This window comes from Antarctobacter heliothermus (assembly GCF_900188425.1).
Taxonomy (GTDB): Bacteria; Pseudomonadota; Alphaproteobacteria; order Rhodobacterales; family Rhodobacteraceae; genus Antarctobacter; species Antarctobacter heliothermus.
This window is the reverse complement of record NZ_FZON01000005.1, coordinates 115,344-162,187: the sequence shown is the minus strand read 5'-3', so window position 1 is coordinate 162,187 and position 46,844 is coordinate 115,344. Positions and strand designations below refer to the sequence as shown.

Genomic DNA, 46,844 nt, shown 5'->3' with positions numbered 1-46,844 from the left:
GCTGCTGTCGGATTTTGTCTAGCAGCTTGATTCTACAAAGCTTTCGCGGGCACGCCAGCTATTTCCCCTGATTTGGATGAATAAGCCGGGGTCAATCGCACAACGGTGACCCTGGCCCCACAGGATCCTTTCGGACAATTGCGAGTTCATTTGGCAAGGTCTTGCCTGGTGACCTCGCCGTCAGCAGACAGAGAGGCGGCGCACCGGCTTGGTCGCAGCGGGCGCTCAACCCGAGGCTGCCCCTGAATCCACCCGTCCAAAGGGCAACGCAAACGCAACAGCGCCTTGCCAGGGAGTTACGGTTGCGCGACCGTATATGGCTGCCCGGGGCCCAGCTTGTGGCCAGTGGACAAGGCAAAGGTGGGTGGCCATCCGGGGTCGCGCTTGAGCGCCTCCATGTCAATATCGAATTGCGAGCTCAATTTGGTGCTGCAAGGGCTGCAAAGACTCCTGCTAGTTTGGCGAGGATGCGGCCCGCACTGACCCAAATGCCGTCGGTCGCTACAAATGCGTCACGGATTTCCAGCGCGGTACTTTTATGTCGGACCCGAGTCCACATCTGGTCCGCGGATGCACGCGTGTACTTCTGCATCCATTACCCCGGGCCATGGAATTCCTTTCAACGACCCAACGGAAAACATATACGGCACCATTGAAATCGCCCGACTAAACAAACGTTCTCATCCCCACACAGTAGACGCAGTACGATAAAAAAGATGATGGCGACCCCGGCAGGATTCGAACCTGCAACCTGCCCCTTAGGAGGGGGCTGCTCTATCCAGTTGAGCCACGGGGCCGTGCAATCGGTGGATACCCGCTCGACGCGCCGCTGTCACCCTTGGATTGGCCCCACGGCCAAGTCCGCGCTGGGACACCACAACGGTCTGTCTTGCAACGCCGGTTCTGGATGGGCCGCCGCCCAGCGCCCCTTGCACGCCGCCTCGATTGCAGTAACGTACCGCCATCCCTCTAAAAGGAAATTCCCTTGGCCGCAGACGATAACCGCCCACTCACCCTTCGCGATGTTTCCGAGGCGTCCGGCGTTTCGGAAATGACTGTGTCCCGCGTTCTGCGCAACCGCAGCGACGTGAGCCAGGCAACCCGCGAAAAGGTGCTCGAGGCGGCCAAGACGCTGGGCTATGTGCCCAACAAGATCGCCGGAGCGCTGGCCAGCCAGCGCGTCAACCTCGTTGCCGTCATCATCCCCAGCTTGCGCAACATGGTCTTCCCCGAGGTGCTCTCAGGTATCAGCGCTGTCCTCGAAGAGACCGATTTGCAACCGGTTGTCGGCGTCACCGACTACATGCCCGAAAAAGAAGAGCGCGTTTTGTACGAAATGCTGTCTTGGCGGCCGTCGGGCGTGATCATTGCCGGTCTGGAACACAGTGAGGCGGCGCATGCCATGCTCAAGGCTGCCGGCATCCCGGTGGTCGAGATCATGGATACAGACGGCAAACCGATCGATTGCGCCGTGGGCATCAGCCACCGCCGCGCGGGGCGCGAAATGGCGCGTGCGATCCTCAAACAGGGCTATCAACGCATCGGTTTCATGGGCACCAAGATGCCGCTGGATCACCGCGCCCGCAAACGGTTCGAAGGATTCACAGAGGCGCTGGCCAAGGACGGGATCGAGATCGTCGATCAGGAGTTCTATTCCGGCGGATCGGCGCTGCGCAAAGGGCGCGAGATGACACGCGCCATGCTGGAACGCGAACCGGAACTGGATTTCCTGTATTATTCCAACGACATGATCGCCGCTGGCGGTTTGATGCACCTATTGGATGCGGGGATCGACATCCCCGGACAGGTGGGTCTCGCCGGGTTCAACGGGGTGGAACTGCTGGACGGGTTGCCCCGCAATCTGGCCACGATGGATGCCTGCCGGACAGAGATCGGCCGCAAAGCGGCGCAGATCATCGCCGCGCGGGTCGAAAACCCCGACACTCCAACAGATCCCGTTATCGAACTGACGCCCAAGATCGACTATGGCGACACGCTGAAACGTCGCTAGGACGCGTATTGCAAACGGGCCCGCCCCAGGACCTCCCGCGCACCAGTCACGCATCGCCGAGACCGATTGGAACAGGCGCCGCGTCACCCGTGGGCGCGCGCGGCGTCCACAATTGCCACCGCCTCGGCGACCGCATCCTCGATCGCCATTTTCGAGGTGTCCAGTGTGGTCGCGTCCTCTGCCGGTTTCAGCGGCGCGTCGGTCCGGTTCATGTCCCGCGCATCGCGCACCAGCACATCTGCCAGCACCTCTTGCAGCGTCACCTCATGCCCGGATGCCACCAGTTCGCGCCAGCGCCGGTCCGCCCGCACTTCGGCGCTGGCGATGACAAACAGCTTGGCCTCGGCCTCGGGGCAGATCACCGTGCCGATGTCGCGCCCGTCCAGCACCGCGCCGCCAGAGCGCCGCGAAAAGGCGCGCTGCACATCTACCAGCGCCGCACGCACGGCGGGCAGCGCCGCCACCTTTGACGCTGCCTGCGCCACCTCCGGTCCGCGCAACTCACGCGCGTCAAGGCTGGTCACGTCCAATGCCTGCGCCGCCTCGACCGGGTCGATCCCGTCCAGCATCTTGCGCCCGACCGCACGGTACAGCAGGCCGGTGTCCAGATGGGCATACCCGTACCGCTCGGCCAATTGGCGTGCGATGGTGCCCTTGCCGCTGGCCGCTGGCCCGTCGATGGCGATGGTAAAGCTCATGTCACTCTCCCTTTGCCCCGATCTACCCCAGACGCCCCACGGCAACAATCACTGAACAAGACCTGTTCAGCCCGCCCCACGCGCCCGCCACACCCCCCAGAGCCAAGCGACAAACCCCGCCAACAGTGCCGTCAGGGCCAGTGTCGTGGCCGCCGATTTCACCATGGTCCAGCGCGCCGCGCGGCGGGCCGTATCCGCGTCGAAACCGTCCAGCAATTGCGCCACGGCGGCGTTTTCGGCCAGATCCGCCGCCATGCCGCCCACAGCCACCAGACCGATTGCCCAAACCACACCCCTTGGAAACAACCGGGCGGCGGACGCGCAGATCCAGATCGCCAGCAGGGGCGGATAGACCGTATCCAGTCGCAATTGCACATCGGAGTACAAAGAACGACCTGGGTCGGACAACACGCTCAGAAACGCCGCGGCCTCCTCAGGCGAATAGCCCCATGGCCGCAGATCAAAAGGCAGCGCCCCACCGGCCGCCGCCGCAATGGTCGGCAAGGTCCACAGAACCATGACGAAATAGACCGCCAGCGTGGCCGCCGTCAGGATCAGATACGCGACCCGGCTCATCCCCTCGTCACTTCGGCCCCAAGCGCGGCCATCAACCCCTCGAAAATCGGAAAACTGGTCGCAATCGGCCCGCCATCATCCACGGTCATCGGCTTGGTCGAAGCCATGCCCATCACCAGGAACGACATGGCGATGCGGTGATCCAGATGGCTTTCAACAGTGACGCCGCCGGAAACCTGTCCATGACCGCGCCCCTCAACCGTCCACCAATCCTCGCCCTCTTCGACATGGACACCAGCGGCGCGCAGGCCCGTGGCCATGGCGTCAATCCGGTCGCTTTCCTTGACCCGCAGCTCCTTGACGCCCGGCATGTGGGTGCGCCCCTCGGCAAAGGCCGCGACCACCGACAGGACGGGATATTCGTCGATCATGCTGGCCGCACGCTCTGCCGGGACCTCGATCCCCTTGAGGTCGGGGGAAAAGCGCGCGCGCAGATCGGCGACCGGTTCTCCTCCCTCTTCGCGCATGTTCTCGAACGTCAGGTCCGCGCCCATCTCCTGCAGGGTAAAGAACAACCCCGCCCGCGTCGGGTTCAACCCGATATTGGGCACCAGCACGTCCGACCCTTCGACAATCAGCGCCGCACAGACCGGAAACGCCGCCGAGGACGGATCACGCGGCACGACAATGGTCTGCGGTGTCAACTCTGGCCGCCCCTGCAGGGTGATGACGCGGCCCTCGTCCGTCACCTCGGTGGAAATCACCGCCCCAAACCCCGCCAGCATCCGTTCCGAATGGTCCCGCGTGGCCTCTCGTTCGATCACCACGGTTTCCCCCGGCGCGTTCAACCCGGCCAGCAACACGGCGGATTTCACCTGCGCCGACGGCACCGGCACCGCGTAGCGCACCGGCAAAGGGTCCGCCGCCCCCACGAGGGTCATGGGCAACCGCCCGCCAGACCGGCCATAGGACCGTGCGCCGAACAGCGCCAACGGATCAGTCACCCGCGCCATCGGCCGCTTGTTCAGGCTGGCATCGCCGGTAAAGGTCGCCGTGATCGGCGAGGTCGCCATCGCCCCCATGATCAACCGCACCCCGGTGCCTGAATTGCCGCAGTCGATCACATTGCCCGGCTCGCCAAAGCCGCCAACACCCACGCCGTGGACATGCCAGGTCTCGCCGATTTTCTCGATCTCGGCGCCAAAGGCCTGCATCGCCCGCCCGGTGTCCAGCACGTCCTGCCCCTCCAGCAAGCCGGTCACTTTCGTCTCACCCACCGCCATCGCGCCAAGGATCAGCGACCGGTGCGAGATCGACTTGTCGCCCGGCACATGCGCCTCCCCCTTCAGCGGGCCAGAAGCGCGGGCAGTCATCGGGATCGGGGTGCCGTGGGCAGACATAAGCGCTCTCCTCGCAAAATCTTCGCCGCCTGATACCAAGCGCCCGGGCAGAGGTCCATCACACTCCTGCACGCGGCGTCCCCGGCTTCTTCTGGCCAAAAATATTCCGGGGGAGTCGACCAACGGGAGACGGGGGCAGCGCCCCCTTCACAACAACAGACGGGTCATGCCGCAAGCATGCCTCTGGAATGACGCCCCCTGCCCGCTTACGTCCGCCGAAACGTCAGGTAATGCGGGACGCGGCCTTCGCGCAGCGCCTTTTGCTCGTAGCGGGTGGAATGCCAGTCAGCCCAAGGCTCGCGCCAGTCTGACGGACCGTCGGCCAGCCACTCGAACCCCGCCTTTGGCACCTCGATCAGCGTCTGGCGCACATAATCGGGGATATCCGTCGCCACGCGAAACTCCGCCCCCGGTTTCAGCACCCGGTGCAGCGGCTCCAGATGTTCCGCCGTCACAAACCGGCGGCGGTGGTGTTTCTTCTTGGGCCAGGGATCTGGGTACAGCAGGAACGCCTTGGACACCGACTGATCCGGCAGCACGTCAAACAGGTTGCGCACATCGCCCGGATAGACCCGCAGGTTCTGCACCCCCGCATCCCGGATCTTGCCCAGCAGCATGGCAACGACGTTGATAAAGGGTTCCGCCCCGATCAGCCCGACACCGGGGTTCTGCACCGCCTGATGGACCAGATGCTCGCCACCACCAAACCCGATCTCCAACCAGACAGGTGCTTCTCCGAACACCGCGCGCAGGTCCAGCGGCAGCCGGTCGGGATTGACGTCCCAATCCACCGCGCCGGGCGACAGCTTGTCGAGATCCTCTTGCAGGTACTCTTCCTGCTTGGGCCGCAGGGTCTTGCCCCGGATGCGGCCGTAGAAATTCCGCCAGGGGGCGTCGGGATGCTTGTTCGATGTGGTCATGGCGGCTAGCGCTTAACGCCCGCCGCGCCGTCCTGCAAGATGTCCGCCGTCGGATTGTGGCGTGACGCCGGCTCTGCGTCGCGCCACAATCCGACGGCGCGCCCATTACCCCGAACGAGCGCGTGGACAACGCCCAAAAGAAAAGGCGCCCCTTGGCAGGAGCGCCTTCCAACACTGTCTCGCGGTGAGACCCCGGTCTCAGACCGCTTTCTTCAGCGCCTGGACAAGGTTTGTCCGCTCCCAGGAGAACCCGCCATCCGCCTCGGGCGCGCGGCCAAAGTGCCCATAGGCCGCCGTGCGCTGGTAGATCGGCTTGTTCAGTTCCAGATGGGTGCGGATGCCGCGCGGCGTCAGGTCGATGATCTTGGGAATCGCCAGTTCGATGTCGCGCGCCTTGACCTTGCCGGTCTGGTGAGTGTCGACATAGATCGACAGCGGCTTGGCCACGCCGATGGCGTAGGACAGCTGCACGGTGCAGCGATCGGCCATGCCTGCCGCAACCACGTTCTTGGCCAGGTAGCGCGCCACATAGGCGGCCGAGCGGTCAACCTTGGTCGGATCCTTGCCAGAGAATGCGCCGCCGCCATGCGGGGCCGCGCCGCCATAGGTATCGACGATGATCTTGCGGCCGGTCAGGCCCGCGTCGCCATCCGGTCCGCCAATGACGAACTTGCCGGTCGGGTTGACCCACCATTCGGTCGCCTTGGTGATCCAGCCGTCAGGCAGGGTCTCGCGGATGTAGGGCTCGACCAGGGCACGCACATCGGCGCTGGTCATGTTTTCGTCCAGATGCTGCGTCGACAGCACGATCGAGGTCACGCCAACCGGCTTGCCGTCTTCGTAATGCACCGACAGTTGCGATTTGGCGTCCGGGCCCAGCGCGGGTTCGGTGCCGTTCTTGCGGACCTCGGCCAGACGGCGCAGGATCGCGTGGCTGTACTGGATCGGCGCAGGCATCAGCGCGTCGGTTTCATTGGTGGCGTAGCCGAACATGATCCCCTGATCGCCAGCGCCCTCATCGCCCTGCTGGCCGGTGACGCCCTGCGCAATATGTGCGGACTGCTCGTGCAGCAGGTTGGTGATTTCGCAGGTGGCGTGGTGAAACTTGTCCTGCTCGTAGCCGATGTCCTTGATGCAGGCCCGCGCAATGTCGGGGATGCTGGCCATGAAACCGGGCATCTTTTCCTGATCGGTCAGGCCGACTTCCCCGCCGATGACCACGCGGTTGGTGGTGGCAAAGGTCTCGCAGGCAACGCGCGCCAAAGGATCTTCGGTCAGGAACGCGTCAAGAATGGCGTCGGAAATCCGGTCACAAACCTTGTCCGGGTGGCCTTCCGAGACGGACTCGGAGGTGAAGATATAGTTATTTCGTGACATGAAGGATGCTCCAATGATGACGCCGTCACGTCAGGAAGCCGTTGTGACGGGATGTTTGTTATCCGAATGCGCCTACGCTTGGCGGTTGGCGGCGTCAATCGGATTCCCTGCGACCATTGCGCCGCCCGCGCGCCCAGAGCAGCGCACCGGCGAAAAGCAGCACAGCACCGGCAGGCAGGTCGCCCGTTCGGCTATACAGGGTCTGCCGCATTGGCGGCGGCAGCGGCGCGTCCAGATAGCCCGCGACACCCAACGGCAGCGCGTCCAGCACCCGCCCCGCCCCGTCGATCACCGCCGACACGCCGGTGTTGGCGCTGCGCAACATGGGCAGCCCCTGTTCGATGGCGCGGATGCGTGCCTGCGCCAAATGCTGATAGGGGCCGGCCCGCGTCCCGAACCACGCATCATTGGTGATCTGGATCAGCATGTCGGGCCGCAAAAGCGCGCCATTGAGGTCCTGCGGAAAGACCGCTTCGTAGCAGATCAGCGGCAGCGCTGATCCCAACGCGCCAAGGTCGACAACCTGCGGCCCCGGCCCGGCGCTATAGCCCCCCTCGGCGCGGGCGGCGAGCCCGGCGATGTTCCACCGCGCAAAGACCGCCGCAGCGGGCATGTATTCGCCAAAAGGGACAAGATGATGCTTGTCATACAACGCGTTGACCCCGCCCTCCGGCGCGACCACCAACATCGAATTGTAGTATCCGGCCTGATCGGCGCGCTGCACGCCCAGTACCACCTGCGCATCACCCGCCGCCTGCGTGATCTCGTCCAGAACCGGCCCCGCCCGATGCAACAGGTTCGGCACGCTGGTCTCTGGCCAGACGACGAGGTCCGGGGACGGCGTGCCCGGCTCCGGCGCCATGGCGGTGTAGCGCAACTTGCGCTCCATGAAGACCGGGATCATGTCCGGGTCCCATTTTTCGTGCTGTGCCGCGTTGGGCTGCACCAGCCGCACCATCGGACGCCCGTCCAGATCCTGCGCCCCCGGTGTCAGCATCATGCCGCCGCCGAACAGGAAGGCGACCAGCGCCACACCGAATCCGGCCGTCCGCAGACGCCGCGCCGCGCCGGGCCATAACGCAACAGCCAACAAGGCCGCCGCCGCCAATGTCGCCACGGTCAGACCGTGCGGCCCGATCACCGATACCCATTGGATCACCGGCACCGGCAGCCAGAAATACGGGACCAAGGCCCACGGAAACCCGGTGAACACATAGGCCCGCGCCAGTTCCACCGCGCTCCATGCCAGCACAAGCGTCAGCGCCGGATACCGCGCCCGCCCCGCGAACCAAAAGGCCAAGCCCCAGAACAGCGCCAGCCCCCCGGCCAACCCGATCAGCGCAAAAGGCGCCATCCAGCCGGTTGTGGCGGCATCCACCAGAAACGGCTCGACGATCCAGCTCATGGAAAAGCCGAAATAGCCCAGACCCACAGCCCAGCCCGTGCCCGCCGACGGCGTGCCGCGCGCGGATACCAGAAACAGCCAGATCGCCGCGACATAGCCGGGAAAGGCAAGATACCACAGGTCGTAAGGGGGCTGCCCAAGACCGATGATCACCCCCACAGCGACCGCCAGCGGCAGACGCGCCCAGCCCGGCAACAGGCCCCGGGTCGCGGACAGGCGATCAGCCGCCCGGCTGTCAGGCATGGCCAGCATCGACCTTGGACGGGGCAGGCGATTGCGTTGGGGCCGGGGCCGCTGCCGGAGCAGTCGCGCTTTCGGCGCGCGCCGCACCCGCGGGGCGCACCCGCAACCGCTTGATCCGGCGCGGATCGGCGTCCACCACCTCAAAATCGAGGCCCACGGGATGCGGCACCACTTCGCCACGCGCAGGCACCCGACCGGCCAGCATGAACACCAGCCCGCCCAGCGTATCGATTTCTTCCTCGTCGATGGTGTCGTGTTCGGTCAGCATCAGACCCAGCTCGGTTTCGAAGTCGGTCAGGGGCGTCTTGGCCTGCACCAGGTAGCAACCGCTCTTTTCGCGGGTCCAGTACTGATCCTCTTCGGTGTCGTGCTCATCCTCGATCTCACCGATGACCTGCTCGATCAGATCCTCGATCGTCACCAGCCCGTCAACGCCGCCGTATTCATCAATCACCAGCGCCATATGCCGCCGCTCTGTCTGCATCTTGGTCAGCAACACCCCGATCGGCATCGACGGCGGCACAAACAGCAGCGGCCGCAGCAGGCGTTTCAGGTTGAACCGCCCGCCAGTGCCGTTGAACCCGTGCTGCAAGGCGAAATCCTTGAGGTGGGCCATGCCGACCGGCGTGTCCAGCGTGCCGTCGTAGACCGGCAGACGGGTCAGCCCGCTGTCGCGGAACACCGACACGAGGTCATCCTTGGAGATTGTGTTGGGGACGGCGATGATCTCGGCCTTGGGAATGGCCACGTCCTCGACCCGCATCCGGCGAAGGTTGATCATACCATGAACGGGTCTGGCCGCTGACGGCGTCGCTGGTGGCGTCGCATTTCTGCCCTGCGCCCGCGCTCCGCCCATCCGTCCGATAATGCCTTGCCAGAACCCTGGCCTTGGCCCTTGTCCGTTCATCTGTCCCGATCCAAGCGCGCGTTGCGCTGCCTTAGACGAGTCTTCGCTATCGCCCATCAATCCGTTCCATCATGCCCCCTCGGGGGCGCCATCCTCACTATATGGGTCCGGCAAACCCAGGTTGCCAAGTATTTCAACCTCAATCCGTTCCATCAGCGTGGCGTCTAGGTCACGCATATGGTCATAGCCCAGTACATGTAACACCCCATGAACAATCAGATGTGTGACATGTTGCTCCATCGGGATGCCCCGATCGGCGGCTTCTTGCGCACAGGTCTCATAGGCCAGGGCAATGTCGCCCAGATGATGCGGATCATCGTCCTCGGGCTCGGGCGGGAAAGGCGTGCCGCCATCGGCCTCGGGGGCCAGATCCTCTGACGGCCAGCTCAGCACGTTTGTGGCCTGCGGCTTGTCCCGGAAATCCCCGTTCAGGACCGCAATGCGGGTGTCAGAGCAGCCCAGCACGGCAATCTCATAGTCCTCCGGCACCAGCCCCAGATGCAACAGCGCCGCCACGGCCCCGGTCTCGGCCAGTTGGTCCAGACCCGGGCCCTGCCAGCGGTCATCCTCGAAAATCGTGTCGGTCAACATCTGTGATTGCGCCGGGGACAGTGCCCCCGGCCCTCTTGGCGCATTGGATAACGCAGACCCGGCCACATCGGCCTAGCCCGGCGTATCCGCCTCATAGGCCTCGATGATTGCCGCGACAAGCGGATGGCGCACCACATCCTTGGCGGTGAAATAGTTGAACGAGATGCCGGGCACATGCCCCAACAGCCGCTCCGCGTCCGCCAGTCCGGACGGCACCCCGCGTGGCAGGTCGATCTGCGTGCGGTCGCCGGTGATCACCATGCGGCTGCCCTCGCCCAGACGGGTCAGGAACATCTTCATCTGCATGGTGGTGGCGTTCTGCGCCTCATCCAGCACGACAAAGGCGTTGGACAGGGTGCGCCCGCGCATAAAGGCCAGCGGCGCAATCTCGACCGTTTTTTCTTCGCGCATCTTCGCCAGCTGCTTGCCCGGCAGAAAATCGTTCAGCGCATCCATCAGCGGCTGCATGTAGGGATCGACCTTTTCCTCCTGCGTGCCGGGCAGAAAGCCCAGACGTTCGCCCGCCTCGACAGCAGGACGGCACAGGATGATCTTGTCCACTTCGCCGGTGATCAGCATGTGAACCCCCACCGCCACCGCAAGATAGGTCTTGCCGGTGCCCGCCGGGCCGATGCCAAAGGCCATTTCATTGACAAAAAGCGACTGCACATAGGCCTTTTGCGCGTCGGTGCGCGGCTCGATCAGCTTTTTGCGAGTCTTGATCTCAACCGGGCCGCCGGTGAACATTTCCAGCTGCTCGTCCGGTTCGTCATCTTCCATACGCAACGCGCGGTCGATGTCACCGCGCGCAACCTCTCGGCCCTGTTCAAGCCGCTCATACAGCCCGCGCAGCACGTCGGCCACCGCCGGCACAGCGTCTTCGGGACCATGCACCGCCAATTGGTTGCCACGGCGCAGGATCTGCACCCCGGTGCGGGCCTCTATGTCTGTCAGGTTGCGGTCGAACTCTCCACAGAGGTCGATCAGCAATCGGTTGTCGGGAAATTCTAGGATGGCTTCGGTCAAGGTGCCCGCTGTCAAACCCGTCTCCTGTGCAGGGCGATCCGATTCCGGACGCGTGTTTCTGCTAGATATGGTGCATTGGCAGGACGCGAGGCGCAAGTCTCTGCGGCGCATGAACGCCAAATGTCATACAGACGCCACAAAAATAGACCGCGCAGCAGATGCCGCGCGGTCCCTTGTCCAGTAGATGCCTGTCACCAGAGTGTCAGAGCGGGTCGCCGATGATCGAGGTCGAGCCACCCTTGAAATCGCCTGTGGCGATGGTCGGCGGGGCGATGCCCGAACAGACCGGCTTGCCGTATTTGTCGAGGCGGGCCGACAGGTAGCCCTCGACGCCATCGTCGATGATCCAGTGGTCACAGCCATTTGGATCGACCCAGATGCCGGCCTTCATGCCGGTCAGGTCGTCACGGTCGATCGACTGGCGATCACGGCTCTTGTCGGGGCCGACCGGGTCGCAGGCGGCAAGGCCGACAGCAGCGACAACCAGAAGGAGCGGTTTAACGAAGTTCATTGTCCTGATCCCTTCTGGATTACCGGAAGCAGAGGATTTCGACACGGCGGTTCTTGGCCATGCCCGTTGCAGTCTTGTTCGTCGCGACCGGCATACGTTCGCCATAGCCGCGCACGTCGGTGATGTTGGCCCCGACGGACCGGGCCACTTTGGCCACGGCCAGCGCACGGTTGTAGCTCAACTTGATGTTGTAATCATCCGTCGCGCGGCTGTCGGTATGGCCAGCGATCACATAGCCAATGGCGCTGGACGAGGTGAAGAACTCCGCGATCCGCGCCTGACCGTGTTTCGAGATACGGTAGCTGTCGGTGGCAAAGAACTGATCGGTGTTCATGACGCCGCAAGTGTTGCCGCGCCGGCAAACCGGGATACCCTTACGGTCGGTGTGCGGGCTCATGTAGCCCTCAACCCCGTCGTCCATCACCCAGTGTTCACAGCCATCCGGGTCGACCCAGATGCCCGGAATATACTGCTCACCCTTGATGGTGCGGGTGTTTTGCGTTGAGATGAACGGTGTCTTCTGGTCAGCGTCCCCGGCGACTGCCGGCGCAACGGCCGACAGACCAGCGAGGGCCGCAAGCGCCATCGCGCCGATGGCCTTGGAAATGCGATAAGCCACAGCCTGGTCCCTTGATTTTAAGTTTCCCCAAATGCGGGCACCACATGGCAGCGGGCGCACGCATATTTACTATAATCAACACATTAGCAAAACTCCCCCGGCTGTGAAGAGAAAAGCTATGTGTACTGTCCCAAAATCGGAAACAGTTCCCGAAAACGCTTTGTTTTACTGTGGATAATCCGAACCCTTTTTTTGAAACAAGGGGTTCTTGGGGGGTCTTAGAGCGGCGCAACAACCCCCTTCAGAGAGTTGGGGCCACTGGAATCGATTCGGATTCGCGCGATGTCACCCGGGGCAAAGGCGTCGGATTCGACGTGAACCGCGTGCAGGTATTCCGATTTGCCGACCATCTGGCCGGGCATCCGGCCGGGCTTTTCGAACAACACATGCACGTCCCGGCCCACCATCGCGTCCTGCAAGCGGCGCTGCTGGGTCGTCAGCAACGCCTGCAACCGTTGCAGCCGGTCGTCCTTTTCGTCCTCGGGCACTTGCGGGCGCTCTGCCGCCGGGGTGCCGGGGCGTTCGGAATACTTGAACGAAAACGCGCTGCCGTATTCCACCGCCGCAATCAGATCCATCGTGGCCTGAAAATCCTCTTCGGTCTCTTCCGGGAATCCCACAATGAAATCGCCCGACAGGTGCAGATCGGGCCGCGCCGCGCGCAGCCGCTCGATCAACCGCAGGTAGTCGTCCGCCGTATGGCTCCGGTTCATCCGTTTCAGAATCTTGTCCGACCCCGCCTGCACCGGCAGATGCAGATAGGGCATCAGCTTGTCACAGTCGCCATGCGCCGCGATCAGCGCCTCATCCATGTCGTTGGGGTGCGAGGTGGTGAACCGGATGCGCGCCAGACCGTCGATCTTGTCCAGCGCACGGATCAGGCCCGCCAACCCGCCGTCATGCCCGTGGTAGGCGTTCACGTTCTGCCCCAACAGCGTGATCTCGCGCACGCCGCGCTCGACCAGGTCGCGCGCCTCCGCCAGCACCCGGTCCGCCGGGCGCGACACCTCTGCCCCGCGCGTATAGGGCACCACGCAAAAGGCGCAGAACTTGTCACAGCCCTCTTGCACGGTCAGAAACGCCGTCGGCCCGCGCTTGGCCTTGGGCCGCGCGGTCAGGTGGTCAAACTTGTCTTCTTCGGGGAACTCGGTGTCCAGCGCCTTGGCGCCGTTGTGGGTGCGCGCCAGCAGATCCGGCAGCCGGTGATAGCTTTGCGGGCCGACCACCAGATCGACCATCGGCTGACGGCGCATGATCTCTGCGCCCTCGGCCTGCGCCACACATCCCGCCACGCCGATCTTCAGATCCGGCTTGTCCGCCTTCAGCCCCTTGTAGCGGCCCAGTTCCGAGTAAACCTTTTCCGCCGCCTTTTCCCGGATGTGACAGGTGTTCAGCAGGATCATGTCCGCATCTTCGGGGCGCGCGGTTGTCTCATAGCCCTCGCCGCCCATGGCCTCGGCCATGCGCTCGCTGTCATAGACGTTCATCTGGCAGCCGTAGGTCTTGATATACAGTTTCTTCGGGGCCATGGCGCGCGCTCCTGTCTCGGATTTAAGGGCTGGCGATACCGCAGAATCCCCCCGGCTTGCAATGCACGAGATTTTCACCGACCTTGCGGTAAAAGCCCCACCAGAGGCCGAGCATGTTCTACAAGACCCTAGACCACTTCCTGTCCCAAGGTGCCGACGTGCTGCGCCGTGGCCCCATTGCGCTGATCTTTGCCGAGGACGCGGTGGAACTGGACACCACCCTGCGCCACCACCGCCACTGCGGATTTCGCGCGGTGGTGCTGTTTGGGGCATCGGACCTGACCTTGCCCGCAGATCTGACCGACAAGGTGGATCACGTTGCCTATGACATGCGCGCTGACAATGCCCTGCCAAGGGCTGTCAATGGCGTGATCGCCAAGGCCGCCGGTCAGTGGGTCTACTATTGCTACAACGCCGAATATCTCTTTTTTCCCTTTTCAGAAAGCCGGACAGTCGGCGAAATGCTGGCCTATCACACTGAGGAACGGCGGGACGCCATGTTGACCTATGTGGTCGATCTCTATGCCGGGGATCTCAACAAATGCCGCGATGCGGTGTCGCTGGACGACGCCTGGCTGGACCGTTCCGGCTATTACGCGCTGGCCCGCCCCGACCCGCTGAACCACAACCACCCCAAGGAACGGCAGCTGAATTTCTTTGGCGGGCTGCGCTGGCGGTATGAGGAGCACGTCCCAGAAACCCGGCGCAAGATTGACCGCATCGCCATTTTCCGCGCCAAACCGGGGCTGAAACTGCGCGAGGATCACACGTTTTCCGATGAGGAGTACAACACCTACGCCTGTCCCTGGCACAACAACCTGACCGCCGCGATTGCCAGCTTTCGCACCGCCAAGGCGCTCAAACGCAACCCCGGATCGACCTTCGACATCAAGAGCTTTCGCTGGCACAATTCCACGCCGTTTGAATGGCACTCGCGCCAGTTGCTGGATCTGGGCCTGATGGAACCGGGTCAGTGGTTCTGAGCGGGACGTAAAAAGGCCGGAGCGTCTTGCCCCGGCCCATCATCGTCAAACGGCAAATGCCCCTGCCAGGTCAGCCGAAGTCCTCAACCACAATCTGATCGTGCTCGACGCCCAGTCTTGCCAGTTCCTCGGGCATCGCCTCGACCATCGGGTCGGGGCCGCAGACATAACAGATGTCCTTTTGCGGATCGACAAACCCGGACAGCATGTCCGCGTCGATCAGACCACGGGCCAGCGGGCTGCCCTTTTCCTCTGTCACCGTCCAGTGACAGCGCAGCCCCTCCATCGACTCAAAGGTGTTGCGCATGACGATGTCACGCTCACTCTGGTTAGAGAACAGCAGCGTGTTGCCCTCCAGCGTGCCGTTTTCCTCCAGCTTTTTGCGCAGGATCGAGATGAACGGCGTCACCCCCGCGCCACCGGCAATAAAGACGCCGTCGCCCTTGTCCTCGATCGCGCCCCACGGGTCGCCAATCAGCGCGGTGTCGCCGGGTTCCATCTTGCCGATCTGTTCCGTCACGCCGTTATGGTCGGGGTACGACTTGATGACAAATTCCAGCCGGTCCTCGTCAGGCAGACAGGTAAAGGTGAAGGGGCGCTGTTCCTCGCGCCAGCCCTCGCGGTCCAGTGCGAAATCCGTCGCCTGGCCGGGGGTATAGGCATAGCCCTCCGGCTTGTCGAAGGTCAGCCGGTGAACGTCGTGGGTCAGCGTGTCGATGCTTTGCAGGGTGATCTTGTGGGTCATGTGAACCTCCAGTCTCTTGGAGGGTCAACGCCCCGTGCCGACCTCGGTTCCCGCGACAGGATTTACAGCGCGGCCCCATAGGTGCAGATCGCGCCGTGCCCGTCCGTCGCGCGCGTCAGGGTATCGCCTCGGAATACCGCATGAACGTAGCGCGGCGTCGCGGCATCGCCATAGGCGTAGCTGACGCAGGATTCGTCCCAGTTGGCCGGGTTGCGCTCAAACCCCGCGTCCAGCCCAAAGACCGCCTCGGCCTGCGCCTGCGTCATGCCCGCCGACAGTTTGCGCGCCTCCGCGCCCTGCCCGCCGCCGCCAGCGCCCGAAACCGGGGGCGCGCCCTCCATGCAGCCCCCCAGCGCCAATGCCGCCGAAATTGCCCAGACCAGACGCATCACAGGTTTTCCAGCTGCGGCATACCAAGCACATGATACCCGCCGTCGATCGCGATAACCTCACCGGTGGTATAGCTGCCCGCGTCCGAAATCAGCCAGACCGCCGTGCCGCCCACCGCCTCCAGCGTGGCGTTCGACCGCAACGGCGCGTTCTGGCCGGTGTGCTTGTAGGTGCGCCGCGCGCCGCCAATGGCCGCCCCCGCCAGCGTCTTCATCGGTCCGGGGCTCAGCGCGTTCACGCGAATACCGTCCGGCCCCAGATCATTCGCCAGATACCGCGTCGTCGCCTCCAGCGCCGCCTTGGCCACACCCATGACGTTATAATTCGGCACCACCCGCTGGCTGCCCAGATAGGTCAGCGTCAGCAACGTCCCGCCATCGGTCATCATCGGATGCACCCGCCGCGCCACCTCGATAAAGCTGTAAACCGAGATATCCAGCGAGTTCTTGAAGTTGGCCCGCGAGGTGTTCAGGAACCGCCCCGTCAGCTCATTCTTGTCCGAATAGGCAATCGCATGGACAAGGAAATCCACGCTGTCCCACCGCTGGCCCAACTCATCAAACGCCGCATCCAGCGACGCATCGTCCGTCACATCCACGTCGACCATGAAATCCGACCCGACACTGGCCGCCAAAGGCTCCAGCCGCTTGCCGAACGCCTCTCCCTGATAGGTAAAGGCCAGTTCCGCGCCCGCCTCATGGCAGGCCTTGGCGATGCCCCAGGCGATGGACCGCTCGTTCGCAACACCCATGACAAGCCCGCGCTTGCCTTTCAGACTCAACGTCATGTCACTTCTTCCGCGCTATTCAGTCGTGAAACTTCGACAACACCATAGACCCGTTGGTGCCGCCAAAGCCAAAGGAATTGGTCATGACCGAATCCAGCCCGGCGTTTTCCATCAGCTCTGTCGCGATCTCTGCGGGCTTCAACGCCGGGTCCAGCGTCTGCACATTGATCGACGGGATGATGAAATCGTGCTGCAACGCCAGCAGGCAGTAAATCGCCTCCTGCGCGCCGGTCGCGCCCTGGCTGTGGCCGGTCATGGATTTGGTCGACGACACCGGCGGAGTTGTCCCCTCACCGAACACGCGCCGCACCGCCTCGATCTCACCCACGTCGCCCACGGGGGTCGAGGTGCCATGCGCGTTGATATAGGACACTTTTCGCCCCTCGGGCAGCGTCGACAGCGCGATCCGCATCGCCCGCTCACCGCCCTCACCGCTGGGCGCAACCATGTCCGCCCCGTCCGAGGTCGCGCCATAGCCGGTCACTTCGGCATAGATCTTGGCGCCGCGCGCGCGGGCGTGCTCCAACTCTTCCAGCACCAACATGCCGCCACCGGCAGAGATCACAAACCCGTCGCGGTCCTTGTCGAAGGCGCGGCTCGCCAGTTCCGGCGTGTCGTTGTATTTCGAAGACATCGCGCCCATCGCGTCGAACAGGCACGACAGGGTCCAGTCCAACTCCTCGCCGCCGCCCGCGAACATCACGTCCTGCTTGCCCATCATGATCTGCTCTGCCGCGTTGCCGATGCAGTGCAAAGAGGTCGAGCAGGCCGAGGTGATCGAATAGTTGATCCCCTTGATCTTGTAGGCGGTCGACAGGTTCGCGCTCACGGTCGAGCACATGCACTTGGGCACCGCAAAGGGGCCGACCCGCTTGGTCGCGCCCGTTTTCAGCACCGTCTGATGCGCCGTCAACATGGCGCTGGTCGACGGCCCGCCCGATCCGGCCACAAGGCCGGTGCGCGGGTTCACAACGTCGGACTCTTCCAGCCCCGCATCCGCGATGGCTTGACCCATGGCGATATAGGCATAGGCCGCCCCCGGCCCCATGAAACGCAGCGTCCGCTTGTCGATATGCTCGGCCACATCCAGATTGATGGCCCCCGCGATCTGACTGCGAAAGCCATGTTCCTGCATCTGCGCATTGGCAGTGATCCCGGACTTGCCCGCCTTGAGCGAGGCCAGAACCTCCTCCGCAGAATTCCCGATGCTCGAAACGATCCCAAGCCCTGTAACGACGACGCGGCGCATGGAGCCTCCTCTTGATGTGTCAGTTACTTAGTAGGCGAGGTGGGGGGGGAGGTGCAAGGTGGGGGTTGGGGGTTGGGGGTAGCTTACAACCCTTCGAACAAAACGTCTATCGCAGCACGGCTTGCGGGACGTGTCATCACAGTGAACCGAGACAAGTGCGGCATTCCTATCCATGTGCCGCTCCAAGTGCCATGCGAAGCAGTACGTTCGAATTCACCACGTTGGGCAGTCATGTCGCCCCAACGCACCGGAATGAACTTAGGGTTGCTAACCCCTAGCAACACCCTGACCGCATCGTTGGCGACACTACCGAACGTCACGACACACCTAGGGCACGCCCGATCAAGTATTGCGCCCCAAATCTCCTCGCCGAAGGCCTGTGCCTTTCGGCGCTCTGCCAGTGATTTCCAGTCCGGCGAGCGAAAGGGCACCAAATTACCGGCAAGTACGGCCTCCGGTGCTATCCCGAGTCTTTCAAAGAGCGCGAGTGCCTCTTGCTGCAATCGTGACGAACTCGGCCAAACCTCGTCAACGTAGGCAGAGCCTTTGGGCATCGCGAACTCGGCATGGTCCGGGCTCTCGAAACTACCGCCAGGATTCAACCCAATGAATGCGACTTTCGAGCCATCTAGTACGTCCTCCGGACTGTACAGCAAGCGCCAACCATGCCGATGAGGCGAGTGTCGATATGCCTGTTTGATGCGTCTTTCAAGCGCCATGGCGAATTCAGTGCGTGCCACGTTTTCCTCCGAAATAGCTGCAAAGAAGTCTAGCATAACAGGTGCTGAACTTGCCGATTTTTTGTTGGCAAGCGCGGGGTGGGTTTCCACGTCACCCCTCATCCAACACAACCCGCCACCGCTGCCGTCCATGCAAAATCCGAACGACGAACAAAAACCCCGCTTACACCCGGTAAATCAGCAGATGCGCACGATAGGGGTGTAACCGGACAGGCGGGGTAATCTCGAACCGTTCCCGCGCCATCTCTGGATGAGCGCACAACAACCGCAATACATCCTCTAACCCGCGCAAATACGCCTCAGCCTGATCCATGGACCACGCGGCAACCGTATGGTCCCAGATCGCGTCCAAATCAGCCTGCGCTGCGGGTGTCAGGCGATAAGGCCTAACCACGCTCCGCCCGCTTGCGGCGTAGGAAATCAGCCATGTCAAAGTCCTCCGCCGGGCCGCTGGCCAGACCTTCGTCCACCAAAGCCTGCAATTCGGCAACCGCCGCCGCGCGATCCTGATCCCGCCGGATCAGCGCGTGCACATAGTCGCTGGCATTGCTGTACCGCCCGGTTTTCGCTTGGGTCTCGACCCAGTCCTTCATCGGGTCGGGCAAGGATACGTTCATCGTCGCCATAAACAACTCCGCTATGGCGCATTATGGCAAAGTTTGCCAAAGCCCGTCAACCGGAGGGCGGCGTTCACCCCGTCGCGTCATCCGTAGGCCGGGCTTCAGCCCGGCACCCCCGCCGCAACACCCCAAGGCACCACCGAACCCACCGAACCCACCGAACCCACCGAACCGGAACACATCGAGTCCCCAAGATCCCAACAAAAAACGGACCCCAACTGAGGCCCGTTTGTTACCAAAATCTAAAACCGTCTCTGCAAGCCACTGAAGACGCTACGTCACCCGGCCCGCCACGCGTGGACAGATCAGCTCTCGCTAAGGGCGACCTTCATGTCCTTGACCTCATAGATGACCTCTCCATCGGCCTCCACGATCCCGTCCGCGACCCCCATGGTCAGCCGCCGGGTCTGGATCGCCTTGGTGAAGTCCACCTTATAGGTCAGCATCTTCCGGTCGGGCCGCACCATGCCCTTCAACTTGACCTCGCCCACGCCCAGCGCATAGCCCCGCCCCTGCCAGCCGCGCCAGCCAAGGTTAAAGCCCGTCAGCTGCCACAGACCGTCCAGACCCAGACAGCCCGGCATGATCGGATTGCCCGGAAAATGGCAGTCAAAGAACCACAGATCCGGCGTGATATCGAACTCCGCCAGCACATGCCCCTTGCCATGCAGGCCCGCATCGCCCGAAACCTCGGTGATCCGGTCCATCATCAGCATGGGCGGCTCGGGTAGCTGGGCATTGCCCGGCCCGAACAGCTCACCGCGCGCGCATTTCAGAAGGTCGTCCTTGCCAAAGCTGGTGGGATAGTCGGCCATTCAGACGGGCCCCTTTTGCTGTCTCATATTCAAAACCTTGCCCCGTTTAGCACCCGCCCGACACACCACGCAAGGGCGCGACAACGGGCAAACCCAGGCGCAGGCCCCCTCACGTCAAGGTCCGGATCGGCGAAACCGTTTGAAATTCGCCGCGTGGGCGCTTTATATACAGGGTGAGCAGGTATCAGGGGACACACACGATGTCCGAGGCGATGGAACGCGGAAAAGACTGGTTGGGACGCAGCGATCTGCGCCCCACGCGTCAGCGCGTCGCCCTGGCCGCGCTGCTGGTCGGCGACGGCAAGAACCGCCACGTCACCGCCGAAAGCCTCTTTGCCTCCGCCAAGGACAGCGGTGAACAGGTGTCGCTGGCGACCGTTTACAACACGCTCAAGGCGTTCTGCGAGGCGGGTTTGATGCAGGAGGTGACGGTGGATGGCTCGCGCAGCTATTTCGACACCAACACCCACGACCACCCGCATTTCTTCTGGGAGGATCAGGGCGCGCTGACCGACGCCCCGGCCGAACAGTTGCAGATCACCCGCTTGCCCGAAGCCCCCGAAGGGTCCGAAATCGCCTCTGTCGAGGTGGTGATCCGCCTGCGCCGCAAAACACCGTCCTGAAGCGCGGCCAAAGCCCCTTAAAACCACTGGTACCCGCGGCCGGATTCGAACCGGCACGGCATAAAGCCTGGGGATTTTAAGTCCCCTGTGTCTACCATTCCACCACGCGGGCCAGTGGCGCGAACATAGCCTTTGCACGGGGCGTGTAAACCACGGCACGACAAAGAAAGGGTCAGAGATCATCCCCGATTGGCGTCTTTAGCAGCGCCCGTTCCGGCAGCCAGGGATTCACGTCCAACGCCGCGCGCAACGCGCTTTGCGCAGCGTCATCGCGGCCCAAGGCAATGAGCGTCACAGCCCGACCTGACAGGGCACCCACATGGCGCGGATTCAGCTCCAGCGCGCGCTCCAGATCCGGCAACGCCGCCTCGAAATCCTCGCGCAGAAAGTTGACGAAGGCACGCTGGTTGTACCCCTCGGCGTAAAACGGGCAATAGCTGACCAGCGCATCCAGACGTTCCAGCGCAAAAACGAAATCGAACCGCGCCCGCGCGCGCATCCCCTCATCCAACATTGACTGGCTGGGTTCATCCGGCGCATTGTCCCAATAGCCCCACATTTCGTTGGTGATCAGCCGCGCCGACATCTCGTCCGGGGCGACCAGCAATGCCTGATAAAGCGGGTCCATTTCGGCGCGATGATCCGGGGCGGTGGGACAGCCATCCGCCAGCACCGGCGACGCGCAAAACATCAGGAAAAAAACGTGTCTCATTCGCAAAGGGTGGCACGGCCTGCCGTTTGGTCAAGTCACATCCGCGATAACGTCTTCCTTGACCGCTTCCATCGCAACAAAGGTTGATGTCGACGACACCCCCGGCAGGGTCGAAACCTTTTCAGCCAGCACTTGCCTGTAACTGGGCATGTCCTGCGTGCGCACCTTGAGCAGGTAGTCGAAATTGCCCGCGATCAGATGCGCCTGTTCGATCTCTGGAATGGCCGCGACGGCGGCATTGAACCGGGCCAATGTCGCCTCTCGCGTGTCCACCATGCGGACCTCGACAAAGGCAACGTGATCAAGGCCCAGCCGGATCGGGTCCAGCACCGCACGATACCCTCGGATGAACCCAGTTTCCTCCAGCCGGCGCAGGCGCGTCTGGGTCGGGGACTTTGACAAGCCGATCCGGCGCGCCAGTTCCGTCACCGAAACACGCGCCTCAACCGCCAGTTCGGCCAGAATCGCCCGGTCAAAGCGATCAAGACTCGATTCTTCCGTTTGCATTGCAAATACCCCGAAAACTCGGCCGAATGGACAAGCATCCTGCCCATTTTCGGGCAAATCGCCCGCAGTTTCCCGGTTAGTCTACACCAAACGACGAGACAAGCGAAGATACGCACTGTCGCTCTGTCCAATAATGCCTCAAATCGCGAAAGCTACAAATATGTCCAAGGACCAGATGACCGACCTGCGCGCGCGCATCGACGCGCTGACCTACGCTGATGAGGGCGAAACCCTTGCCCGGTTGCGCGAAACGGCCGCCCTGGACAGCGCGGCGCGCGGCCAGATCACCACCCGAGCGGCACAACTGGTCCGCGACATTCGCGGCAGCACCCGCCCCGGTCTGATGGAGGTGTTCCTTGCGGAATACGGCCTGTCGACCGAAGAGGGCGTCGCCCTCATGTGTCTGGCAGAGGCCCTTTTGCGGGTGCCGGACGCCGCCACCATCGACGCGCTGATCGAGGACAAGATCGCCCCGTCAGATTGGTCCAAGCACCTTGGCCATTCAACCTCGCCACTGGTCAACGCCTCGACATGGGCGCTAATGCTGACCGGCAAGGTCCTGGAAGACAGCAAGCCGGGGCCGGTCGGCCACCTGCGCGGTGCGATCAAGCGCCTGGGAGAGCCGGTGATCCGCACCGCCGTGGGCCGCGCCATGCGCGAGATGGGCGCGCAATTCGTTCTGGGCGAAAGCATTGAGGCCGCGATGAAACGCGGCTCTGCGATGGAGGCCAAGGGCTATAGCTATTCCTACGACATGCTGGGCGAGGCCGCGCGGACCGAGGCCGATGCCCAGCGCTATTTCGACGCCTATGCCCGCGCGATCAATGCCATTGCCACCGCCGCCAAATCCAAGACGACGCGCGACAACCCCGGCATTTCGGTCAAGCTGTCCGCCCTGCACCCGCGCTATGATGAGTTGCAGGCCGAAACCGCGCGCGCCGCTCTGGTGCCCCGCCTGCGCGCCCTGTGCCAGCAGGCCAGACAGGCGCGCATCGGGTTAAACGTCGATGCCGAAGAGGCGGACCGCCTGTCGCTGTCGCTGGACGTGATAGAGGAGGTTCTGTCCGACTCGGCGCTGGCGGGTTGGGACGGGTTTGGCGTGGTGGTTCAGGCCTACGGTCAACGCGCGGGCGCGGTGATCGACTATCTATACGCACTGGCCAAACAACATGACCGCCGCATCATGGTGCGCCTCGTGAAAGGGGCCTACTGGGACACGGAAATCAAGCGCGCGCAGGTGGCGGGACTGGATGGCTTTCCGGTCTTCACCTCCAAATCCTCCACGGACGTGTCCTACATCGCCAACGCGCGCAATCTGCTGTCCAAGACGGATCGCATCTATCCGCAGTTTGCCACGCACAACGCCCATACCGTCGCCGCCATCCTGCACATGGCCGATGACAAGACGGCCTTTGAGTTTCAGCGCCTGCACGGCATGGGGGAGACGCTGCACCGTCTGGTCAAGGATCAGAACGGCACCCGCTGCCGCATCTATGCCCCCGTCGGCGCGCACCGTGACCTGCTGGCCTACCTCGTGCGCCGCCTGCTGGAAAACGGCGCCAACTCCAGCTTTGTCAATCAGATCGTCGATGAGGATGTGGCACCGGAAACCGTCGCCGCCGATCCGTTCAACGCAACCCCGGCTCAGTCTCTGACCACCGGCCCCGACCTGTTCCAGCCAGAGCGCCCCAATTCACAGGGCCTCGACCTGCGCCACCGCCCGACCGTCGAGGCGCTGGATCAGGCGCGCGGCGCGTTCCGCGACTGCCAATGGCGCGCGGCACCGATGGTCAGCAGCGATCTGCCTGCGGGCGAAACAGAGGGTGTGATCAACCCCGCCTACCCCGCCGACACGGTTGGTGAGGTCACATGGGCCACCGCCGATCTGGCCCGCGCCGCCGCCGAGGCCGCGCAGCCATGGGACGTCGCCCCGGCGGAACGCGCCCGCGTCCTGAACGCCGCCGCCGACCTGTATGAGGCACATCACGCCGAGATCTTTGCCATCCTGCACCGCGAAGCGGGCAAGAACCAACTGGATGCGGTGGCCGAACTGCGCGAGGCGGTGGATTTCCTGCGCTACTACGCGGCGCGCGGACAGGACGGCACGGACGCGCCGCTGGGCACCGTGGTCTGCATCTCGCCGTGGAACTTTCCGCTGGCGATCTTCACCGGACAGATTTCCGCAGCCCTCGCCGCAGGCAACGCCGTGCTGGCCAAGCCCGCCGAACAGACGCCGCTGATTTCCGCCCTCGCCTGCCGCCTGCTGGCTCAGGCAGGCGTGCCGACCACCGCGTTGCAACTGCTGCCGGGTGCCGGGGATGTGGGTGCGGCGCTGACCTCTGCCCCGCAGGTCGATGGCGTTGCCTTCACCGGCTCGACAGAGACGGCGCAATTGATTCACCGCAGCATGGCGGAACACCTCGCCCCCGGCGCGCCGCTGATTGCCGAAACCGGCGGGCTGAACGCCATGATCGTCGACAGCACCGCGCTGCCGGAACAGGCAGTGCAGGCGATCATTGAATCCGCCTTTCAATCCGCCGGTCAGCGCTGTTCCGCGCTGCGCTGTCTGTATGTGCAGGAGGACGTGGCCGACGGCTTCCTTGAGATGCTCAAGGGCGCGATGCAGACGCTGGTCGTGGGCAACCCCTGGGATGCCGCCACCGACGTCGGCCCGGTCATCGACCTTGAGGCGCAGAATGGCATCCTTGATCACATCGGCCAGGCATCGCGCGAGGGGCGCGTGCTGCAACAGGTCGCCGTGCCCTCACCCGGTCATTTCGTGCCCCCCACCCTGATCCGCGTCAACGGCATCGCGGACATGGAGCGCGAGATCTTTGGCCCGGTGCTGCATGTCGCCACCTTCAAGTCGCGTGAGCTGGACAAGGTCATCGACGCGATCAACGCCACCGGTTACGGGCTGACCTTTGGCCTGATGACCCGGATCGACGACCGGGTGCAGCATGTCACCACCCGCGTTGCAGCGGGCAACATCTACGTCAACCGCAACCAGATCGGCGCCATCGTGGGCAGCCAACCCTTTGGCGGCGAGGGCCTGTCCGGCACCGGCCCCAAGGCGGGCGGACCACTGTATCTGGACCGCTTCCGCGCGCATCCCGCACAGCGCAGCGACACCGCCTCCAAGGGCAAGCACAACACCGCCGCCGTCATGGCGCGGTTGTCAGAGGCCAAATCCGCGCCTGCGCCCAGCCGCACCGACCTGCCCGGACCAACGGGTGAATCGAACGTTCTGCACAGCCACGCCCGCCCCCCCGTGCTGTGCCTTGGCCCCGGTCTGGAACGCGCGCTGGCACAGGTCGAGGCCGTGACCAGACTGGGCGGAGTCGCGGTGATCGCGGAATGCGCCACCGACCTGGCCCTGAAAGAAGCCGACGGCTTTTCCGGCGCGATCTGGTGGGGCGACGCAGCGTCCGCCCGCGCCTATCGTCAGGCGCTGGCCGCGCGCCCCGGCCCGATCCTGCCGCTGATCACCGGGATGCCGGATGAGGGCCACGTCCGCGCCGAACGCCATGTCTGCGTCGACACCACCGCCGCAGGCGGCAACGCCGCCCTGCTGGCCGGTCAGGACGGCTGAAGGGCACGGGCGCAAGGCCCGCTCAGGGTCTTGCGCCGCCAAGCCAATGCAGGGTTTTCGCGCTTGACCTCGCGCCAATGGGTGCCACTCTCCGCCCATGTTCCCGATCCGCGATCACAACCCCTCGGGGCGCACGCCCTATGTCACCTACGCGCTGATCGCGATCAATATCGCGGTCTTTCTGATCACCATTGACCAGGATCAGTCGCCCCGTGCGCTGATGTCCTTTTACGCAAATTACGCGCTGGTCCCGGCATTACTGTCCGAAGGGTATGGCTATCCCGGCCTGATCACCTCGATGTTCCTGCACGGCGGCTGGATGCACATCGCCGGGAACATGCTGTTCCTCTACATCTTCGGCGACAACCTTGAGGACAAGATGGGGCACGCGGGCTTTACCCTGTTCTATCTGGCCGCCGGTCTGGGCGCGGGTCTGATCCACTGGCTGACCGATCCCCTGTCCATCGTTCCCACGGTCGGCGCCTCCGGGGCGATTGCCGGGGTCATGGGCGGCTACCTGCTGCTGTTCCCCAAGGCGCGCGTCGACATCCTTATCATCCTCGTCCTCATTTTCCGGGTGCTTCCGGTGCCTGCCTGGCTGATGCTGGCGCTCTGGTTCGCCATGCAACTGATCGGCGGTTGGGGCACGTCCGCGGACGAAAGCGGCGTGGCCTACTGGGCGCATGTGGGTGGCTTTGTCGTGGGACTGGCGCTGACAGTGCCAATCTGGCTGCGCCTTGGTGGACCGCGCTTCTGGACGCGCACGCACGGACAGCCCCCGCACCCGGAAAAGGCATACACCTTTGATTCCAGCCGCGTGCCGCGTGTACAGGGACGCCAACGCCATACACAGGTTCCAAGGATCAGACGCAAATGACCGACACCCATACCGCCACCTGCCACTGCGGCACCGTCGAATTGCGCGTGCGCCTGTCTGACGGCACCAACACCGCGCGCCGCTGCGATTGCTCCTACTGTCGGCGACGCAGCGCGGCGGTCGTTTCGGCCCCGTTGGACGGGATCGAGGTGGTGAAAGGGGCGGAGAACCTGACGCTCTACAGCTTTGGCACCCACACGGCGCAGCATCATTTCTGCAAGACCTGCGGGATCTACATGTACCACCGCCGTCGGTCCAACCCGAACGAATACGGCGTGAACCTGTATTGCATCCAAGGGATGGAGCCCAAGGAATTTGAGCCGCTGGCATGGCACGACGGGGTCAATCACCCCTCGGATGTCTGAGACAACAGCGACCGCCTCCCGGGTCACGCCCGAAACGCGGTCACACCGACCTTACTCAGCGCGCAACAGCTTGGCGAAACCCTTGAAGATGTCATTGTTGGCGCACAGGATGCTGCCACTTGCCAGCGCGTCCTGCCCTTCGCGCACGCCCTCGATCAGCGCACCCGCTTCCTTGGCGATCAGATAGCCTGCGGCGGCGTCCCAGATCTGCAACTCTCGTTCCCAGTACCCTTCGTATCGACCCGCCGCCACATAGGCCAGATCCAGCGCGGCAGAGCCAAAGCTCCGCACACCGGCGCATTCCGGCATCACGCGGGCCAGATCCTTGAGCGTCGCAGGCAGGGTCCGCTTGGCAGCAAAAGGGACGCCGGTGGCAAAAACCGCCTCGATCATCTTGCGGCGCCCGGAAACGCGCAGGCGCTTTGAATCGTTCAGCCAGGCACCCGTGCCGCGCTCGGCGTAGAACATCTCGTCCTTGGCGGCGTCAAAGATCACGCCGGACACGATCTGTCCCTTATGCTCCAGCGCGATCGAAATCGCCCAGTGCGGCAGCCCGTGGAGAAAGTTGGTGGTGCCATCCAGCGGATCGACGATCCAGCGGCGGGTCGGGTCCTCACCGGGGATTTCATCACCCTCTTCGGCCAGCCAGCCATAGGTCGGCCGCGCGCCCATCAGGTCTTCCTTGATGATACGCTCTGCCTCGATATCGGCGCGGCTGACAAAGTCGCCCGCGCCCTTCATCGAGACCTGAAGGTTCTCGACCTCGCGGAAGTCTTTGACCAGCGACCGCCCCGCCTTGCGCGCCGCCTTCATCATGATGTTCAGATTCGCGCTGCCCTGCATGGCTTGGCCCTTTTCTCAGGTCACAAAAAGCAATCAGGCCGCGCGTATACGCGGCCCGACCATGCTTGCCAAGGGGCAGGCCGTCTCAGCGATAGACAACGCCTTTTTCGCCGACGACGATCTGCGGCGTGTAGGTGCGTTTCCGGCTGCCGGGATGGTTGTAGTATACGCCGGCGTTTGGCGTGCCACAGCACACAACACCGCCCATCAGCACCGGCTGCAACCCGGCGGGGCAGTAGTTTGCCGCCTTGTACTCATGCGCCAGGAAATTAGAATTCGGATCGTTGGTGCCGTCACCCATGTACATGTCACCCCAGGCAAAGGCCGAGGTCGCACTCAGGGCAATCGCCGTGGCAGCGGCGGTCAATATCAGTCGCATTTTGTCCCCCTAAAGACGAATTAATACCCCTTAGGCTACCAATCCGCGCGCCCGAGTCAATTTTTTCGTGCGTTTTCGGAAGATTATCCCGGAATCGGGGGCCGAGTCGGGCTCTTTGCCCCGGTTTCCTGCCAATGGGCCCCCATCGCCACAATGCACGACTGCCCAGAGGCATAGGCGATCACCATCGTCCAATCCCCGTCTGAGTCGGCCCAGATCTCGAGCATCTCATCGGGGCTGCGCAGCCCGCTTGCGCTGCGCGTGGTGCCAAAGTTGTGCGTCAGTTTGCGGATCATCTGGTCCGTCGGGGCGCAGATCACATCGGCAATCGGGCCAGAAAGCGCGGGACCACACGTCAGTCCAAGACCGACAACCAAGGAAAAGAGCATTCTTGCCATGGCCACAATGTAACGGAATCATGACACGCGGGCGAGGTTTTTTCGCAACGCACGCCCTGTCACGTCCCCGTGTCGGGGGCTTCTGCGCAAACCGAATGCAGGTCATCCTGGTCACATTGCAAACCCTGATCCGGAGGCCCCATGACACGCCCAACCCGCCGCGCCGCTCTTGGACTGACCCTAACCGTCCCTGCCCTCATGTTGACCGGGCGCGCCGCACTGGCCGCCGAACCGGAAATCTACGCCGAAGCAGGCATTGCCATCGACGGCTCTGACCCCGTCGCCTATTTCGCGGAAAACGGCCCTGTGCCGGGCGGATCGGCGATCCTCGACTGGAAAGGCGCGACCTGGCGCTTTGCCTCATCCGGGAACGCCGCCGCGTTCGACGCCGATCCAATGGCCTATGCGCCGCAATTCGGTGGCTACTGCGCCTTTGCCGCCTCGCGTGGGTATCTTGCGCCGACAATCCCCGAGGCATGGACGCTGCACAACGGGCAGCTGTTCCTCAACGCCAGCCTGCGCGCCCGCACGCTCTGGCTGCGGGACATCGAGGGCAACATCGCCAAAGGGCGGGCGAACTGGCCCGCGATCCTTGGCTGAGCCTCATGATCGGGGCAGAGGCCTCAATTCTGCGCGCAGCACACGGCACGGCGACCGCCGCCCGCCTTAGCGGGCGGTCAACAGCAGTGCCCGCACATCGTCGGGAGACAAGGGAAACAGCGAACGACCTGCCTCGAAAAACGGCCGCCCAACACTTCGGAACGCAAAGACGTCTGTATGTGCCATGGTCAAGACATAGGTGTCGGCCCGCCCGATCAGAAGGGGAAAGGCCCGCCGTGCGCCCATCCGGCCAAAGCACGCCTATCCGGCGGGCATTGACGCCACAAAGCGCCCAAACACGCGCCGCCTGACAAACACGATCGGTTTGACTAGCCCTTTGTCAGCCGGTCAGCCTTTTTGCGGACCAGCACGGCGCGCAGATCGTGCATCGCCAACAGCAACGCATCTGTCACCTGATCCAGCTGCTCGGGCGTGGCCTTGGCCTGCGCCCATTGCGCGGTCAGGTTCAGGTGATCGACGGCGCGGTGGATGTCGTCCAGTTCGCGCATGGCCAGCAGCGCCTGACGCGCCTCCATCCAGCCGCGGATCTCTTCCATCTCTCCCGGGGTCAGCTCCCGGTCGCCGTGGGGTTTGATCTCACCCTTGTTGACGTTGACGACGGCGATCTGATCCATTTCGATCCGCCGTTGGCGGTTCTCGGTATCGACGCGGTAGACCATCGCGCCGTTCTCGCGCACGCGGAAATAGAACTCTGGCAGCTCGTGGGTCATGTCAGCCCCGCACAGAACCGTTCGATCCGGTCGCAGGCGTCCGCCAGAGCCGCATCCGAGGCCGCATAGCTGACCCGGAAATGCGGGCTGAGCCCAAAGGCCGCGCCAAACACCACCGCCACGCCCTCTCCTTCCAGCAACGCGGTGCAAAACGCCTCATCGCTGTCGATTCTGGCCCCTTGGGACGAGGTTTTGCCCAGACAGCCCGCCACGGATGGATAGACATAAAACGCCCCTTCCGGCACCGCGCAGGTGATCCCGGCGCAGTCGTTCAGCCGCGCCACCACCATATCGCGGCGACGGGCAAACACGGCTGCCCGCTCTGCCAGAAAATCCTGAGGCCCGTTCAGCGCCTCGACCGCCGCCCATTGGCTGATCGAACAGGGGTTGGTCGTCGATTGCCCCTGCACCTTGCGCATGGCGGCGATCAGATGTTCTGGCCCGCCCGCATAGCCGATCCGCCAGCCGGTCATGGCATAGGCCTTGCTGACGCCGTTCACCGTCAAAGTCCGGTCATACAGCCCCGGCTCGACCTGCGCGGGAGACACAAAGGTGAACCCGTCATAGGCCAGATGTTCGTACATGTCGTCCGACATCACCCAGACATGCGGATGGCGCATCAGCACATCGGTCAGCGCCTTCAGCGCCGCGCGGTCATAGCCCGCCCCGGTGGGGTTCGACGGCGAGTTAAAGATGAACCACTTTGTCTTTGGCGTGATCGCCGCCTCTAGCTGGGCAGGCGTGATGCGAAACCCTTCTGCCTCGGCGCCCTCGACAATCACCGGCTCACCGCCGCCCAGTCGCACCATATCGGGGTAGCTGACCCAATAGGGCGCGGGGATGATCACCTCGTCACCGGGGTTCAGAGTCGCCATCAGCGCGTTATACAGCACCTGTTTGCCGCCGGTGCTGACGCTGATTTGCGATTGCGTATAGGTCAGCCCGTTTTCACGGGCGAACTTGGCACACACCGCCTGTTTCAATTCGGGAATGCCGTCCGGCGCGGTGTATTTCGTTTTCCCCGCCTCGATTGCCGCAATTGCCGCAGCCTTGATGTTGTCCGGCGTGTCAAAGTCCGGCTCGCCAGCGCCCAGTCCGATGACATCGCGCCCCGCCGCCGCCAGCTCACGCGCCAATTGCGTCACGGCGACCGTCGGGGAGGGTTTCACCCGGGCCAGCGTTTGCGACAGAAAAGACATGGGGGGCCTCGTTGTTTGAAAATCTGCCTGCCCTGTCATAGTTTGCGCCCGAACGGCGTTCAAGCGGCTTCGCCTGAAAGGAAAGACCATGGACGATTCGACTGACTGGTACGGACCCGAAACAGCGACGTTTGGGGACCGCCTCGCGGCGGCCCGCGACGCGGCGGGCATGAGCCAAGAAACTCTGGCCAAAAGGATCGGGGTCAAGCTCAAGACGATCCAGGCCTGGGAAGACGACATGAGCGAACCGCGCGCCAATCGTCTCAGCATTCTGGCCGGTCTGCTCAACATCTCGATTGTCTGGCTGATCACCGGTGAGGGCGAAGGTCTGCCCGACCCCTCAGAAGCAGAGGCGCTGGACCCTGACGTCAACGCCATCCTGACAGAGATTCGCGCCCTGCGCGGCCAGTTCCGTGCGCAGGCGGACAAACTGGGACGACTGGAAAAACAGTTGCGCACCGTGCTCAAGGAAACCGTCTGACCATGACAACAGCGCCCGCCGAATCCCGTGAAACCCGTCTGCGACGGCTGCACATGCGCTCCATGCGCCGCGGCACCAAGGAAATGGATATCCTGCTGATCCGCTTTTCTCAGGCACGGCTGGACCAGATGGATGCCGATGCATTGAATGCCTACGAGGCGCTGCTGGAAGAAAACGATCAGGATCTATACCAATGGATTTCCGGGCAGGCACCGGCCCCCGAAATCCACGCAGCGCTTGTGGCCGAGATCGCGCAGGTTGCCGCAAGCGGTTGATCATACAGAGTGATTTCCCCGATAGCTGACTGCACGGGGTCGCCGCACGGGTGTGTGACGACCCCGCTCAAACACCCGCCGCATGGTAAGAAAGGTTAATCAAGCTACGGAAATCATTCGAATTTTCCGGGTCTTCTTGTCGGTTTAACCCGATATTTGCGTTTATCCGTGAATGCTCCGATGCAAAGAAAACAGGCGGAGAACGAAATGAGCATTCATTCGTCCCTGAACCAGGGGCCAGGACAAGGCTTCATGTCGAGTTATCTGGATGCGTTGAGTCTGGTGGAACGTCTCCACCGTTTGCTGCTCGACGTCATCAAGGATGAATTCGAAAGGGTAGGCATCATTGATGTCAATGCGGTGCAGGCCCTCTTGCTGTTCAACATCGGTGAGAATGAGGTCACGGCAGGCGAACTCAAAAGCCGGGGCTACTACCAGGGCTCCAACGTCAGCTACAACCTCAAGAAGCTGGTCGAAATGGGGTACATGCACCATCAGCGCTGTGAGATCGACCGCCGCTCTGTCCGGGTGCGGTTGACCCAGCGCGGGCGTGAGATCAAGGATATCGTCGGTGAACTGTTCGCCCGCCATGCGGACGGCTTGCAGAACAAGGCGGTCCTCTCAGTCGACAAGATCGATGAGATCACAACGTCGCTGCGCCGGGTCGAACGCTACTGGACCGACCAGATCCGCTATATCTACTGACCCCCGCCAGGGGCCTTGTGGGACGGCGGGCGGGGCGTTGAACGCCCAGGACGCCCTGCCGTCTTGCCGCCCCCTCAGCGGGTCGAGACGGCCAGCACCTGCAATTCGCGTTTCAGCTTGCGCACCATGGCCGCCTCGAACGCCTCAAAGCCAAGGGCCGTCTCGACAAAGGCCTCTGGCCCGGCGATCACATAGGCTTGGTAGTACGACGCCAATGCGCCGATCCCGTCCGCATCCCCGGATGCGCCGATCACCAGCCCGTTGATCGTGATTCCGGTCGGGCGCACGTCCTGCGGGCGCGGCCCGGTGTTTGACAATCCGTCACCGGACAGGTCCAGCACGCGCCGCCAGCACCCCGCCTGCTGCCCCAGCAAGCCCGCGCCAAACCCCTTGGCCGCGCCAATCGCGGTGGAGCGATCCATCGCCATCCGTGTTGTGCCGCGCAAGCGTGCCGCCACCTCTGCCACATCCGCCGGACCCGCCATCATCTGCCAAGGCACCACCAGACGTTGCGCGCCCTGTCCGCTCCATTCGAACACCGCCAGCGCCACCGGCACCTCGGGCATCGCCAGAAAGGCCGCAACCACCTCGGGATCTTCCAGTGCGCCTGCCAGCCCGTCCAGTTGCAGCCGGTATTCCCGCGCATCCACCGATCCCGACACGTCCAGACCCAGCGCCAGCGCCTGACGGCACCCGGCCTCGACTGCACCGGCCCAGACCAGCGCAAGGATGGCAAGCCACCTCATCCCGGCCCCGCCTGCGGGTCTGGCATCGCGCCGACGATCCTGTCCTGAATCTCGCGGTACAATTTGCGGATCATCGCCTGCTCATAGCCCTCATAGCCCTGCGCGGTCTCGATAAACGCGCCCGGTCCGTGCAGCACCTCGAACTCGTAGTGATCGACCACTGCCGGGTCCGCCCCCAGCACCGCCAGCGCATTCACGGTCACGCCGCCAAAGGGAAAATGCCGGTAGGCCTGTTGCGGCCAGAACCCGTCGTTGGTGATGCCGTCACCCGACACGTCGATCACCCGCCGCTCACACTCTGGCGCCGCCGTCATCATCGTGGCACCAAAACCCAGCGCATAGCCCAGCGCGGTCGGGAACCTCCGGTACGACCGCTCTGCCGACCGCAGCCGCGTGGACACCGCCGCGATGTCATCCGCTGTCGACATCAGCGCCCATTCCTGGATCACCGTCGACTGGCGCCGCCCGCTCCATTCATATGCGGCGATGGCCACGCCACCCCCGCCTTGCAGGATCGCCCCCTGCACGTCGGGCGCCATCAGCGCCGCCGCCAACCCGTCGCGCTGCAGCAGATATTCCGCCTCGTCGACCGATGACGACACATCAAGCGCCAGCAACAGCGCCAGACGACAGGCGGCCTCGGCCCCCGCCGGGATCAGGGCCGCCCCAAGGGCGACCCCAAGGCGCATCAGGCCAGTCACCAGTGGCCCGTATTGCCCATGCTGGTCCAGGGCTCTGCCGGGGCCAGCGCCTCTCCCTGCTGCAACAACTCGACCGACACATTGTCCGGCGACCGGACAAAGGCCATGCGCCCATCATGCGGCGGGCGGTTGATGGTCACACCATTGTCCATAAGGTGCTGACAGGTCTCGTGAATATTCGACACCGAATAGGCCAGGTGGCCAAAATGGCGCGAATCCGACGGCAGCCCCTCATCGCCGTCCCAATTGTAGGTCAGCTCGACCGGGCAATCCTCCTGACCCGGAGGCGCCATGAACACCAGCGTGAACCGGCCCTTTTCGCTGTCGGTTCTGCGGGTCTCCTTGAGGCCCAGCAGTTCGTAGAACTTCATCGACGCTTCGAGATCCTTCACCCGGACCATCGTGTGCAGGTACTTGATAGACATGTGTTTCCTTCCGGCCATCGCCGCGTTTCAGAATACCGATTTCAGACCCAGCCGCAGATCGGTGCCGCGGGTCTCGTAGATGGTATAATTGGAACTTCGGTCGCGGAAGGAAACCCCGATCTCGGGGGCAAAGCCATAGTAATCCAGTTCCGGCAGCAGAACATTCAGCGAAACCGACAGTTCCTCATCCCGTCTTGGGGTCAGCCAAAAGCTGGCCGGCGCCTGATCGTAGTCGGTGACTTCCCAGGCCAGCGTCAGGCGCGGCAGCATGCCCCGGACCGGCTTGCCCAGCCCGTAACTGATCGCGGCACGCGCACTTTCACGCGCCACCAGCCGCGATTCGGACGCGGTGTCCGCCACCTGCACATCCAGTCCCAGCGCCGCCTTGCCGAACCGCCGGGTCAGGGTCACACCCATCTCGCGGGTCTGATTGTCGCGTAGCCCCGCATCCAGCCGCTGTTCGGTTTCATAGGCAAAGCGCGCGACGCCGGTCAGCCCCGGCATCAGCATCCGGCCATAGCTGAGGTCCAGCCGCGCGGCATCCGCATAGGGCGTCCCGGCCAGCCAGTGCCGGGACACCGACAGCTGCGATTTGCCCAGCCATGTCCCGTCCGCCCCGCGTGCCTCATAGCCCAGGCTCAGCGCCAGCGCGTCCTGCCGGTAGTCGCCGTTCCGCAGGCCCGCCACCTTGTCCCGCGCCTCCGAGGAAAAGCGCACGCGCTGCATTTCGACCGACGCGCCCAGGTTCAACCGCCGGGTTTCGCCGAGCGGCACCCGCCGCAGATAATCGGCCCCAAAGACAAAGCGTTCGCCCGACAGCGGGACCGCCGAGGGGTTCACAAACGGCAATCCGCCAAAGGTAAAGCTGTTGGTCTTGGGCGCACCGTTCAGGTTGTCCGACGGCTCTACCGACATGTCCAAAGACAACCGCCACGGCGTCTGACGCCGCACATGGCGAAAATCGCGCACCGCCGCTGCCCGCAACTGGTCATCCGGTGCAATCTGCGCCGCACGACGCAGCCACAGTTGCGCCACCCCCGGCTGCCCGCCGGTGGACCGCGCCTGCGCCATCAGCAAGGCCGCAAAAAACCGCGACCGTTCATCATCGCTCTGGCCAAAGGCTTGCCGCGCCGCTTGCGACGCCTCTTGCGGGCGGCCCAGCTCACGCAATGCGCGGGATTTCATCATCAGCGCCTGCGTGTCCCCCGGCGCGCCCAGCAGAACACCCTCGGCCAGCACCAGCGCCAGTTCCGCCTGCCCCGCCATCAAGGCCCCCGCCGCCGCGCTGCGCGCCTCATCCACGCTCATCCGGGTCTCTTCGGCCTGAGCGGTCTGCGGGGTCAGCCCCACCGCCGCGCACACCGCAAGGGTCAGCGCCAGATGGACAGCGCCCCGCAACCGGAGGCCAAGACGCATCACCGGATCACGGGCGCGTCGCAATGAAGCCGCCGACTTCGCGGACATCTTGAGTGATGAATTCGCCTGTCGCCGGGTCGATGCCCACCGGACCCTGTCCTTCGACCACCACGACGCCGACAACCTCTTCGCCGTTCGGTCCGGCAAACAGGCCCGACCAGCTACCGGTCTGGGTCACTTCACCGTCCGACCGCACCGCGCTGGCATCCGAAGACGAGATCGTCCAAGTGTCAAAGTTGATCTGCGCCGTGGACAGTGACAGGAAATCCGCGCGGCTCAGATCGGCGATGTTCACGCCGTTGACGTCAAAGAATTCGCGGCTCACGATCAGCCCCTCAACCGCGCCAGAGACGTCAAAGTCCTGAATGTCCACGTCGATCAGCGACACGCCAGAGACATACTCCATCCGCGTGCCCGTGGTGTCATCCACCACCGTCCGCACCGCGGCGTATTCACCGGTAAAGACATAGGAATCATTGGTATCGGGCAAGGCCCCCTTGCCATCCAGCCGCTGCGCCGCCGCCCCGCCAAAGCCGAACGACAGGTAGCGGTCAGAGCCAACCGCGCCGACCTGGCTGAACCCGGTGGGCGAGCGGCGGAAAACAGCGAAATACTGCGAGCCGCCATTTGGTCCGGCGGCGTTGCGATAAGCGTCGAACCCGCGTCCCGCCAAGGCCGCGCTGACACCCGGATCGCGGGTATAGACGTTCTCGCCTGCCACCGCCTGATTGCTGTCGAACGGCAGGTTGTTGAACACCAGTTCTCCGGTCGCCGGGTCAAACGTCATCTCGTTGACGGTCAGATCCGCCGAGGCGTTTTTCAACTCGCTGGTATACAGGTTGTCCGGGTCCGGATCCGCATCGGGGTCCACTGCGCCGCCGCCATCCACGGCCTCGGGTTCTGCGATCAGGGGTTGTGCGCCCGTGCCGATCCCGGAGCCGCCGCCGCTGCTCAGGCTGGCGGGATCACAAGCGGCAAGGGCGCTCGCCAATGCGAGCGCTACGATAGTGCGATACATGAAACTGCCTCTGGTTTAGTCTTTTATTTTGTCCACAGGGTGCGCAGCGCGCCGTGAAAAGTCAATCACGGCTGCGGCACCCGCCGGAATGTGCGGCATAATCATCCCACAGCCCCGACTTCCGCCGCCACACCAAATGCCCTATTCCAAGCACATTGACCCCCCTGTGGAGGCCCCATGCAGCAATACCTAGACGCGCTCCGCACCGTGTTGAACCACGGTCACGACACCACCGACCGCACCGGCACCGGCACGCGCAGCCATTTCGGCCTGCAAATCCGCTATCCGCTGGCCGAGGGCTTTCCCCTTGTCACCACCAAGAAACTGCACCTGCGCAGCATCGTGCATGAACTGCTGTGGTTCCTCTCTGGCTCGACCAACATCCGCTACCTGCAAGAGAACAAGGTGCGCATCTGGGACGAATGGGCCGACGCCAACGGCGACCTTGGCCCGGTCTATGGCCACCAGTGGCGCCATTGGCCCGGTCACAAGGGGCCCATTGACCAGATCGAAGCCCTGCTGACCCAGATCCGCCAGACGCCCGATTCACGCCGCCTGATCGTCTCGGCGTGGAACCCGGCGGATGTGCCCGACATGGCGCTGCCGCCCTGCCACACGCTCTGGCAGGTGCGCATTCTGGGTGGCAAGCTGCACCTGCAACTGTACCAACGCAGCGCCGACATGTTCCTTGGGGTGCCGTTCAACATCGCCTCCTACGCGCTGCTGCAAGCGATGCTGGCCCATGTCACCGGCTATGAGCCGGGTGATTTCATCCACTCGATCGGCGACGCGCATATCTATTCCAACCACATGGATCAGGTGGCCGAACAACTCTCACGCACACCCCGGCCCCTGCCCGCGTTGGAATTCACCCGCAACGTCACCGACCTGTTCGACTTCCGCTACGAGGATTTCGCCTTTCCCGGCTACGATCCCCTGCCCGCGATCAAGGCCCCCGTGGCCGTCTGAGGAGACCCGACATGATCACCCTCATTGCCGCCCACGACCGCAACCGCGCAATCGGCAAAGACGGCGGCATCCCGTGGCACATCCCCGAAGACCTCGCGATGTTCAAACGCGAGACGCTGGGCGGCGGGCTGATCATGGGCCGCCGGACGTGGGACAGCCTGCCGTTCAAGCCGCTTCCCAAACGCCTGAACATCGTCGTCTCCCGCGACAAGGGGTTGACCGAGCATGTGGTCTCCTCCGTCGAAGAGGGCATCGCACTGGCGCAATCGCTTGGCTATTTCCGAGTGTATGGCATCGGCGGGCAAAGAATTTACGAGGCCATGCTGCCGCTGGCGCATCGGTTGTTGATCACCGAGGTGGATATAGAGGTCGAAGACGCCGACGCGTATTTCCCGCAGCTTGACGCCGGATGGCAAGAGATCTCCAGACTGGATCACCCATCCGTCCACCCCGCGGCCTCAACCCTTGAATATATCCCTGCCGCGTAACCCCCTGCCCCAACCGCGCAACGCGCCTCGTCCCCGTCCTGACCCGCGACCGCTGACCGCCCTCACCCGCACACCACAGGCACATCCCCCGGACATCCCTCGTGCCTGCCCCTTTTCGCCCCCCGCGCGCTCTGCCATACTGCCCCTCAACAATCAGAACAAACCGAGCACACACATGGCAGACGACCTCCTCAAAGCGACCGAAGCGCCCGCCTATGACGCCTCCTCCATCGAGGTGCTGGAGGGGCTGGAACCCGTCCGCAAACGCCCCGGCATGTATATCGGCGGCACCGATGAGCGCGCCCTGCATCACCTCGTCGCCGAGGTGCTCGACAACTCCATGGATGAGGCCGTCGCCGGTCATGCCAATCGGATCGAGGTCGCCCTGCTGGCCGATTACTCCATTGAAATCAAGGACAACGGGCGCGGCATCCCGATTGATCCGCACCCCAAGTTCCCCGGCAAATCTGCGCTGGAGGTGATCCTGTGTACCCTGCACGCGGGCGGCAAATTCTCTGGTGACGCCTATGAAACCTCCGGCGGTCTGCATGGCGTCGGCGCGTCCGTCGTCAATGCGCTGTCGGATTCCATGGTGGTCCAGGTCGCCCGCAACAAGGAACTGTATGAACAGCGGTTTTCCCGCGGCATTCCCCTTGGCCCGGTCGCCAAGGTCGGTCAGGCCCCGAACCGGCGCGGCACCACCGTCACCTTTCACGCCGATGAACAGATCTTTGGCCATCACAGGTTCAAACCCGCCCGCATGTTCAAGATGGTCCGCTCCAAGGGCTATCTGTTCTCCGGGGTCGAAATCCGCTGGAAATCGGAAATCGACGACGGCGAAACCCCGCAGGAGTCCACGTTTCACTTTCCCGGCGGATTGGCGGACTACCTGACCGAAACCTTGGGGAAATCAAGCACCTACGCCGAAAAGCCCTTTGCCGGAACCGTCGATTTCAAGGAGAAGTTCAACACACCCGGCAAGGTGGAATGGGCCATCAACTGGACCCCCGCGCGCGACGGGTTCATCCAGTCCTACTGTAACACCGTCCCCACGCCAGAGGGCGGCACCCATGAGGCCGGTTTCTGGGCCGCGATTCTCAAGGGCATCCGCGCCTATGGAGAACTGGTCAGCAACCGGAAAGCCGCGCAAATCACCCGCGACGACCTGCTGGCCGGGGGCTGCGCGCTGGTGTCCTGTTTCATCCGCGAACCGGAATTCGTCGGCCAGACCAAGGACCGCCTTGCCACCACAGAGGCGCAGCGCCTGGTTGAAAACGCCGTCCGCGACCATTTCGATAACTGGTTGGCATCAGACACAAAATCCGCCGGCGCGATCCTCGATTTCCTCGTGCTGCGCGCCGAGGAGCGTCTGCGCCGTCGGCAGGAAAAGGAAACCGCCCGCAAATCCGCCACCAAGAAACTGCGCCTGCCGGGCAAACTGACCGATTGCACCAACAAGAATCGCGAAGGCACAGAGATTTTCATCGTCGAGGGCGACTCGGCCGGGGGATCGGCCAAAGGCGCGCGCTTCCGCGAGACGCAGGCGCTGTTGCCGCTCAAGGGCAAGATCCTGAACGTGCTGGGGGCGGCGTCCAACAAACTGACCTCCAACGCCGAAATCCGTGACCTGTGTGAGGCGCTTGGCGTCAGCCTTGGCACCAAGTTCAACATCGATGACCTGCGTTACGAAAAGGTTATCATCATGACCGACGCGGACGTGGACGGCGCGCATATCGCGGCGCTGTTGATGACGTTTTTCTACACCCAGATGCGCCCGCTGATTGATCAGGGGCATCTCTACCTGGCCTGCCCGCCGCTGTACCGGCTGACGCAGGGGGCCAAGCGCCTGTACGTGGCTGACGACGCGGCCAAGGAGGCCGCAATGGCCAAGGGTCTGGGCGGCAAGGGTAAAATCGACGTCCAGCGCTTCAAGGGTCTGGGCGAAATGGACGCCAAGGACCTGAAAGAAACCACGATGGACCCGGCCTCACGGACACTGATCCGCGTGACCATTGACGAGGATGAACCGGGTGAGACCAGCGATCTGGTGGAGCGCCTGATGGGCAAGAAACCGGAACTGCGCTTTCAGTATATTCAGGAGAACGCTAGGTTTGTGGAGGAGTTGGATGTTTGAGCAAGAAGTTTAGTATTGGTAAATTCCTACCAGAGATTCTCTTAGAAAATATCGGCACTCGCCTTACAGCCCGGGAGATTGCATTAAGGATAGTTGAGAAATACCCAGAAGCCGTTGAGCAAAAAAGGTTGAAAAGTAGAGCTGTAGTCGCTCCGCTAGACACTCAAGATGCGATGGTACAACAAATCGTTGCCGAAATTGGCGCACGCAGAAAATTTTTGCAAAGGAACGATTCCAGAATCAAGACGACGGAAGGCAGGCCGCGAAAATACTTCCTCAGCAACCTTTCCGAGGAAGAAGAGGTAGAGACCGCGCCTGATCTTCAAGGCACCCCGGCTCAAACAGATATACAAGGGTTCGACTTAAACGAAGCATCCTTATACCCTCTATTAAAGTCCTTTGCCCAATCCGAACTTTCCGTCTATGCCATGAGAATTGACGAACGCCGATCGTCCAATTCCAGAGGAAAAGGCGGCAACCAATGGCTATTTCCGGATCTGGTTGGAATGCAAGATTTGAGCTCAACTTGGCATCGGGAAATAGTCGATTGCGCAAAGGAGTACTCAGACAAAAAATCGAAACTATGGTCGTTTGAGGTTAAACTAAGGCTGAACTCATCAAATGTTCGCGAGTCGTATTTTCAGGCTGTGAGCAACTCATCTTGGTCCAACCTTGGCTATCTTGTAGCCGCCGAAATACAAGGCGAGAAGACTTTAGATGAGCTACGGATGCTGTCGGGACTACATGGCATCCGTGTAATTCGTCTTGATTCGGAAAATTTGTCAGAAAGCCAGATACTGCTTCCCGCTAGAGAGCGAGCCGATGTAGATTGGGGGAGCATGAATCGACTAGCTTTGGAAAATGGTGACTTTTTGAACTTCATCGGGAATGTGCGCAGGTTTTATCAAACAGGTGATACCCGATCCGCGGATTGGGTCGCCTGAGCCGCGCAATCTGAATCGTAGCGCAGGGTTCACCCCGCCAGCCCGTAGGCCGGGCTTCAGCCCGGCAACCCCCACCCTCCCCACAAACAATATTTTCATCCCCCACCGCTCCCCGCCTTGTGCGCCACCAAAGACACCACACATGCATAGGTGCATCTCGCAAGATGCCTCACCGGTGTCATCGCCCTGCTCCATGTCAGGCAACCCTGCCCCCTCTGAGCGTCCCAATCACCGGCCCGCAGGCCGGTTCGTGTCGAAAGAGGAAGACCCATGTCCAAGGAAAAGAACCGCGGAAACCGCGAAACGAAAAAGCCCAAGAAGGAAAAGGTCAAGGTGCTGGCCACCGCCAATAGCAACACCGGCAAGGAAACGGTGATCGCTGGCAAAGCCGTCGGCAACAAACTGTCGGGCAAATCGGGCGGTAAGCCCTCCGGCAAACCGGGCGGCAAGGCCCCCCACGCCACCTGATCCGCCAAACCTGACTGGCGCAGTCCCCTGCGGCCCTGATGAGAGGCCGCGACTGTGCCAGCAGGGTGTGCGCGCCGCCATGGCCGCCGTCAAAATGGGCGTATGACGTGTCCGCAAACGCCCTCCCTCAAAGCCGCCATTTCCTAACGGAACGTAAAAACGTCTCTGTAACCCTTTGATTTTGCGTGCGGCCGGATCTGTCCACGCGTGGACAGCCCTCAGCCCCCTTGCCAAGCGCCCCGGCCCCGGCCACAGTTTTCTCATGCGCCGCTTCGCCCTGCTCCTCCTGCTGATCCTCACCGCCTGCGGTCGTCCCCTGACGCCGAATGAGACCGAATTTCTGCGGGCCTTTCACGGTGACGATCTCGACCCTCGAAAAATCCGCCTGATCGACGGCAACCCCGCAGGGTCGGTCACATATGAGATCCCCGTCCGCCCGCGCACCACTTGTCAGGAACGAATCTGGCCGCCCATCGCCACGGCGCAAACCATCACCGTCTCGCCCGCCGCGACGGTGCTGTTCAACAAGGTTCTGTTGCGCGACGACATCTACCGCGCCGACATGCTGAAGGGCTACCCGGATCGGATCGACCTGTTCGACGCCATGCTCCTTGCCCATGAGGCCACCCATGTCTGGCAGTGGCAAAACCGCAAGCTGACCGGATACCACCCGATCAAGGCCGCGCGTGAACACGCCAACAGCAAGGACCCCTACCTGTTCGACACAGAGCAGGCCCGCGATTTTCTGGAGTTCGGCTATGAACAACAGGGCAGTATCGTCGAGGAATATGTCTGCTGCCGCCTGCTGGACCCGAACGCGCCGCGCACCTCTCGGCTGCGCGGCATGATCGGGAAGTACATGCCGGTTGACCGACTGGACAGGGCCATCGATCGACCAACGGTCGTGCTGCCGTGGAAAGATGTGCAGACCGATGGCATCTGCCGCGCCTGACTCACTCGATCCGCTGGATCTCACGCAGGTACGCCACCAGATCAACGACCGGCAGCGAGGTCAGGATCGGCTGTCCCGACGGCGCTTTCATTGGCACGTCAAAGCTGCCTTCGAAATAGCCGCCGTAGACCGGCATGGGCGAGCCATGCGCCACCAGCGGATCGCGCCCGTCAATGCGTTCAACCACCCGGACCATGGGAAAAACGCCGCCGTTGCGAATGGACAATTCAGTCAGGTCGGTCGGCTGAATCGTCAGAACCCCGGCCATCGGCCCGTCGCCGCTGCCCTCCAGTCCATGACAGGTGGCGCAATGGGTAAAGTAGTGCGAACGGCCAATGTCCGCATCCTGCGCATAGGCAGGTGCAGCCAAAAGTAAAAGCGCGGCAAGGCGGGTGATCATGAACGTGTCCTCCTGTTCCAAGACCCACAAAGTGTGCCACCGCATTCACATTCGCGCCATGACCCGCATCAATATGGGCGCAGCGCTCCGACGTGCTAATGTTGGATCAAAAGGAGATTGTGATGCGCTGGATGATCCTATTCGGTCTGGGCCGGGGCGGCCGTGGCCCAGGACACGGACCTTGAACTGGTGTTGCTGGCCGATGCCTCGGGCAGCATCGACCAGCGCGAAATTGCCTTTCAGCGCCAGGGCTATGCCGCCGCCATCACCGATCCCGACGTGTTGGCCGCCGTGGCCAACACCGCCTATGGCAGCATTGCGGTCATCTACGTGGAATGGGCTGTCAATCAGGCGGTCGTCGCCGACTGGACGCTGATCGACGGCCCCGAGGCCGCAGCCGGTTTTGCCGCCACCCTGACCGCAAAGCCGCGACAAGCCTATGGGCGCAATGCGATTGGCGCAGCCCTGGTCGAGGCGTTGCGCCTGATGGATACAAATGAATTCACCGGATGGCGCAGGGTGATCGATTTTTCCGGCGACAGTGTCAACTCCTACACCGGGCCCTCTATCGCAGAGGCCCGCGCGCAAGTGCTGGCCGCCGGCGTCACGATCAACGCCCTGCCGATCCTGCGCCCTGATGATCCGGGGCGCGCGCATGGCGGGCTGGAGGCGCGCTATGAGCAGATGATCATAGGCGGCCCCGGCGCTTTTGTCGTGACGGCAGAGACCCGCGCCACGTTCGCCGAAGCCGTCAAGCGCAAGCTGATCCTCGAAATCTCGGGCACCCTGCCCGCCCGCACCGTCGCCAGGCGTTGACGGCGGTCAACTGACCGCCGTCAGGTGCGCCGCCGGGTGGCATGCCTCTTGTGGCCAGGCAATCGGCACCGCGTCACGACGCAGTTCCGCCAACCCGCGCCCAAAGCGTCTGGGATGCGCCTGCACCCGCAGGCTGCGCCCGTCGAAATCACGAAAGGCAAGTCCGGCGCTGCGGTTGTCGGTTTCCATTCGGTCGCGCAGAAGATGCAGAGCGATGGCCTGCCCCAAACGCAGATCCTGTATGTTCTCGGCCGGGAAATACCCCCCGGTCACACAGCGCATCAGGGCCACGTTGGCCGCCAGCCGGTCTACCTGATCCTCTAGCGCCAAGGCCGGGCCGTTATTGCCCACCGCCTGTAGCTGCGTCCGGGGAGAGGTGTCAAAAACCGCCTTCAACAACGTCGCCAATGCCCCCGCTACGATGGCATGGGCAGCAAGGTCCGATGGGGTCAGATGCTGTCGCTCTGGCCCCGCCAGCGGCAAAAACAGGCTGACGTCAAAGCGTTGCGGTCCCCGGCGGGCCCGGTTGGCGCGACTGACCCAATGCAGCAGATTGGGCGCGGCGATGGCCAGTTCGTCAGCGGCAGCGCGGTAGACATCCCCATTGCGCCCCTTTCGGCCCTCTTCGTTGGCCAGCCAGACCGTCATTTGCGCCGCCGTCACAGCCGGACGCGGCATTCGGTCTGGCCGCGCGGCCTGCATCCGGGCGAAACGACGGGCCAGCGACTCTGCCTCGGCCATCAGCGCAAAGACGCGCGACCCGGTCCAGAGCCCCGGGCCCGGCAGCCCCGCCGCCATCCCCGCCCCGCGCGCCAGCGCCACCAGTGCCGCGTTGTGAAACGGGCGCGCCGCCTGTGTCTGGTGCAGCGCCTCGGCACGATCGCTCAGGCTGGGATCCTGCGTGGTGCGCACCGCCCCCCAAGGCAGGCGCAGCCCGGCGCGGCTGTGCTCTGCGCACCAGCGTGACCAATCCGACATCGGAGCCAACTCAGACGGCCAGTCATCTGCGCCGCTCTTGTTGCGCGCAACCATGTGGTCCGTGTCCCAAAGCGCTGACAGTACTGGCCCACCACCGCGCAGGGCCGCGCCGCCACGCAAAAAGCTGTGCAGGGTCAATTGGCCATCGCCGTTGCACCGCAACGCCCGGCGCAGGGCCGCGCTGTCCTGCCCGGCCTGCGACAGGTCACACGGGTATACCGGCTTGGTCGCATCGAACCAGCTGAGGTTGCGCAACTCGCACAGCAGTTCATGCATGGTAAATCAAGTAGCCCCATCAATGCGCACCGCGCAATGCGGGTCCAAGAGCGCCTCTGCGCGCAAATCCTGCACCAGCCCCAGCGCAAACAGTTCTGCCATGTCGGCGGCCAGTTCCGGCGGCGAGAGGCTGGGTGCCTCCGGTACGGCGATGCGGTCGCGCACAGATCGTCCTGTGCCGCCCCCGTCGATCACGGTGAACCGCGTCAAACCGCTGTTGCGTGTCATGGTCGTTCCCCCAAACCCAAGTTCCTCCGCCATAGTTGACGGTACGTTACCCGGACACTGCACGCGCTCCGTGAACGCAGCGCAAATCCAACGCAAATCCGCCGTGATCGGCGCATGAAATGACGCGTTTCAGGTACGATTTCAGCAAGTGGGGGCCGTGAATTCTGCGCAAACGGCCGGTTGCCATCGACAGGATTCCTTGACCCTCTTTCGGAAATTCCCTTTTCTGGGCCTGTCGGTTTTTTCGTGCCAGATCAGGGGCGGATCAGGGGGATCATCATGTCACATGTCTGGACCAAGCCACGGGAACACGCCTACCGCGACGCCTATCTTGATTGGTCACGGCTGATCGGACTGCGCCGCGACATGCTGGCCCCGGCACGCCCGGATCGCGGCACCGAATATGCGCCCATCCTTGTGCGGCTGGTGCCGTCAGAGGATGTCATTGCTGCCCGAACCGCGCTGCGCGATCTGGTCGAAGACATGGATACGGCCTTTCTCATGGACGCCACCGAACTGGCGGCGCTAAAGGCGCGGATCGACACGCCGCAGGACCTGTCGGGCTTGCCGGATGAATACATGATCTTTCGTCGCATCGGCACACCGGACGGCGTGCAGGCGGCGCTGTTTGAGGTGCTCGACAGCGGCATGCCGGTTCAGATCGACACGGCCGGACCGCTGCCGGAGCCCATTGCGCCAGTGCCGCCCTCGGCGCATCCCGGTCAACCGATCGTGGCGATCCTTGACGACGGCATCGGCTTTCTGAACGCGCGATTTTGCCGGATGGACAACGACGGCCAGCGTCGGACCCGGTTTCACGCACTTTGGATGCAGGCTCTGGAACAGCACGACGCACCGCCCAAGGGAACGGTGTCCGGGCGCATTCTGGGGACTGCTGACATCAATGCCCTGCTTGACGAGATGGATGAGCGCGCCTGTTACGCCGCCCTGAATACGGCGCTTTATCCCGGTCAGACCCGCGACGAGACCGGATTTGGCACAACGCATGGCACGCATGTTCTGGACCTTGCCGCCGGGGCCGATCCGGCGGACACAGATGACCCCGCACGCAATTGGCCTTTGTTGGGTGTGCAACTGCCGCCCGAAAGCATCGATGACACCTCTGGCACATGGTTCGAAAGCTATCTGATCATGGGACTGCGCTGGATCTTGCGGCAGGCGCGACAGGTCGACGCCACAGCGCCCGTCATCGTCAATATATCCCTTGGCGTTCTGGCCGGGCCGAAGGATGGCTCACGCTTTGTCGAATACCAGATGGCCCGCGAAGCACGCCTTTGGGAGGCGGCCACAGGCCAGCCCGTGCGCCTGGTCTGGGCGTTCGGCAACAGCTATCGCAGCAGTCAGGTCGCGCGGTGCGAGCCGGTGCCTGAGCAGCACAACCTGACATGGCGCGTCCAGCCCGACGACGAAACCGCCAGCTTTGTGGAAATCCATTGCCGGGGAGCTGACACAACCGACATCGAAGTCGGCTTGACCACGCCCGATGGCGTTGCCT

At 63.2% G+C, this 46,844-nt stretch carries 53 protein-coding genes, 2 tRNA genes and 1 riboswitch (1 of these 56 only partly in view); of the genes, 18 read left to right on the top strand and 37 right to left on the bottom strand.

The features are described from left to right. Positions 1–720 precede the first annotated feature (720 nt). Positions 721–797 (bottom strand) — tRNA-Arg (locus CHB90_RS04615). A 188-nt stretch (positions 798–985) separates the two neighbouring features. Between CHB90_RS04615 and CHB90_RS04610 the strand changes: the two genes are divergently transcribed. After that, positions 986–2,011, top strand: a complete 1,026-nt coding sequence (locus CHB90_RS04610; protein ID WP_089276674.1) for a LacI family DNA-binding transcriptional regulator — start codon at positions 986–988, stop codon at positions 2,009–2,011. Positions 2,012–2,094: 83 nt separating this feature from the next. On the opposite strand, the gene CHB90_RS04605 is transcribed toward CHB90_RS04610, so the two are convergent. From CHB90_RS04605 to miaB, 12 genes are all read right to left on the bottom strand, one after another. Then, positions 2,095–2,709, bottom strand: a complete 615-nt coding sequence (locus CHB90_RS04605; RefSeq protein WP_089276673.1) for a (d)CMP kinase — start codon at positions 2,707–2,709, stop codon at positions 2,095–2,097. Between the two features lie 66 nt (positions 2,710–2,775). Then, complete coding sequence (locus CHB90_RS04600) at positions 2,776–3,285, bottom strand: hypothetical protein (RefSeq protein ID WP_089276672.1); 510 nt, start codon at positions 3,283–3,285, stop codon at positions 2,776–2,778. Next, positions 3,282–4,625 (bottom strand): 3-phosphoshikimate 1-carboxyvinyltransferase, encoded by a 1,344-nt coding sequence (aroA, locus tag CHB90_RS04595; protein ID WP_089276671.1) that lies wholly within the window; start codon positions 4,623–4,625, stop codon positions 3,282–3,284. The genes CHB90_RS04600 and aroA overlap by 4 nt, the downstream gene beginning before the upstream one ends. A gap of 206 nt (positions 4,626–4,831) precedes the next feature. Continuing rightward, positions 4,832–5,545: a tRNA (guanine(46)-N(7))-methyltransferase TrmB gene (gene trmB, locus CHB90_RS04590; RefSeq protein ID WP_089276670.1), complete on the bottom strand. Its 714-nt coding sequence runs from the start codon at positions 5,543–5,545 to the stop codon at positions 4,832–4,834. A gap of 198 nt (positions 5,546–5,743) precedes the next feature. Then, positions 5,744–6,922: a methionine adenosyltransferase gene (metK, locus tag CHB90_RS04585; protein ID WP_089276669.1), complete on the bottom strand. Its 1,179-nt coding sequence runs from the start codon at positions 6,920–6,922 to the stop codon at positions 5,744–5,746. A 6-nt stretch (positions 6,923–6,928) separates the two neighbouring features. Then, positions 6,929–6,975, bottom strand: a riboswitch (SAM-SAH riboswitch). 41 nt (positions 6,976–7,016) lie between these two features. Continuing rightward, positions 7,017–8,570 (bottom strand): apolipoprotein N-acyltransferase, encoded by a 1,554-nt coding sequence (gene lnt, locus CHB90_RS04580; RefSeq protein WP_089276690.1) that lies wholly within the window; start codon positions 8,568–8,570, stop codon positions 7,017–7,019. After that, positions 8,563–9,534: a hemolysin family protein gene (locus tag CHB90_RS04575; RefSeq protein WP_089276668.1), complete on the bottom strand. Its 972-nt coding sequence runs from the start codon at positions 9,532–9,534 to the stop codon at positions 8,563–8,565. The genes lnt and CHB90_RS04575 overlap by 8 nt, the downstream gene beginning before the upstream one ends. A gap of 12 nt (positions 9,535–9,546) precedes the next feature. Then, positions 9,547–10,068: an rRNA maturation RNase YbeY gene (gene ybeY / locus CHB90_RS04570; protein WP_089276667.1), complete on the bottom strand. Its 522-nt coding sequence runs from the start codon at positions 10,066–10,068 to the stop codon at positions 9,547–9,549. Between the two features lie 72 nt (positions 10,069–10,140). After that, positions 10,141–11,109 carry a PhoH family protein gene (locus CHB90_RS04565; RefSeq protein WP_245823162.1) on the bottom strand — a complete coding sequence of 323 codons (969 nt, stop codon included), beginning with the start codon at positions 11,107–11,109 and terminating at the stop codon, positions 10,141–10,143. 187 nt (positions 11,110–11,296) lie between these two features. Then, positions 11,297–11,605, bottom strand: a complete 309-nt coding sequence (locus CHB90_RS04560; RefSeq protein WP_089276665.1) for a hypothetical protein — start codon at positions 11,603–11,605, stop codon at positions 11,297–11,299. Positions 11,606–11,624: 19 nt separating this feature from the next. Beyond that, positions 11,625–12,224, bottom strand: coding sequence for an OmpA family protein (locus CHB90_RS04555; protein WP_245823161.1), 600 nt, complete (start codon positions 12,222–12,224; stop codon positions 11,625–11,627). 218 nt (positions 12,225–12,442) lie between these two features. Beyond that, positions 12,443–13,753 (bottom strand): tRNA (N6-isopentenyl adenosine(37)-C2)-methylthiotransferase MiaB, encoded by a 1,311-nt coding sequence (miaB, locus tag CHB90_RS04550; protein WP_089276664.1) that lies wholly within the window; start codon positions 13,751–13,753, stop codon positions 12,443–12,445. Between the two features lie 113 nt (positions 13,754–13,866). Between miaB and CHB90_RS04545 the strand changes: the two genes are divergently transcribed. Next, positions 13,867–14,736, top strand: a complete 870-nt coding sequence (locus CHB90_RS04545) for a hypothetical protein (RefSeq protein ID WP_089276663.1) — start codon at positions 13,867–13,869, stop codon at positions 14,734–14,736. A gap of 70 nt (positions 14,737–14,806) precedes the next feature. Here CHB90_RS04545 and CHB90_RS04540 read toward each other — a convergent pair whose 3' ends face one another. From CHB90_RS04540 to fabA, 8 genes are all read right to left on the bottom strand, one after another. Beyond that, positions 14,807–15,481, bottom strand: coding sequence for a ferredoxin reductase domain-containing protein (locus CHB90_RS04540; protein ID WP_089276662.1), 675 nt, complete (start codon positions 15,479–15,481; stop codon positions 14,807–14,809). Between the two features lie 62 nt (positions 15,482–15,543). Further along, positions 15,544–15,870 (bottom strand): hypothetical protein, encoded by a 327-nt coding sequence (locus CHB90_RS04535; protein WP_089276661.1) that lies wholly within the window; start codon positions 15,868–15,870, stop codon positions 15,544–15,546. Next, on the bottom strand, positions 15,870–16,658 hold the full coding sequence (locus CHB90_RS04530) for an enoyl-ACP reductase FabI (RefSeq protein ID WP_089276660.1): 789 nt from the start codon (positions 16,656–16,658) through the stop codon (positions 15,870–15,872). The genes CHB90_RS04535 and CHB90_RS04530 overlap by 1 nt, the downstream gene beginning before the upstream one ends. 19 nt (positions 16,659–16,677) lie before the next feature. Beyond that, positions 16,678–17,907, bottom strand: a complete 1,230-nt coding sequence (gene fabB, locus CHB90_RS04525; protein ID WP_089276659.1) for a beta-ketoacyl-ACP synthase I — start codon at positions 17,905–17,907, stop codon at positions 16,678–16,680. A gap of 83 nt (positions 17,908–17,990) precedes the next feature. Beyond that, a complete protein-coding gene (locus CHB90_RS04520) occupies positions 17,991–18,737 on the bottom strand; it encodes a uracil-DNA glycosylase family protein (protein WP_170940981.1) in 747 nt (248 codons plus the stop codon). Between the two features lie 73 nt (positions 18,738–18,810). After that, on the bottom strand, positions 18,811–19,041 hold the full coding sequence (locus CHB90_RS04515; RefSeq protein ID WP_089276657.1) for a type II toxin-antitoxin system RelE/ParE family toxin: 231 nt from the start codon (positions 19,039–19,041) through the stop codon (positions 18,811–18,813). Next, on the bottom strand, positions 19,034–19,273 hold the full coding sequence (locus CHB90_RS04510) for a type II toxin-antitoxin system ParD family antitoxin (protein ID WP_089276656.1): 240 nt from the start codon (positions 19,271–19,273) through the stop codon (positions 19,034–19,036). Before CHB90_RS04510 ends, CHB90_RS04515 begins: the two co-directional genes overlap by 8 nt. 299 nt (positions 19,274–19,572) lie before the next feature. Continuing rightward, entirely contained in the window at positions 19,573–20,082 is a 510-nt protein-coding gene (gene fabA / locus CHB90_RS04505; protein WP_089276655.1) for a bifunctional 3-hydroxydecanoyl-ACP dehydratase/trans-2-decenoyl-ACP isomerase, read from the bottom strand. A gap of 200 nt (positions 20,083–20,282) precedes the next feature. On the opposite strand from fabA, the gene irrA reads away from it, so the two are divergent. After that, on the top strand, positions 20,283–20,705 hold the full coding sequence (irrA, locus tag CHB90_RS04500) for an iron response transcriptional regulator IrrA (RefSeq protein WP_089276654.1): 423 nt from the start codon (positions 20,283–20,285) through the stop codon (positions 20,703–20,705). Positions 20,706–20,732: 27 nt separating this feature from the next. On the opposite strand, the gene CHB90_RS04495 is transcribed toward irrA, so the two are convergent. The 3 genes from CHB90_RS04495 to CHB90_RS04485 all read right to left on the bottom strand — a co-directional run bounded on the left by CHB90_RS04495 (position 20,733) and on the right by CHB90_RS04485 (position 21,924). Continuing rightward, positions 20,733–20,817 (bottom strand) — tRNA-Leu (locus CHB90_RS04495). 60 nt (positions 20,818–20,877) lie between these two features. Next, positions 20,878–21,417 (bottom strand): tetratricopeptide repeat protein, encoded by a 540-nt coding sequence (locus CHB90_RS04490; RefSeq protein WP_170940980.1) that lies wholly within the window; start codon positions 21,415–21,417, stop codon positions 20,878–20,880. A gap of 30 nt (positions 21,418–21,447) precedes the next feature. Continuing rightward, on the bottom strand, positions 21,448–21,924 hold the full coding sequence (locus CHB90_RS04485) for an Lrp/AsnC family transcriptional regulator (RefSeq protein WP_089276653.1): 477 nt from the start codon (positions 21,922–21,924) through the stop codon (positions 21,448–21,450). 160 nt (positions 21,925–22,084) lie between these two features. Here CHB90_RS04485 and putA point away from each other — a divergent pair, with 160 nt between their 5' ends. From putA to CHB90_RS04470, 3 genes are all read left to right on the top strand, one after another. Beyond that, positions 22,085–25,516 carry a bifunctional proline dehydrogenase/L-glutamate gamma-semialdehyde dehydrogenase PutA gene (gene putA / locus CHB90_RS04480; protein WP_089276652.1) on the top strand — a complete coding sequence of 1,144 codons (3,432 nt, stop codon included), beginning with the start codon at positions 22,085–22,087 and terminating at the stop codon, positions 25,514–25,516. A 97-nt stretch (positions 25,517–25,613) separates the two neighbouring features. After that, the gene (locus CHB90_RS04475; RefSeq protein ID WP_089276651.1) at positions 25,614–26,393 is read left to right on the top strand and encodes a rhomboid family intramembrane serine protease; all 780 of its coding nucleotides are present in this window, start codon (positions 25,614–25,616) and stop codon (positions 26,391–26,393) included. Then, positions 26,390–26,758, top strand: coding sequence for a GFA family protein (locus CHB90_RS04470; protein ID WP_089276650.1), 369 nt, complete (start codon positions 26,390–26,392; stop codon positions 26,756–26,758). Before CHB90_RS04475 ends, CHB90_RS04470 begins: the two co-directional genes overlap by 4 nt. Before the next feature lie 51 nt (positions 26,759–26,809). Here the strand turns inward: CHB90_RS04470 and CHB90_RS04465 are convergent, their stop codons facing one another. From CHB90_RS04465 to CHB90_RS04455, 3 genes are all read right to left on the bottom strand, one after another. Continuing rightward, positions 26,810–27,601, bottom strand: a complete 792-nt coding sequence (locus tag CHB90_RS04465) for an inositol monophosphatase family protein (RefSeq protein ID WP_089276649.1) — start codon at positions 27,599–27,601, stop codon at positions 26,810–26,812. An 85-nt stretch (positions 27,602–27,686) separates the two neighbouring features. Beyond that, positions 27,687–27,980, bottom strand: a complete 294-nt coding sequence (locus tag CHB90_RS04460; protein WP_089276648.1) for a hypothetical protein — start codon at positions 27,978–27,980, stop codon at positions 27,687–27,689. A gap of 83 nt (positions 27,981–28,063) precedes the next feature. Next, positions 28,064–28,378: a hypothetical protein gene (locus CHB90_RS04455; protein WP_170940979.1), complete on the bottom strand. Its 315-nt coding sequence runs from the start codon at positions 28,376–28,378 to the stop codon at positions 28,064–28,066. A gap of 141 nt (positions 28,379–28,519) precedes the next feature. Here CHB90_RS04455 and CHB90_RS04450 point away from each other — a divergent pair, with 141 nt between their 5' ends. Beyond that, positions 28,520–28,978, top strand: coding sequence for a YHS domain-containing (seleno)protein (locus tag CHB90_RS04450; RefSeq protein WP_089276646.1), 459 nt, complete (start codon positions 28,520–28,522; stop codon positions 28,976–28,978). Positions 28,979–29,307: 329 nt separating this feature from the next. On the opposite strand, the gene CHB90_RS04440 is transcribed toward CHB90_RS04450, so the two are convergent. Next, positions 29,308–29,709 (bottom strand): hypothetical protein, encoded by a 402-nt coding sequence (locus CHB90_RS04440; protein WP_089276644.1) that lies wholly within the window; start codon positions 29,707–29,709, stop codon positions 29,308–29,310. Next, positions 29,706–30,908: a pyridoxal phosphate-dependent aminotransferase gene (locus tag CHB90_RS04435; RefSeq protein WP_089276643.1), complete on the bottom strand. Its 1,203-nt coding sequence runs from the start codon at positions 30,906–30,908 to the stop codon at positions 29,706–29,708. Before CHB90_RS04435 ends, CHB90_RS04440 begins: the two co-directional genes overlap by 4 nt. 88 nt (positions 30,909–30,996) lie before the next feature. Between CHB90_RS04435 and CHB90_RS04430 the strand changes: the two genes are divergently transcribed. The 3 genes from CHB90_RS04430 (at position 30,997) to CHB90_RS04420 (ending at position 32,369) form a co-directional block, all read left to right on the top strand. Continuing rightward, positions 30,997–31,389 carry a helix-turn-helix domain-containing protein gene (locus CHB90_RS04430; protein WP_089276642.1) on the top strand — a complete coding sequence of 131 codons (393 nt, stop codon included), beginning with the start codon at positions 30,997–30,999 and terminating at the stop codon, positions 31,387–31,389. Between the two features lie 2 nt (positions 31,390–31,391). Then, on the top strand, positions 31,392–31,664 hold the full coding sequence (locus CHB90_RS04425) for an FAD assembly factor SdhE (RefSeq protein ID WP_089276641.1): 273 nt from the start codon (positions 31,392–31,394) through the stop codon (positions 31,662–31,664). 207 nt (positions 31,665–31,871) lie between these two features. Next, positions 31,872–32,369, top strand: coding sequence for a MarR family winged helix-turn-helix transcriptional regulator (locus CHB90_RS04420; RefSeq protein ID WP_089276640.1), 498 nt, complete (start codon positions 31,872–31,874; stop codon positions 32,367–32,369). A 74-nt stretch (positions 32,370–32,443) separates the two neighbouring features. On the opposite strand, the gene CHB90_RS04415 is transcribed toward CHB90_RS04420, so the two are convergent. The 5 genes from CHB90_RS04415 to CHB90_RS04395 are packed head-to-tail and all read right to left on the bottom strand — an operon-like array spanning position 32,444 to position 36,675. Then, the gene (locus CHB90_RS04415; protein ID WP_089276639.1) at positions 32,444–33,115 is read right to left on the bottom strand and encodes a DUF1194 domain-containing protein; all 672 of its coding nucleotides are present in this window, start codon (positions 33,113–33,115) and stop codon (positions 32,444–32,446) included. Then, on the bottom strand, positions 33,112–33,816 hold the full coding sequence (locus CHB90_RS04410; RefSeq protein ID WP_425426586.1) for a DUF1194 domain-containing protein: 705 nt from the start codon (positions 33,814–33,816) through the stop codon (positions 33,112–33,114). The genes CHB90_RS04415 and CHB90_RS04410 overlap by 4 nt, the downstream gene beginning before the upstream one ends. Continuing rightward, positions 33,813–34,241: a VOC family protein gene (locus CHB90_RS04405; protein ID WP_089276638.1), complete on the bottom strand. Its 429-nt coding sequence runs from the start codon at positions 34,239–34,241 to the stop codon at positions 33,813–33,815. The genes CHB90_RS04410 and CHB90_RS04405 overlap by 4 nt, the downstream gene beginning before the upstream one ends. A 27-nt stretch (positions 34,242–34,268) precedes the next feature. Beyond that, complete coding sequence (locus CHB90_RS04400; protein WP_141135801.1) at positions 34,269–35,657, bottom strand: surface lipoprotein assembly modifier; 1,389 nt, start codon at positions 35,655–35,657, stop codon at positions 34,269–34,271. A gap of 7 nt (positions 35,658–35,664) precedes the next feature. Further along, a complete protein-coding gene (locus CHB90_RS04395) occupies positions 35,665–36,675 on the bottom strand; it encodes a hypothetical protein (protein WP_089276636.1) in 1,011 nt (336 codons plus the stop codon). Between the two features lie 177 nt (positions 36,676–36,852). On the opposite strand from CHB90_RS04395, the gene CHB90_RS04390 reads away from it, so the two are divergent. The 6 genes from CHB90_RS04390 (at position 36,853) to CHB90_RS04365 (ending at position 42,630) form a co-directional block, all read left to right on the top strand. Then, positions 36,853–37,644, top strand: coding sequence for a thymidylate synthase (locus CHB90_RS04390; protein ID WP_089276635.1), 792 nt, complete (start codon positions 36,853–36,855; stop codon positions 37,642–37,644). 11 nt (positions 37,645–37,655) lie between these two features. Beyond that, positions 37,656–38,132 (top strand): dihydrofolate reductase, encoded by a 477-nt coding sequence (locus CHB90_RS04385; RefSeq protein WP_089276634.1) that lies wholly within the window; start codon positions 37,656–37,658, stop codon positions 38,130–38,132. Between the two features lie 175 nt (positions 38,133–38,307). Then, complete coding sequence (gene parE, locus CHB90_RS04380) at positions 38,308–40,266, top strand: DNA topoisomerase IV subunit B (RefSeq protein WP_089276633.1); 1,959 nt, start codon at positions 38,308–38,310, stop codon at positions 40,264–40,266. Continuing rightward, a complete protein-coding gene (locus CHB90_RS04375) occupies positions 40,263–41,210 on the top strand; it encodes a COG2958 family protein (protein ID WP_245823160.1) in 948 nt (315 codons plus the stop codon). Before parE ends, CHB90_RS04375 begins: the two co-directional genes overlap by 4 nt. Positions 41,211–41,480: 270 nt before the next feature. Beyond that, positions 41,481–41,678, top strand: coding sequence for a hypothetical protein (locus CHB90_RS26095; protein ID WP_141135800.1), 198 nt, complete (start codon positions 41,481–41,483; stop codon positions 41,676–41,678). Positions 41,679–41,940: 262 nt separating this feature from the next. Continuing rightward, the gene (locus CHB90_RS04365; RefSeq protein ID WP_089276632.1) at positions 41,941–42,630 is read left to right on the top strand and encodes a hypothetical protein; all 690 of its coding nucleotides are present in this window, start codon (positions 41,941–41,943) and stop codon (positions 42,628–42,630) included. A 1-nt stretch (position 42,631) separates the two neighbouring features. Here CHB90_RS04365 and CHB90_RS04360 read toward each other — a convergent pair whose 3' ends face one another. Further along, positions 42,632–43,030 (bottom strand): c-type cytochrome, encoded by a 399-nt coding sequence (locus CHB90_RS04360; RefSeq protein WP_089276631.1) that lies wholly within the window; start codon positions 43,028–43,030, stop codon positions 42,632–42,634. 162 nt (positions 43,031–43,192) lie between these two features. Between CHB90_RS04360 and CHB90_RS04355 the strand changes: the two genes are divergently transcribed. Next, complete coding sequence (locus CHB90_RS04355) at positions 43,193–43,846, top strand: DUF1194 domain-containing protein (RefSeq protein ID WP_089276630.1); 654 nt, start codon at positions 43,193–43,195, stop codon at positions 43,844–43,846. A gap of 6 nt (positions 43,847–43,852) precedes the next feature. Here CHB90_RS04355 and CHB90_RS04350 read toward each other — a convergent pair whose 3' ends face one another. Beyond that, a complete protein-coding gene (locus CHB90_RS04350) occupies positions 43,853–45,100 on the bottom strand; it encodes a phosphatase PAP2 family protein (RefSeq protein WP_089276629.1) in 1,248 nt (415 codons plus the stop codon). A gap of 6 nt (positions 45,101–45,106) precedes the next feature. Then, the gene (locus tag CHB90_RS04345) at positions 45,107–45,328 is read right to left on the bottom strand and encodes a hypothetical protein (RefSeq protein WP_141135799.1); all 222 of its coding nucleotides are present in this window, start codon (positions 45,326–45,328) and stop codon (positions 45,107–45,109) included. A 279-nt stretch (positions 45,329–45,607) separates the two neighbouring features. Here CHB90_RS04345 and CHB90_RS04340 point away from each other — a divergent pair, with 279 nt between their 5' ends. Further along, positions 45,608–46,844: the 5' portion of a S8/S53 family peptidase gene (locus tag CHB90_RS04340; protein WP_089276627.1), read on the top strand. Its footprint extends 806 nt past the window's final position; the window shows 1,237 of its 2,043 coding nt (coding positions 1–1,237); its start codon is at positions 45,608–45,610; its stop codon lies beyond the right edge, outside the window.

Excerpts from the sequence above, each read along its gene's own strand:
- metK (WP_089276669.1), bottom strand. The coding sequence starts at position 6,922 with ATGTCACGAAATAACTATATCTTCACCTCCGAGTCCGTCTCGGAAGGC.
- CHB90_RS04535 (WP_089276661.1), bottom strand. The coding sequence starts at position 15,870 with ATGCGTCTGGTCTGGGCAATTTCGGCGGCATTGGCGCTGGGGGGCTGC.
- CHB90_RS04530 (WP_089276660.1), bottom strand. The coding sequence starts at position 16,658 with ATGACGTTGAGTCTGAAAGGCAAGCGCGGGCTTGTCATGGGTGTTGCG.
- aroA (WP_089276671.1), bottom strand. The coding sequence starts at position 4,625 with ATGTCTGCCCACGGCACCCCGATCCCGATGACTGCCCGCGCTTCTGGC.
- parE (WP_089276633.1), top strand. The coding sequence starts at position 38,308 with ATGGCAGACGACCTCCTCAAAGCGACCGAAGCGCCCGCCTATGACGCC.
- CHB90_RS04605 (WP_089276673.1), bottom strand. The coding sequence starts at position 2,709 with ATGAGCTTTACCATCGCCATCGACGGGCCAGCGGCCAGCGGCAAGGGC.
- CHB90_RS04400 (WP_141135801.1), bottom strand. The coding sequence starts at position 35,657 with ATGCGTCTTGGCCTCCGGTTGCGGGGCGCTGTCCATCTGGCGCTGACC.
- CHB90_RS04465 (WP_089276649.1), bottom strand. The coding sequence starts at position 27,601 with ATGCAGGGCAGCGCGAATCTGAACATCATGATGAAGGCGGCGCGCAAG.
- CHB90_RS04345 (WP_141135799.1), bottom strand. The coding sequence starts at position 45,328 with ATGACACGCAACAGCGGTTTGACGCGGTTCACCGTGATCGACGGGGGC.
- CHB90_RS04475 (WP_089276651.1), top strand. The coding sequence starts at position 25,614 with ATGTTCCCGATCCGCGATCACAACCCCTCGGGGCGCACGCCCTATGTC.
- CHB90_RS04415 (WP_089276639.1), bottom strand. The coding sequence starts at position 33,115 with ATGAGGTGGCTTGCCATCCTTGCGCTGGTCTGGGCCGGTGCAGTCGAG.
- fabB (WP_089276659.1), bottom strand. The coding sequence starts at position 17,907 with ATGCGCCGCGTCGTCGTTACAGGGCTTGGGATCGTTTCGAGCATCGGG.
- CHB90_RS04430 (WP_089276642.1), top strand. The coding sequence starts at position 30,997 with ATGGACGATTCGACTGACTGGTACGGACCCGAAACAGCGACGTTTGGG.
- trmB (WP_089276670.1), bottom strand. The coding sequence starts at position 5,545 with ATGACCACATCGAACAAGCATCCCGACGCCCCCTGGCGGAATTTCTAC.
- CHB90_RS04360 (WP_089276631.1), bottom strand. The coding sequence starts at position 43,030 with ATGATCACCCGCCTTGCCGCGCTTTTACTTTTGGCTGCACCTGCCTAT.
- CHB90_RS04450 (WP_089276646.1), top strand. The coding sequence starts at position 28,520 with ATGACACGCCCAACCCGCCGCGCCGCTCTTGGACTGACCCTAACCGTC.
- CHB90_RS04470 (WP_089276650.1), top strand. The coding sequence starts at position 26,390 with ATGACCGACACCCATACCGCCACCTGCCACTGCGGCACCGTCGAATTG.
- CHB90_RS04440 (WP_089276644.1), bottom strand. The coding sequence starts at position 29,709 with ATGACCCACGAGCTGCCAGAGTTCTATTTCCGCGTGCGCGAGAACGGC.
- CHB90_RS04395 (WP_089276636.1), bottom strand. The coding sequence starts at position 36,675 with ATGTATCGCACTATCGTAGCGCTCGCATTGGCGAGCGCCCTTGCCGCT.
- irrA (WP_089276654.1), top strand. The coding sequence starts at position 20,283 with ATGTCCGAGGCGATGGAACGCGGAAAAGACTGGTTGGGACGCAGCGAT.
- fabA (WP_089276655.1), bottom strand. The coding sequence starts at position 20,082 with ATGGCCGACTATCCCACCAGCTTTGGCAAGGACGACCTTCTGAAATGC.
- CHB90_RS04435 (WP_089276643.1), bottom strand. The coding sequence starts at position 30,908 with ATGTCTTTTCTGTCGCAAACGCTGGCCCGGGTGAAACCCTCCCCGACG.
- CHB90_RS04490 (WP_170940980.1), bottom strand. The coding sequence starts at position 21,417 with ATGAGACACGTTTTTTTCCTGATGTTTTGCGCGTCGCCGGTGCTGGCG.
- CHB90_RS04560 (WP_089276665.1), bottom strand. The coding sequence starts at position 11,605 with ATGAACTTCGTTAAACCGCTCCTTCTGGTTGTCGCTGCTGTCGGCCTT.
- CHB90_RS04460 (WP_089276648.1), bottom strand. The coding sequence starts at position 27,980 with ATGCGACTGATATTGACCGCCGCTGCCACGGCGATTGCCCTGAGTGCG.
- CHB90_RS04455 (WP_170940979.1), bottom strand. The coding sequence starts at position 28,378 with ATGGCAAGAATGCTCTTTTCCTTGGTTGTCGGTCTTGGACTGACGTGT.
- miaB (WP_089276664.1), bottom strand. The coding sequence starts at position 13,753 with ATGGCCCCGAAGAAACTGTATATCAAGACCTACGGCTGCCAGATGAAC.
- CHB90_RS04420 (WP_089276640.1), top strand. The coding sequence starts at position 31,872 with ATGAGCATTCATTCGTCCCTGAACCAGGGGCCAGGACAAGGCTTCATG.
- CHB90_RS04485 (WP_089276653.1), bottom strand. The coding sequence starts at position 21,924 with ATGCAAACGGAAGAATCGAGTCTTGATCGCTTTGACCGGGCGATTCTG.
- CHB90_RS04425 (WP_089276641.1), top strand. The coding sequence starts at position 31,392 with ATGACAACAGCGCCCGCCGAATCCCGTGAAACCCGTCTGCGACGGCTG.
- CHB90_RS04365 (WP_089276632.1), top strand. The coding sequence starts at position 41,941 with ATGCGCCGCTTCGCCCTGCTCCTCCTGCTGATCCTCACCGCCTGCGGT.
- ybeY (WP_089276667.1), bottom strand. The coding sequence starts at position 10,068 with ATGTTGACCGACACGATTTTCGAGGATGACCGCTGGCAGGGCCCGGGT.
- CHB90_RS26095 (WP_141135800.1), top strand. The coding sequence starts at position 41,481 with ATGTCCAAGGAAAAGAACCGCGGAAACCGCGAAACGAAAAAGCCCAAG.
- lnt (WP_089276690.1), bottom strand. The coding sequence starts at position 8,570 with ATGCCTGACAGCCGGGCGGCTGATCGCCTGTCCGCGACCCGGGGCCTG.
- CHB90_RS04600 (WP_089276672.1), bottom strand. The coding sequence starts at position 3,285 with ATGAGCCGGGTCGCGTATCTGATCCTGACGGCGGCCACGCTGGCGGTC.
- CHB90_RS04575 (WP_089276668.1), bottom strand. The coding sequence starts at position 9,534 with ATGGGCGATAGCGAAGACTCGTCTAAGGCAGCGCAACGCGCGCTTGGA.
- CHB90_RS04540 (WP_089276662.1), bottom strand. The coding sequence starts at position 15,481 with ATGACCCACAAGATCACCCTGCAAAGCATCGACACGCTGACCCACGAC.
- CHB90_RS04350 (WP_089276629.1), bottom strand. The coding sequence starts at position 45,100 with ATGCATGAACTGCTGTGCGAGTTGCGCAACCTCAGCTGGTTCGATGCG.
- CHB90_RS04405 (WP_089276638.1), bottom strand. The coding sequence starts at position 34,241 with ATGTCTATCAAGTACCTGCACACGATGGTCCGGGTGAAGGATCTCGAA.
- CHB90_RS04390 (WP_089276635.1), top strand. The coding sequence starts at position 36,853 with ATGCAGCAATACCTAGACGCGCTCCGCACCGTGTTGAACCACGGTCAC.
- CHB90_RS04385 (WP_089276634.1), top strand. The coding sequence starts at position 37,656 with ATGATCACCCTCATTGCCGCCCACGACCGCAACCGCGCAATCGGCAAA.
- CHB90_RS04545 (WP_089276663.1), top strand. The coding sequence starts at position 13,867 with ATGTTCTACAAGACCCTAGACCACTTCCTGTCCCAAGGTGCCGACGTG.
- CHB90_RS04510 (WP_089276656.1), bottom strand. The coding sequence starts at position 19,273 with ATGGCGACGATGAACGTATCCTTGCCCGACCCGATGAAGGACTGGGTC.
- putA (WP_089276652.1), top strand. The coding sequence starts at position 22,085 with ATGTCCAAGGACCAGATGACCGACCTGCGCGCGCGCATCGACGCGCTG.